The sequence below is a fragment of the Pseudomonas brassicacearum genome (assembly GCF_003732175.1).
GTDB classification, from domain to species: domain Bacteria; phylum Pseudomonadota; class Gammaproteobacteria; order Pseudomonadales; family Pseudomonadaceae; genus Aquipseudomonas; species Aquipseudomonas brassicacearum_G.
This window is the reverse complement of record NZ_MOBI01000014.1, coordinates 1-57671: the sequence shown is the minus strand read 5'-3', so window position 1 is coordinate 57671 and position 57671 is coordinate 1. Positions and strand designations below refer to the sequence as shown.

The window sequence follows — 57671 nt, the reverse complement described above, 5'->3', positions numbered from 1 at the left end:
AAATTCATCCTGCTCGACGAACCTTTCGCCGGCGTGGACCCGATTTCGGTGGGCGACATCAAGCAGATCATTCATCACCTCAAGGCCAAGGGTATCGGCGTGCTGATCACAGACCACAACGTTCGTGAAACCCTGGACATCTGCGAAACCGCCTACATCGTCAACGACGGTCAACTGATCGCCGAAGGCGACGCCGAAACCATCCTGGCCAACGACCTGGTCAAGGAAGTGTATCTGGGCCATGAGTTCCGCCTGTAAGCACTGAGGTGTCTGGTCAGTCGCCGGAGCGCTTGCCCCAATAAAACTATACGTATTTATTGTTACAGCGCTCTAGGCAAACACTTCAGTTTCAGGCATATAATTTGCTTATGTTTGGCGCTCCGGCGCCCTGTAGTGGATGGCGCATGTGCGCCGGCGAATAAGGTGTTAAGCCCCTGCCATGAAACCATCGCTAGTCTTGAGAATGGGCCAGCAGCTGACGATGACACCGCAGCTGCAACAGGCCATCCGCCTGCTCCAATTGTCGACCCTGGACCTGCAACAGGAAATCCAGGAGGCACTGGAGTCCAATCCAATGCTCGAACGCCAGGAAGAAGGCGACGACTTCGATAACGCCGACCCTATGGCGGACAACATCGAGCAGAAACCCAACACCGACATCCAGGAACCCTCCTACCAGGAAACCGCCCCCACGGTGGATAACCTCGAGGAAGGCGACTGGAACGAGCGCATCCCTAACGAACTGCCGGTCGACACCGCCTGGGAAGACGTTTACCAGACCAGTGCCAGCAGCCTGCCGAGCAACGATGACGACGAATGGGATTTCACCACTCGCACTTCCGCCGGCGAAAGCCTGCAGAGTCATCTGCTCTGGCAATTGAACCTGGCGCCGATGTCCGACACCGATCGACTGATCGCGGTGACATTGATCGATTGCATCAACAATCAGGGCTACCTGGACGAAACCCTCGAGGAAATCCTCGAAGCCTTCGATCCGGAACTGGACATCGAGCTCGACGAGATCGAAGCCGTCCTGCATCGCATCCAGCAATTCGAGCCGGCCGGAATCGGCGCACGCAACCTCAGCGAATGCCTGTTGCTGCAACTGCGTCAATTGCCTGCCAAAACTCCTTGGCTGGCTGAGGCCAAGCGCCTCGTCATCGATTACATCGACCTGCTGGGCAGCCGCGACTACAGCCAACTGATGCGCCGCATGAAGCTCAAGGAAGATGAGCTACGCCAGGTCATCGAACTGGTGCAAAGCCTAAATCCGCGTCCGGGCTCGCAAATCGAGTCCAGCGAAGCCGAGTACGTGGTTCCCGACGTCATCGTGCGCAAAGACAACGAGCGCTGGCTGGTGGAGTTGAACCAGGAGTCGGTTCCGCGTCTGCGCGTCAACCCACAATACGCCGGCTTCGTCCGTCGCGCCGACACCAGCGCCGACAACACCTTCATGCGCAATCAGTTGCAGGAAGCGCGCTGGTTCATCAAGAGCCTGCAAAGCCGCAACGAAACCCTGATGAAAGTCGCTACCCAGATCGTCGAGCACCAGCGCGGCTTCCTTGAGTACGGCGATGAGGCCATGAAGCCTTTGGTTCTGCATGACATCGCTGAAGCGGTCGGCATGCACGAGTCGACGATTTCACGGGTGACCACGCAAAAATTCATGCATACCCCACGCGGTATTTATGAACTGAAATACTTTTTCTCCAGCCATGTCAGTACCTCTGAAGGCGGTGAATGCTCGTCCACAGCGATCCGCGCGATCATCAAAAAACTGGTTGCCGCGGAAAATCAGAAAAAGCCGTTGAGTGACAGCAAGATCGCTGGTTTACTGGAGGCACAAGGCATTCAGGTGGCCCGCCGCACCGTCGCCAAGTACCGCGAATCCCTGGGGATCGCGCCTTCGAGCGAACGCAAGCGGTTGATGTGACGGGCTACGCCATAGCGTTCCAGGGTGTGTTCGAAAGCTTTTCGGACACGCTCTAGTGGCAGGCAAGCCAGCCTGCCGCCTTATGCACTGGCAACGAAGGAGAAGCTGTATGCAAGTCAACATCAGTGGACACCAACTGGAAGTGACCGAACCCCTGCGCATCTACATCGGCGAAAAACTCGAACGATTAGAGAGGCATTTCGACAAGATCACCAATGTGCAGGTCACGTTGACCGTCGAAAAGCTGCTGCAGAAAATCGAAGCCACACTGCATATCCCCGGTGGAGAAGTGGTCGCCAACGCTGAGCATAACGACATGTATGCCGCGATCGACGCCCTGACCGACAAACTGGATCGCCAACTCAAAAAGCATAAGGAAAAGACCCAAAGCGTTCTTCAGGGCGCAACGGGTCGTTAACACTCCCAACCCATGATCCGACTTGAAAACATCCTGACCCCCGGCCGTTCTTTGGTGAACGTGCCGGGCGGCAGTAAAAAGAAAGCCCTCGAACAAATTGCCAACCTGATCGCCCGCGAAGTGCCGGGTCTGGCCATGCAGGACGTCTTCGAGAGTCTGGTCGCCCGTGAAAAACTCGGTTCAACCGGTTTTGGCAACGGTATCGCCATCCCACACTGCCGTCTCAAAGGTTGCGAGTCGCCCATCAGTGCCTTGATGCACCTGGACGCCCCAATAGATTTCGACGCCATCGACGGTGCTCCGGTCGACCTGCTGTTCGTTTTGCTGGTCCCGCAAGCCGCTACCGATGCGCACCTGGAACTGTTGCGCCAGATCGCCAGCATGCTCGATCGTAAAGAAGTCCGCGATCGCCTGCGCAGCGCAAAAAGTAATGAAGCCTTGTACCAGGTTGTCCTCGACGAGCAGAACGGTCACTAATCATGCGCTTGATTATCGTCAGCGGCCGCTCAGGCTCAGGTAAAAGCACTGCCCTCGATGTACTGGAGGACAACGGCTATTACTGCATCGACAACCTGCCGGCCGGCCTGTTGCCAGAGCTCGCCGAGCGCGCACTGGTTCACACCGAACTGGCGCAACCACTGGTCGCGGTTTCCATCGATGCGCGCAACCTGCCTAGCCACCTTTCACGCTTTCCGGAGTTGCTGGAAGAAGTGCGCAGCCGGCACATTCAATGCGATGTGCTGTATCTGGACGCCGACGAAGAGACTTTGCTCAAGCGTTTCTCGGAAACCCGTCGCCGCCACCCGCTGAGCAACGCCAACCGCTCGCTGGCCGAAGCCATCAATGACGAGACCAATCTGCTGGGGCCGATTGCTGACCTGGCAGACCTCAAGGTCAATACGACCAACCTGAACCTGTATCAGTTGCGCGATACCATCAAGTTGCGCCTCTTGAACCAGCCAGAGCCGGGCACTGCGTTTCTGGTGGAGTCCTTCGGCTTCAAGCGGGGCATGCCGGTGGATGCCGATCTGGTGTTCGATGTGCGCTGCTTGCCGAACCCGTACTGGAAGCCGGAACTGCGCGCTCAGTCCGGGCTGGACCAGCCGGTTGCCGAGTATCTGGCGGCCCAGCCGGATGTCGAAGAGATGTTCCAGGACATCTCCACTTACCTGCTCAAATGGCTACCGCGCTTTGCCGCCAGCAACCGCGCTTACGTCACCATTGCCATAGGCTGCACCGGCGGGCATCACCGCTCCGTCTACCTGACCGAACGCCTGGGTCAGGTCCTGCAACAATCCCTGAAGAACGTCCAGGTTCGCCACCGCGACCTTAGCTAAAGGATTCACACCGCGATGCCTGCTCTGGAAATTGAAATCATCAACAAACTGGGTCTGCATGCCCGTGCTTCAGCCAAATTCGTTGGCAAAGCTGCGGAGTTTCCCTGCGAGATCAGAGTGGGCCGCACCCCCGACCAGAACAAGATGGTCGATGGCAAGAGCATCATGTCCATGATGATGCTGGCCGCCGGCAAGGGAACGACGATCCACCTCCACGCAGAAGGTGATCAAGCTCAGGATGCGCTGGAAGCGTTGAAGGCGCTGATCAACAACTATTTCGGCGAAGGCGAGTAAGCGCAGAACCTTCTGGCGAAGGGGCTTGTGTGGCGAGGGGGCTTGCCCCCGTTGGGTCGCGAAGCGGCCCTAAAATCGGTGATCGTATTGCATCAGGGAGAATGCATCTGCCGGTTTTACGACTGCTTCGCAGCCGAGCGGGGGCAAGCCCCCTCACCACAGGATTTGTGTTGGGCAATAAAAAAGCGCGCCACCCAATGGGTGGCGCGCTTTTTTTTGTATTGCCGTGGCGCTTAGCTGCCCGCTACCGTCATCCGCTCGATCAACACCGAGCCTGTGCGAATGTTGCTGCGCAGTTCCAGGTCATTACCCACCGCAATGATCTGCTTGAACATGTCGCGCATGTTGCCGGCGATAGTCACTTCCTGGACCGCGAACTGGATTTCACCGTTCTCGACCCAGAAACCCGCCGCGCCGCGAGAGTAGTCACCGGTGACCATGTTTAAACCCTGCCCCATCAATTCGGTCACCAGCAAGCCACGCCCCATGCGCCGTAGCAACGCCGCCTGGTCATCAAAGCCGTGGGTAACGAACAGATTGTGCACGCCACCGGCGTTGGCGGTGCTTGGCATGCCGAGTTTGCGTCCGGAATACGTACCGAGCACATAAGACACCAACTCACCCTTCTCGACGAACGGTTTGGCGTACGTCGCCAGACCATCACCATCGAATGCCGAACTGCCCAAGGCGCGCATCAGATGCGGACGCTCATCGATAGTCAGCCATTCAGGGAACAGTTTCTGGCCCAGTGCGCCTTCGAGGAACGACGACTTGCGGTACAGATTGCCGCCCGAAATTGCGCCGAGGAAACTGCCGAACAAACCGCCCGCCAGTTCCGCGGAAAACAGCACCGGCACTTCGCAGGTCGGCACCGGACGCGCGCCCAAGCGGCTGGCTGCACGTTGCGCCGCACGTTGACCGATGCTCACCGGATCGGCCAGCAAGTTGCCCTGGCGATTAACGTCATACCAGTAATCGCGCTGCATCTGGCCGTCAGCTTCGGCGATCATCACGCAGCTCAGGCTGTGACGCGTCGACGCATAACCACCGATAAAGCCATGGCTGTTGCCATAGACGCGGCAGCCCTGGTGAGTGCTCAAGGTGGTGCCATCGGCGTTCTTGATCCGGCTGTCGGTGGCAAACGCCGCCGCTTCGCAGGCCAGCGCCCGCTCGATCGCTTGCTCAGGGGTGATGTCCCACTCGTGGAACAGGTCGAAGTCGGGCAAGTCCCTGGCCATCAGTGCCGCGTCGGCCAGGCCCGAGTGTTCGTCTTCGGAGGTGTGCTTGGCGATGGCCAAGGCGGCGGCGACGGTTTCGCGAATAGCCTCGGGGCCACTGGCCGAGGTGCTGGCCGAGCCTTTGCGCTGGCCAACATACAAGGTGATACCAAAACCCTGGTCACGGTTGAACTCAACGGTTTCAACTTCCCGCTGACGCACCGTGGTCGACAGGCCTTGCTCCAGAGACACAGCCACTTCGCAGGCGCTGGCGCCCTGACGCCTGGCTTCGGCGATGATCTGCTCGACTTGCTCTTGCAGTGCCGGCAACGCTTGTGGGCCGACGCTTTCAACTGCACTCATGCTGTTCTCCACTCAAATTCTGCTTTCGGTTAAGGTCATCGAGCGACCGGGCCGGACAAGCGGCCCCCGACTGGTTATCATGGCGGCGTTTCTTTACGGACTGCCACCATGGTTGATTCTTACGACGACTCCCTCGACGGGGGAGAAAAAAGCAAAACCCAGGTCAAACGCGAGCTGCATGCTCTGGTTGACCTTGGCGAGCGCCTTACAACACTCAAGCCTGACCTGCTGGCAAAACTGCCATTGACCGACGCCTTGCGCCGGGCTCTTAGCGACGCGCCCAAGCACACCGCGAACATCGCGCGTAAACGGCACCTGCAGTTCATCGGCAAGCTGATGCGCGATCAGGACACCAGCGCCATTTTGTCGCTGCTTGACCAACTCGATGCCTCCACTCGCCAATACAACGAACGTTTCCATGGTTTGGAACGCTGGCGCGATCGCTTGATCGCCGGCGACGATGCCGTACTGGAAAAGTTCGTCGTCGACTACCCGGAAGCGGATCGCCAGCAACTGCGCTCCATGATCCGTCAGGCCCAGCACGAGCTCGCCCAAAGCAAGCCTCCTGCTTCCAGCCGAAAAATCTTCAAGTACATCCGTGAGCTGGACGAGACTCAACGCGGTTTGCGCTGAGTAACCTCACCCCTGTAGGAGCTGCCGTAGGCTGCGATCTTTTGATCTATTAAAAGCAAAGATCGCAGCCTTCGGCAGCTCCTACGCATTTTTATGCGCCCGTGCCACCCACGGTGATCGCATCGATTTTCAAGGTTGGCTGGCCGACACCCACCGGCACCGACTGACCATCCTTGCCGCACGTCCCTACCCCGCTGTCCAGCGCCAGATCGTTACCGACCATCGACACCCGACTCATGGCTTCCGGACCGTTCCCGATCAACGTTGCGCCTTTGACCGGCGCGGTAATCTTGCCGTCCTCGATCAGGTACGCTTCGCTGGTAGAGAACACGAACTTGCCGCTGGTGATGTCGACCTGACCACCGCCCAGGTTGGCGCAGTAGATACCCTTCTTCACCGAAGCAATGATTTCTGCCGGATCGCTTTCGCCGCCGAGCATGTACGTGTTGGTCATGCGTGGCATCGGCAGGTGTGCGTAAGACTCGCGGCGACCGTTGCCAGTGCGCGCCAAGCCCATCAGGCGAGCGTTGAGCTTGTCCTGCATATAGCCCTTGAGCACGCCGTTTTCGATCAGTGTGGTGCACTCGGTCGGGGTGCCTTCGTCGTCGACACTCAGTGATCCACGGCGACCGGCCAGTGTGCCGTCATCGACGATGGTGCAGAGTTTGGACGCAACCATTTCACCCATGCGGCCGCTGTAGGCCGAACTGCCTTTGCGGTTGAAGTCGCCTTCCAGACCATGACCGACCGCTTCGTGCAGCAACACGCCGGACCAGCCCGAACCCAGAACCACCGGCAAGGTGCCCGCCGGCGCCGGAATGGCTTCGAGGTTCACCAGTGCCTGACGCAATGCCTCACGGGCGTAGCCCATGGCACGGTCTTCAGCGAGGAAATAGCGGTAGTCGGTACGCCCGCCGCCGCCATGACCACCGCGTTCGCGGCGACCGTTCTGCTCGACGATCACGCTGACATTGAAGCGCACCAGCGGTCGCACATCCGCCGCCAGACCGCCGTCGGTGGAGGCCACCAGAATCCGCTCCCAAACGCCAGCCATGCTCACGGTGACTTGCTGGATACGCGGATCGAGCGCGCGAGTAGCCACGTCGATACGCTTGAGCAGCTCGACTTTCTCGGCGCGAGTCATCACTTCCAGTGGGTTGTCGGGCCCGTACAAACGGGCAACGTCCTGGGTACTGAACGCCTGCACCGTACCGTTTTGCCCGGCACGAGAGATAGAACGTGCAGCACGGGCCGCCAGCCCCAGGGCTTCCAGGGTGATCGCATTGCTGTAGGCAAAACCGGTTTTTTCACCCGATTGCGCACGCACGCCGACACCCTGATCGAGGTTGAAGCTGCCTTCCTTGACGATACCGTCTTCGAGCGCCCAGGACTCGGAGATCTGTCCCTGGAAATACAGGTCGGCCGCATCGATGCCCGGGCCGGCCAGGTCACCCAGCACACTTTGCAGGTTCTCGATCGTCACGCCGCCCGGCGCAAGCAGATGTTCACTGACTGAGGACAACAACTCGCTCATAGGTTTTACGCCTTAATTCCACGTTCTGAGGCAGGTCGCTGCGCGCCCTGCGAGAAAAAGCGCCGGTGACTGGACACCGGCATCCGCGCCCGGATGGACGCCTGTTCGCTGCTATCGCGTTCGGCCAGCAGCACGGCCTCGCCTTGATCCTGTTCCGCCAGCACACGCCCCCACGGGTCAACAATCGCTGCGTGGCCAAAGGTTTCACGCGGCCCCGGATGAGTTCCACCCTGGGCAGCCGCCAACACATAACACTGGGTTTCGATGGCACGCGCGCGAATCAATACTTCCCAATGGGCCGCGCCCGTCACCGCCGTAAACGCTGACGGTGCAGTAATCAGTTCTGCCCCGGCGGCGCGCAATTCGCTGTACAGCTCCGCAAAGCGCAAGTCGTAGCAAACCGACAGGCCAACCCTACCGACCGGCGTATCGGCAACGACCACCTTACTGCCATGAGCATAGTCATCGGATTCACGGTAGCGTCCGCGATTATCCGCCACATCGACATCGAACAAATGCAGCTTGTCGTAGCGCGCCACCGTGTCGCCGTGCTCATCGATCAGTAACGAGCAGGCATTGGACTTCGCCAGCGGTTGATCCACCGGCGGTAACGGCAAGGTGCCGGCCACTATCCATAACTTGAGGTCGCGAGCGGTCTGTTTCAACCAGGGCAGGATCGGGCCTTCGCCCAAGGCTTCGGCTCGACCGATGTCGGCGATGTCGCGACGGCCCATGGCCGCAAAGTTTTCCGGCAACACCGCCAGTCGCGCACCGCCCGCTGCCGCTTGCTCGAGCAGATGCCGAGCCTGGATCAGGTTGGCCGGCACATCGCTCTGGCTGACCATTTGAATCACCGCAAGAGACATGGCGCACTCCGTATCAGGTATGCGGCCATGCTACTCCATAGGACGAACCGTGGCTTTTCATAAAAGACGTCAAAAAGGTTTGTCGTAAGCGATTTTCGGCTCTTTCCACGGACCTTTGATGGTGTATTTGACGCTGGCAAAGCGCGCCACGCGGTCACCGATCAGTTTGTCGATCAGAAACAGTGCACCGCCTACCGCTGGCGCACCGACGATCAGCGCGGCAATCGGCAGGTTGTTGGTCAATGGCAAGGTCACCAACAGATTAGCATCGACCCTGTCACCCACCAGGTCCAGCGTACCGTTGAGTTCCAGGTTGCTCGACGGGCCAGTCATGATGATCGGCTCACGAGTGACGTACACGCCATTGCTGGCCACCAATAGGCCCTTGACCCGGTCGTAACTCAGGCCTTTGCCGAACAGGTCGGAGAAGTCCAGGCGCAAGCGACGGCCGATCGAATTGAAGTTGAGCAGGCCAAACACCCGCAACGCCTGCGCCCCACCTTCAACTTCGACGAACTGACCTTTGCGTAGCGTCGCATCCAGGCTACCGGAGTAACGCTTGGGTCCGACCCAGGCCGGCGAGCCAGGCCAACGGCCGTCGATGTCCATATGGAACTCTTCGCTGGTCACTGTCGGTGCGAACCCCCAGCCCTTGAGCACGTCACCGAGGTTCTTGCCCTCAATGCGTCCCTTGTACCAACTGCTGGTGGATCCCGGCACGCCTTCCCAGCCACCTGCGCCCTGCAGCTGCATGCCTTTGAGGCCCAGATTCATGCTGTTGAAGGCAATGCCCTTGACGATCGGGCGGACCTTCAGCGACCAGGCACCTACCAGGTCCGGGCCCTGAAACAACTGGTCAATACTGATATCCAGCGCAGGAATTTTCGTTGGGTCGACCGACGCCAGCGGGTCCGGTGCATTCTCGTCAGCCTGCACTTTCGGATCAGGCGCCGGCAACCGCACGTATTGCAGGTTGATCGCAACCGGCGCGGACTTGGCGTCGGGAATCCCTACAGTACCTTTGGCCTGCTGACTATCGAGTTGCAATGCCCAGGCTGTCGGCTTGCGATTTAGTTGCAGGCGAGCCTGATCCAGCGTGGTACCAAACCCCGTTAGCTTGTCGACCTTGAAGTCTGCACCACTGAGCAATTGCTTGGCGTTACCGCCCGGATCCTGCCCGGCATACCGATCAATCAGGGCTTTCCATGGTTCGACATCCAGCTCCGACAGCACGCCCCGTATGCGCAGGCCTTTATCGCCCGGTAACAGTGCGTTGCCGTTACCCAGGAACAACTCGCCACGGCCATCGGCAAAATTGCCGCTGGGCGCCGCGTAAGTGAAGTCCGCCAGATCACCATAGTCGAGCCAGTAGCGCCGCTCTGGCCCTTGCAGGGTCATGCGAAACACTGTGTCGCGGCCTTGCGCGGCGGACATGCCGAACGGTGCCGGCAAGTCGACGGCTACGCCCTTGAGGCTGGAACTGACCATCAATCGGCTGTCGGGGCCGTCGAGGTTGAGCTGCAACTGATAAGGGATCGTCCCCGAAACCGGCAACGGCTGAGTGACGTTCAGCCAATCGGTGAGTTTTTTCACCGCCACCTGGCCGCTGGCAGTGACCCGGGTGTTGAACTTGCCAGGGCTGCCATCGGCATAGATCTGTGCACTGATCGGTCGTTCAAAGGCCTGTGCCGTAATGTTCTGGCCACTGAGCCCCTTGGCACTGTCAAAACGGAAATCACCTTTGAGTTGCGTCAGCTCAAGCACGGGATCACTCAACTTCAGACGCGACTTGGCGGTTTTGAAGTCGACCACAATCTTCGGTTCTTCGCCCTTGGCCAAGGGGACATCCAGTTTCAGACTGCCCTGCAATTCACCCTCGCCCTGCCAACCGGCAAAAGTCGGACCGGTACCGATCGGTGCGTCCTGAAGAATCTTCAGGCCATCACCCAGACCACCAGCGAAAGTGCCATCGAGGAACAGGTGAGGGTTCTGTCCAGCAGGCGCATGGGGAATGTTGACGTAGATATCGCGAACCTGGGTGTCGAGCAACTGGCCCTTGCTGGCCAGAATGCGCACACCGCTGTCCTCGATGAACACATCGCCACTGACCTTGCCGACATGCGGCCACCCCGGCTGGAAGGCCAGCTCGGCGTCATGCACCTTGAAGAACAGGCTGATGCTGCGCGCCGCGGCGATGGCATCGTGGTTCAGCGAACCCTGATACTGGAAGAAACCCTCATCCACTGCGCCTTTGAGAATCGCCGTGCGCAGCCATTCGTCGAGAGCTGGGCTCAAGACCTTGGGCAGGTACTTGGCGGTGTAGCGTCCATCCCCTTCCAGCAGACCGACCCGCAGGTCCATATAGTCTTCCTGGGTGTGATCGAAATGCAGGCGAATCAGGAAGTCGCCGGCAATCTTGCCCTCTTCGCCCAGTACCTTCAGGTACGGTGCAATCAGGGTGAAACCTTGCTGATCGAGTTTCCAGGTCAGCCGTGCATTCGCCTGGATGTATTGCCATGGCTTGGCAAAGATCGGGTCCAGGTGCAGGGAAAAATCCTTGCTGTCCATGCGCAGCTCACCCTGGCCGAGGTCACCGCTGATGCTCCCGGAAACGTTACGTGCCGCCGGAGCGCCGTGATAAGCATCAAACCCGACACGCTCCAGATTGGCGGCAAAACTGAATTTGCTGTCATCGGTCGCCTCGGGCCGGACGTCGATCAGCACGTTGCGCAACGCACCGGTGACCTTCAACCGTTCGACCACGGTGGCAAAGTCTTTGGGCAGTGGCCCCAGTGCATTCAGTAACGGAGTGATCGGTGTAAGGTCAACGCGATCGGCTTGCAGGTGCCAGAGCTCGGGGGTCGTTTCAGTGGTCGCGGTCTGCTGAAGTTGTACACGGGTTTCCCAGCGGATGCCCTCCAAGGTCATGGCCAGGGAATCGAAAGACACCTGAAAACCTTCGGTATTACGCTGGAAATACCCATTGAGCGCCAGATTGCTGATCTGGATCGGCTTGCGCTCAGCGTAGGCACCGTTGAGTTGCGGTGCATTGAGACGAATCGCAGCACGCTGCAGGGCCCCCTTGCTCCAATTAATCCAGAGCTCGCCACCGGCCTTGATCTCGGAAAAATTCCATTTCCCGGTCAGACTCTCGGGCAACCATTTAGACCAGTCACTTTGCGGCAAGCTCAGATAGGCATCTATTTCAGCCTCTTTCCACTGACTGGCTTGAGTCCGGCTGCTCAGGCTCATGGCCAGCGGCTGGCCGTCAGGCAAGGTCAACCGGGCGTCGAGGCGCTGCTGGCTGATACCGGTTTTAAGATTCAGGCCGACATAGGTCAAGGTCAGCGGCACGTGGTCGATCGGCAGCAAGGTGATCTGGCTGTTGAGCACTGAAAGCTGCGCCACCATCTGCATTCGGTTGAGCAGCTGCTCGGGGTCCAGCGGCTGATTCTGCTGCACCGGCAGGCCTTCGAGCGCCCATTGCCCCTTCGGGTCTTCCTTGAGGCTGACCTTCAGACCGTTGAGTTCCAGGTGTTCGATCCGCACCGTGCGCGCCAGTAAGCTGGCCCAGACATTCGGCACCACCCGTACCTGATCCAGGTGCAAGGCATTGGCACCGTCACCGACCACCACGTCATGCGCCAGCAAAATCGGCGCCATGCCACTCCAGCGGCCTTCCAGGCGGCCAATGTGCAACGGCATGCCCAGCACTTCACGAGCCTTGGCTTCGACATCCGCACGGTACTCGGCCACCAGCGGAATCAGCTCGCGACCGAGACTGCTGTACAGCGCCGCCAGCACCAGCAATAACGCACAAAGCCCCAGCCCCCAGCGGGTCAATGTGGTCAAAATGCGGATCAGACGGTCCATGTCAGTTGGCTCCCATGGCGAAATCGTGCAGCAAGCTGAGGCCGGCCGTTAGTAATGAAACACAGCGGATCAGAGCAGCACCACGTCGTATTGTTCCTGGGAGTACATGGTTTCTACCTGAAAACGAATGGTTCGCCCGATAAAACCTTCAAGTTCCGCGACATTACCCGACTCTTCGTCAAGCAACCGGTCAACCACTTTCTGGTTAGCCAGTACACGATAGCCTTCAGCCTGATAGGCGCGAGCTTCACGCAGGATCTCCCGGAAAATTTCATAACACACGGTTTCCGGGGTCTTGAGCTTGCCACGGCCCTGGCAACTGCTGCACGGTTCGCAGAGCACTTGCTCGAGACTTTCGCGCGTGCGCTTGCGCGTCATCTGCACCAGGCCCAACTCGGTGATCCCGATGATGTTGGTCTTGGCGTGATCGCGCTCCAGTTGTTTCTCAAGCGTACGCAACACCTGGCGCTGATGTTCCTCATCTTCCATGTCGATGAAGTCGATGATGATGATCCCACCCAGATTGCGCAGACGCAGTTGCCGGGCTATCGCAGTGGCTGCTTCCAGATTGGTTTTGAAGATGGTTTCTTCAAGATTGCGGTGCCCGACGAAAGCGCCGGTGTTCACATCGATGGTGCTCATGGCTTCTGCCGGATCGACCACCAGATAGCCGCCGGACTTGAGCGGCACTTTGCGCTCCAGGGCCTTTTGAATTTCATCTTCTACACCATACAGATCGAAAATCGGTCGCTCGCCCGGGTAGTGCTCCAGGCGGTCGGCGATTTCCGGCATCAGCTCGGCAACGAACTGCGTGGTTTTCTGGAAGGTTTCCCGCGAGTCGATACGGATTTTCTCGATCTTCGGGCTGACCAGATCGCGCAAGGTACGCAGGGCCAGGCCGAGGTCTTCGTAGATGACATTCGGCGCGCTGACAGTCTTGATCTGCGTGCCAATCTGATCCCAGAGGCGGCGCAGGTAGCGAATGTCCATCAGGATCTCATCGGCACCGGCGCCTTCAGCCGCGGTGCGCAGAATAAAACCACCGGCCTCCTTGATGCCTTCCTTCGCGACACAATCGGTGACCACTTGCTTGAGGCGTTCGCGCTCGGCTTCATCCTCTATCTTCAGCGAAATACCGACGTGAGCCGTGCGCGGCATGTACACCAGATAGCGCGAGGGAATCGACAGCTGGGTCGTCAGGCGCGCGCCCTTGGAGCCGATCGGATCCTTGGTGACCTGCACCACCAGGCTCTGGCCTTCATGCACCAGTGCGCTGATGCTTTCCACCGCCGGGCCTTCACGCAGGGAGATTTCCGAGGCGTGGATAAAGGCTGCCCGGTCCAGACCGATATCGACGAATGCCGCCTGCATGCCTGGCAGAACGCGAACGACCTTGCCTTTATAAATGTTGCCGACAATCCCGCGACGCTGGGTGCGCTCGACATGAACCTCTTGCAGAACACCGTTTTCGACCACCGCCACGCGCGATTCCATCGGCGTGATGTTGATCAGAATCTCTTCACTCATGGCAAGGTCTCGTTCAGGCATATTCACGATTATGGCCGCATCAAGTCAGTACGGCGCTTGGCGCGCGATATGGTTTTGCCAACAGGGTATGCCGAAATGGCCGAGCAGTTCCGCGGTTTCGCACAGCGGCAGGCCAACCACGGCGGAGTAACTGCCGTTGAGTGCCGCGACAAACACCGCGCCAAGCCCCTGAATTCCGTAGCCGCCAGCCTTGTCCCGTGGCTCGCCGCTGGCCCAGTAGGCCGCTGCCTCTTTATGACTGATGAAGCGAAAACGCACCAGGCTGCGCACCACGCGTGATTCGCAATATTGGCCATCAAGCACGGCGATGGCGGTCAGCACTTCATGTTCACGTCCCGACAGGCTCATCAACATGTTCAGCCCTTGCGCTTCGTCGAGCGGTTTACCAAGAATCTGCCCATCGAGCACCACGGCCGTATCGGCACCCAACACACAAATGGGTGCACCCGGTTTGTTGAGCACCAGCAGCGCGCGACCGGCCTCGGCCTTGGCGCGCGCCAGACGCTCGACATAGGCCGCTGGGGACTCGTTAGTCAGAGGGGTTTCATCGATGTCCGCGCTGACGGCGGTGAACGGCACGCCGATCTGCGTGAGCAGTTCACGCCGACGCGGCGAGCCTGAGGCGAGGTATAGCGGATTCATCAAGACATCTCCCTGTCGAGGTGCGGGCTAATGCCTGACCGAATTAATTAATTGATTTTGTAGCGGCGGCTCAACCCACGCAATCCGAAGCTGACCCAAGGCCAGAGCAAGGCGCTGATCAACGCAGGCAAAAGCACGGCCAGTGTCTGACGGTTACCGGTCAAGGCGCTGAGCCACAATTGCAGCAGTTGTGCGAGCCCCAGAATCACCAGGATCACCAGGCTTTGCTGCCACATCGGAAACATCCGCAAGCGTGGTCGCAGCGTCATGATCAAAAAGGTGATCAGGGTCAGAATCAGCGCGTTGTGTCCCAGCAAGGTACCGAACAGTACGTCTTGCGCCATGCCCAGACACCAGGCCGTGAGCATCCCGACTTTCTGCGGCACCTCCAATGCCCAATACGCCAACGGTAGCGCGAGGAACATCGGACGTAAAATCTCGACGTGCGGGAACGGTACGATACTGAGCAACAAGCCGATGACAAACGTCAGCCAGATCATCCAGCCATTACGAGAGCGGGTACTGGCCATTATTCTCTACCCTGAGTGGTGGCTTCAGGCGCCGCGGCAGGCGGTTTGGCCGCCGCCGGCTTGACGACCGCTGCTGGCTTGACCGCTGCGGAATGCGCAGCAGGCTTGGCCGGGGTCGAAGGTTTGCTCGCAGGCTTGGCCGCCGCGGGTGCTGCGGTTGCTGGCGCAACTGCCGTGGCGGCTGGTGCCGGGGCAACTGTGGCGGCAGGTTTTGGCACGGTGGCTGGCACGATTGCCGCACCACCGGGGTGCTGCTCCGCATCCTGGGCCTGAGCGGCTTCATTGGCGCGCTCTTCCGGGGTGCGGCTATCGCTGAACACCAGCAACATGTAACGACTGCGATTGAGCGCTGCGGTCGGCACTGCACGCACGATGGCGAACGGTTGGCCAGAGTCGTGGATCACTTCCTTGACGGTCGCCACCGGGTAACCGGCCGGGAAGCGCTGGCCGAGACCGGAACTCACCAGCAAGTCGCCTTCTTTAATGTCAGCCGTGTCTGCAACGTGACGCAACTCCAGACGTTCCGGGTTGCCGGTGCCGCTGGCAATCGCCCGCAAACCGTTACGGTTCACTTGCACGGGAATGCTGTGGGTGGTGTCAGTTAGCAACAATACCCGCGAGGTATAAGGCATCAGCTCGACCACCTGCCCCATCAGACCACGGGCATCGAGCACCGGCTGGCCGAGTACCACGCCGTCGCGCTCACCTTTGTTGATGATGATGCGATGGGTGAAGGGGTTGGGATCGACGCCGATCAACTCGGCCACTTCGACCTTCTCGTTGACCAGTGCGGACGAGTTGAGCAACTCGCGCAGCCGAACGTTCTGCTCGGTCAAGGCCGCAAGCTTTTGCATGCGCCCCTGCAGCAGCAGGTTTTCAGTCTTGAGTTTTTCGTTTTCGGCGACCAGTTCGGTACGGCTGCCAAATTGACTGCTCACTCCCTGCCACAACCGCTCCGGCAGGTCGGTGATCCAATAGGCGTCCATCAAGACCAGCGACATCTGACTGCGCGCAGGCTTGAGCACTTCAAAGCGGGCATCGACCACCATCAGCGCGACCGATAGCACGGCCAGCACCAGAAAGCGCACGCCCATTGAGGGGCCTTTGGCGAAAAGCGGTTTAATAAGCCGCTCCTCCCAGGCAAATGTTCTCTTTATTCATACGCTATCAAACCGGCCTGGATGCAGACTGACAGAAGATAAACGCCAACAGGCAGCACTGCAAAGTGCTGCCTGCGCGCGAAACAGCATAGAAGCATCCGGCGAAATTATTCGCTGGAGAGCAGGTCCATGGTGTGTTTATCCATCATTTCCAATGCACGGCCACCGCCGCGAGCAACGCAGGTCAGCGGGTCTTCGGCGACGATCACCGGCAGACCGGTTTCCTGGGCCAGCAACTTGTCGAGGTCACGCAGCAAGGCGCCACCACCGGTCAGTACCAGGCCACGCTCGGCGATATCCGACGCCAGTTCCGGCGGCGATTGCTCCAGTGCGCTTTTCACGGCCTGAACGATGGTTGCCAGGGACTCTTGCAGAGCTTCCAGCACTTCATTGGAGTTCAGGGTGAATGCACGTGGAACGCCTTCAGCCAGGTTACGGCCGCGAACATCGACTTCGCGAACTTCACCGCCCGGGTAGGCAGTACCGATTTCCTGTTTGATGCGCTCGGCGGTGGACTCGCCGATCAGGCTGCCGTAGTTGCGACGCACGTAAGTGATGATCGCTTCGTCGAAGCGGTCGCCGCCAACCCGTACGGATTCGGCGTAAACCACACCGTTCAGGGAGATCAGTGCGATTTCAGTGGTACCGCCACCGATATCGACGACCATCGAACCGCGCGCTTCTTCAACCGGCAGGCCGGCACCGATCGCAGCAGCCATTGGCTCTTCGATCAGGAACACTTCACGAGCACCGGCACCCAGGGCCGATTCACGGATGGCACGACGCTCGACCTGAGTGGATTTGCATGGAACGCAGATCAGCACACGAGGGCTAGGCTGCAAAAAGCTGTTTTCGTGAACCTTGTTGATAAAATACTGCAGCATCTTTTCGCAGACGCTGAAGTCGGCAATAACGCCGTCCTTCATCGGACGAATGGCAGCAATGTTGCCCGGTGTACGGCCGAGCATGCGCTTGGCCTCGGTGCCGACAGCAACGACACTTTTCTGATTACCGTGGGTCCGAATGGCCACAACCGATGGTTCATTCAGGACGATACCGCGCTCGCGCACGTAAATAAGGGTGTTGGCAGTGCCCAGGTCAATGGAAAGATCGCTGGAAAACATGCCACGCAGTTTCTTGAACATGGGAAAGGGACCCTAGGCAACGCGTGGGTAAAAAAGTGCGGCAAACTCTAACAACGACAGGGATTTTGGGCAAGGCGCCAATATGTTAAATTGACCGCTTTTCTTTGCACCAACCCCCACAATCGCGGCCTTATGACCGTAGAAATGCGGTAGTGTTCCGACAATCTAACACACGGACAGCGTCCGTTCTGTTTTCCACTGGAGAATCCCATGGCGCTTGAACGCTCCGACGTGGAAAAAATCGCTCATCTGGCCAGCCTTGGCCTTAATGATGCCGATCTTCCACACATCACTTCGGCCCTGAACAGCATTCTCGGGCTGGTCGACGAAATGCAGGCTGTCAATACCGACGGTATCGAGCCTCTGGCCCACCCGCTGGAAGCCAGTCAGCGCCTGCGTGCAGACGTCGTGACCGAGTCTAATCACCGCGAGGCCTATCAGTCCATCGCACCAGCGGTCGAAAACGGCCTGTATCTGGTTCCGAAAGTCATCGACTAAAGGGAAAGAGCCTGCAATGCATCAATTGACTCTGGCCGAGATCGCCCGCGGACTCGCCGACAAAAAGTTTTCTTCCGAAGAGCTGACCAAAGTGCTGCTGGCGCGTATCGCCCAGCTCGACCCTCAGCTCAACAGTTTCATCAGCCTCACCGAAGACCTCGCACTCTCGCAGGCCAAGGCCGCGGACGTACGCCGGGCCAACGGTGAGAGCGGCGCCCTGCTCGGTGCGCCGATCGCTCACAAAGACCTGTTCTGCACCTTGGGCATCCGCACCAGCTGCGGCTCGAAGATGCTCGACAATTTCAAGGCGCCGTATGACGCCACCGTAGTCGCCAAGCTGGCCGCTGCCGGGGCCGTGACCCTGGGCAAGACCAACATGGACGAGTTCGCCATGGGTTCGGCCAACGAATCGAGCTACTACGGCGCGGTGAAAAACCCGTGGAACCTGGAATACGTGCCTGGCGGCTCGTCCGGCGGTTCAGCAGCGGCCGTTGCCGCTCGTCTGTTACCTGCTGCGACCGGCACCGACACCGGTGGCTCGATCCGACAGCCGGCAGCACTGACCAACCTCACCGGTCTGAAACCGACGTACGGTCGTGTTTCGCGCTGGGGCATGATCGCTTATGCCTCCAGTCTCGATCAGGGCGGCCCGTTGGCGCGCACCGCTGAAGACTGCGCGATCCTGCTGCAAGGCATGGCCGGTTTCGACCCGAAAGACTCCACCAGCATCGACGAACCCGTGCCGGATTACAGCGCCAGCCTCAACGGCTCGCTGCAAGGTCTGCGCATTGGCGTACCGAAGGAATACTTCAGCGCCGGGCTCGACCCGCGCATTGCCGAACTGATCCACAACAGCGTCAAGGAGCTGAAAAAGCTCGGCGCGGTGGTCAAAGAAATCAGCCTGCCGAACATGCAGCACGCGATTCCCGCGTACTACGTGATCGCTCCGGCAGAAGCCTCGTCGAACCTGTCGCGTTTCGACGGCGTGCGTTTCGGCTATCGCTGCGAAAACCCGAAAGACCTGACCGACCTGTACAAGCGTTCGCGCGGCGAAGGTTTCGGCCCGGAAGTACAACGCCGGATCATGGTCGGCGCCTACGCGCTGTCGGCCGGTTACTACGACGCCTACTACCTGAAGGCGCAAAAGATCCGTCGCCTGATCAAGAATGACTTCATGGCAGCCTTCAATGAGGTCGACATCATCCTCGGCCCAACCACGCCGAACCCGGCCTGGAAACTCGGCGCCAAGAACAGCGACCCGGTCGCTGCGTACCTGGAAGACGTCTACACCATCACCGCCAACCTCGCGGGCCTGCCGGGCTTGTCGATGCCAGCCGGTTTCGTCGATGGTCTGCCGGTCGGCGTGCAGTTGCTCGCCCCGTATTTCCAGGAAGGCCGTCTGTTGAACGTCGCCCACCAGTATCAGCTCAACACTGACTGGCACACCCGCACCCCGACAGGCTTCTGAGGAGAAACACATGCAATGGGAAGTCGTGATCGGGCTGGAGATTCATACCCAGCTCGCCACCCAATCGAAGATTTTCTCCGGTAGCGCCACCACGTTTGGCGCAGAACCGAACACCCAGGCCAGCCTGGTAGACCTGGGCATGCCCGGCGTACTGCCAGTACTGAACCAGGAAGCGGTGCGCATGGCGGTGATGTTCGGCCTGGCGATTGACGCTGAAATCGGCCAGCACAACGTGTTCGCCCGCAAAAACTACTTCTACCCGGACCTGCCGAAGGGCTACCAGATCAGCCAGATGGAATTGCCGATCGTCGGCAAGGGCCACCTGGACATCCCGCTGGAAGACGGCACGGTCAAACGCGTCGGTATCACCCGCGCCCACCTGGAAGAAGACGCCGGTAAAAGCCTGCACGAAGAATTCAACGGCGCCACTGGCATCGACCTGAACCGGGCCGGCACGCCGCTGCTGGAAATCGTTTCCGAGCCGGACATGCGCAGCGCCAAGGAAGCCGTGGCCTACGTCAAGTCGATCCATGCATTGGTGCGCTACCTCGGCATCTGCGACGGCAACATGGCCGAAGGCTCGCTGCGTTGCGACTGCAACGTATCGATTCGTCCAAAAGGCCAGGTTGAGTTCGGCACCCGTTGCGAGATCAAGAACGTCAACTCGTTCCGTTTCATCGAGAAAGCGATCAACACCGAAGTGCGTCGTCAGATCGAACTGATCGAAGACGGCGGCAAGGTGATCCAGCAGACTCGCCTGTACGACCCGAACAAAGACGAAACCCGCGCCATGCGCAGCAAAGAGGAAGCTAACGACTACCGTTACTTCCCCGATCCAGACCTGTTGCCAGTGGTCATCGAAGACTCGTTCCTCGATGACATCCGCGCCACCCTGCCGGAACTGCCACCGCAAAAACGCGAGCGCTTCCAGGAGCAGTTCGGCCTGTCGGTCTACGATGCCAGCGTATTGGCGTCGAGCCGCGAGCAAGCGGACTACTTCGAAAAAGTCGTGAGTATCGCCGGTGACGCCAAACTGGCGGCCAACTGGGTCATGGTCGAGCTGGGCAGCCTGCTGAACAAGCAAGGCCTGGAAATCGACGAAGCACCGGTCTCGGCCGAACAGTTGGGCGGCATGCTGTTGCGCATCAAGGACAACACCATCTCCGGCAAAATCGCCAAGACCGTGTTCGAAGCCATGGCCAACGGCGAAGGCAGCGCAGACGAGATCATCGACAAGCGCGGCTTGAAGCAGGTCACCGACAGCGGTGCAATCTCGGCCGTACTTGATGAAATGCTCGCAGCCAACGCCGAACAGGTTGAACAGTACCGCGCGGCAGACGAAGCCAAACGCGGCAAGATGTTCGGCTTCTTCGTCGGCCAGGCGATGAAAGCCTCCAAAGGCAAAGCCAACCCGCAACAGGTCAACGAACTGCTGAAAAGCAAGCTCGAAGGCTGAACCGTGGTCTTGCGCCCGAGGATCGTTCCCACGCTCTGCGTGGGAATGCCGCCCCGGACGCTCCGCGTCCATCGCAATGTGACGCGGAGCGTCACGGGATGCGTTCCCACGCGGGAGCGTGGGAACGATCACTTGGGAGCTCTTTCAATGAAACGTCTACTTGGCGCCTGCGCCCTGCTCTCTCTGCTGGCCGGTTGCGCCAGCACGGATGTCATCGATCCACGCGGCTACGACAAGACCGGCGTGGCCTCGTACTACGGCGCCAAACACCAGGGTAAACGCACCGCCAGTGGCGAGCGATTCAACCCCAATTCCCTGACCGCTGCCCATCGCCAGTTGCCATTTGGTACCCGGGTGAAGGTCACTAACCTCAATAACGATAAATCCTGTGTCGTGCGTATCAACGATCGCGGACCGCACACCCGCGGGCGCCTGATCGATCTGTCTCGCGAAGCGGCCCAGCGGTTGGGCATGCTGGGCAGTGGCACCGCGCGGGTTCGCGTGCAATCCCTCGACGACTGACAGACGGAGCACCGATTATTTTCGGACTTGCCGATTTACCACTGCTCAGCGTGCTTCAACTGTTCGGTGGCCTGGTTCTGCTGATTGCCGGCGCCGAATTGCTGGTCCGCGCCGCCGTGCGCCTGGCCGCTCGCTTGAAGGTGCGGCCACTGATTATCGGCCTGACCGTCGTAGCCCTCGGCAGCAGCGCGCCGCAAATGGCGGTCAGCCTGCAAGCGACCCTGATGCAAAACACCGACATCGCCGTCGGTAGCGTGATTGGCAGCAACATCTTCAACATCCTGGTCACCCTCGGACTCTCGGCGCTGATCATCCCGTTGCGGGTCTCCCGGCAATTGGTGCGCCTGGATATCCCGGTGATGATCGGCGCCAGCCTGCTGGTGTTCGCTCTCGCCTGGAATGAACGACTGACACCGCTCGACGGCACGATTCTGTTAGCCGCGCTGGTGCTTTACCTCGGGTTGTTGCTGCATCAGTCACGACACTCGGTACGCCCGCACACCACTCCGGCGGACGGCGACAACACATCCGGCGCACCGTGGTTGAGCAGCCTGTTGCTGATGCTTACGGGGCTGGCGTTGCTGGTGTTTGCCGGGCATCTACTGCTCAGCGCGGCGGTCGAGGTGGCGACCGACCTCGGCCTGTCAGAACGCATCATCGGTTTGACCATCATTGCCGTCAGCACGTCGCTGCCGGAACTGGCCACCTCGCTGATCGCCGCCTTGCGTGGTCAGCGCGACATCGCCGTGGGCAACGTGATCGGCAGCAATCTGTTCAACCTGCTGGGCGTGCTGGGCATCACCGCATTGATCGCGCCGACGCCGCTGTCGGTATCACCCAACGCACTGGATTTCGATTTGCCGGTGCTGCTGGCAGTCAGCGTACTGTGTTTACCGATGTTCTATTCAGGCTATCGAATCACCCGCGCCGAAGGCCTGCTGTTTCTGGCCTTGTACCTGGCGTATGGGCTGCATGTCGTGTCGTTTACCACGGGCATGCCACTGGCCGGCAAGCTTGAACACCTGATGCTGTTTTTCGTCTTGCCGGCGCTGGTGGCGTTTTTGCTGTTTACGTCACTGCGCGCCTGGCGCCGCCAACACCACAAGAGGGAATCGCCATGACCGACAAACCCGACGCCAGCAAACCGACCGGCATTGAAGTACGTCGCCAGGTCATGGGCGACGCCTTCGTCGACCGCTCCATGGGCAATGCCACCGAGCTGACCCGACCGTTTCAGGAGTTCGTCAACGAACACGCCTGGGGTGCAGTATGGAACCGCGGTGGTCTGGAATTGAAGACCCGCAGCCTGATCACCCTCGCGGCCCTGACCTCGCTCAAGTGCCCGCAAGAACTCAAAGGCCACGTGCGCGGCGCGCTGAACAACGGCTGCACGGTCGACGAGATCCGCGAAACGCTGATGCACTGTGCGGTCTACGCCGGCGTACCAGCGGCGATGGAAGCGTTTCGGGCGGCGCAGGAAGTGATCGACAGCTACCAGAAGCCTGAGTAAGAAGTCGACATCTCGGGTGCCTGCAAAATTGCTATCGCGAGCAGGCTCGCTCCCACATTTGATCTGTGTACACCAAAATCCACTGTGGGAGCGAGCCTGCTCGCGATTGGCCCTGAATAACACCAACAAAACTCAGAATTAGATCCACCCGCCCCACTGCAACACAAAGATCCCGAGGTTGGTGGTGACCGCCGCCATCAGCGTGGTGATGACGATGATCGCCGCCGCCAGTTCATGGTTGCCATTGGCCGCCCGGGCCATGACAAAACTGGCGGCGGCCGTCGGGCTGCCGAAGTACAGAAACAAAATCCCCAACTCCGCCCCGCGAAAACCCCAGAGCCAGGCCCCGAGCGTGGCCAGAATCGGCAAGCCGATCATCTTCACCAGACTTGAACTCAACGCCAGGTCACCGCTCTTGCGCAACGCCGCCAGTGACAACGTGCCGCCAATGCAGATCAACGCCAACGGCAAGGTCATCTGCGCCAGGTAGTTGCCGGACGTCTCCAGCCAACCGGGCAGGCCGATCTTGAAATAAGCGAACGGTGCAGCAGATATCACACTGATGATCAGCGGATTGCTGAGCACGCTTTTGCAAATGCTCCATGGATCGGACTTGATCACCGGGCTGTACACCGCCAGCACGATGGTCGACAGCGTGTTGTAAAACAGGATCACCAGCGCGGCGAGAATCGCCCCGAGGGAAATCCCGTAGTCGCCGTACATGCTCGCCGCCAGCGCCAGGCCGATGACCCCGTTATTGCCGCGAAACGCGCCTTGGGTATAGATCCCGCGATCCTCTCGCGGGCAACGCCAGATCGCCCAGCCCCAGGCAATGGCAAACGACGCCAGGGTTGCCAGGGCGAAATAGATCAGCAGCGCCGGCTTCAAGGCCGCGTGCAGGTCGGCGTGCACAATCCCGAGAAACAGCAACGCCGGCATGGTGACGTTGAACACCAGTGCCGAGGCGGTGTGAATGAAGTCGTCGTTGATCCAGTTGATGCGCTTGAGCAGAACACCCAAAAACAGCATGGCAAAGACTGGCGCGGTAATGGTCAGCGTTTCGAGAAAGATTGCCAGCATGCCGGGTGAACCTTGAGGGGGCGTCGTTAGGGGGCTAATGATAAGCCACTTTCCCACCAACTCCGTACCCGATCGTTCCCATGCTCTGCGTGGGAATGCCTCTTGCGACGCTCCGCGTCACGCTTTTGGGACGCAGAGCGTCCCGGGCTGCATTCCCACGCAGAGCGTGGGAACGATCATTACGTAATGGGTGCCGGGTTGAACAAGGTAATGTCGTTATGCAGCTTGTGCCGCTCCGCCCAGGTGTGCTTCCTGCCGCTGGCCACGTCCAGATAGAAGTGGAATAACTCCCAGCCCAATTCCTCGATGGATGCACGCCCCGTGGCAATCCGCCCCGCATCAATGTCGATCAGATCCGGCCAACGTTGCGCCAGCTCGGTTCGGGTCGAGACCTTGACCACCGGCGCCATCGCCAGGCCATAAGGCGTGCCGCGCCCGGTGGTGAACACGTGCAGGTTCATCCCGGCCGCCAGTTGCAAGGTGCCGCAGACAAAATCACTGGCCGGCGTTGCGCAGAAAATCAGCCCTTTGCGCTTGAAGCGTTCTCCCGGGCCGAGCACGCCGTTGATCGCGCTGTTGCCGGACTTGACGATCGAGCCCAGGGATTTCTCGACAATGTTCGACAACCCGCCCTTCTTGTTGCCCGGCGTGGTGTTGGCGCTGCGATCCGCTTCGCCCTTGGCCAGATAACGGTCGTACCAGTCCATTTCGCGCACCAGCTCCTGTGCGACTTCCTTAGTTTGTGCCCGCGACGTCAGCAGATAGATCGCATCACGCACTTCAGTGACTTCGGAAAACATCACCGTCGCCCCGGCCCGTAGCAGCAAGTCCGAGGCAAAACCCAAGGCCGGGTTGGCGGTGATCCCGGAAAACGCATCACTGCCACCGCACTGCATGCCGAGGATCAACTCGGATGCCGGCACGGTTTCGCGGCGGCGCTGATCGAGTTTCTTCAAACGGATTTCAGCCAACGCCATGATCTGCTCGATCATCTCGCTGAAACCGTGACTGGAATCCTGCAAGCGATACAACCACGGCTCGCTGAGGTCCACCGAACTGTCGTTCTCATGCATCACCTGCCCGGCCTGCAATTTTTCGCAGCCCAGACTGATGACCAGCGCTTCGCCTCCCAGGTTCGGGTTACGCGCCAGATTGCGCACGGTGCGGATCGGGATGTAGGCGTCGGTGGCAGTAATGGCCACGCCGCAGCCGTAACTGTGGGTCAACGCGATCACGTCATCGACGTGCGGGTACTTGGGCAGCAACTCGTCCTTGATGCGCTTGACCGCATGGTCGAGCACCCCGGTAACGCATTGCACCGTGGTCGTGATCCCGAGAATGTTGCGCGTGCCGACGGTGCCGTCGGCGTTGCGATAACCCTCGAAGGTGAAGCCATCCAGCGGCGCTTGTGCGGCCGGCACCTCGGTGGACAGCGGCAGGCTGTCCAGCGGCGGTGCGGTGGGCATGCGCAGCTGATCTTCCTTGACCCAGCTGCCACGCGGGATCGGTTGCAAGGCGTAGCCGATGGTCTGGCCGTAACGGATCACCTGGCCGCCTTCAGGGATATCCTCCAGCGTCACCTTGTGGCTCTGCGGCACGAACTCCAACGTCACCAAGCCGTCCGGGAATTCAGTGCCGGCCGGTACACCCTGGTCATTGACCACGATCACCACGTTGTCGCGCTCGTGCAGCCGGATGTAGCGTGGCGAGTCGGAATGTTCAATCAACTGCATGACGCCGCTCCTCAGGAATGCGCTTGAGACAATTTGTTAGTCAGTTCGGAGCCATTGGCGGGTGGCTCTTTGAGCACCACGCGTTTGATCGGTCCGACGATCACCAGGTAACTGAACACTGCGACCAGTGCATTGCAGCCGACAAACACCAGCGCCCATTTGAACGACCCGGTGGTACTGATGATGTAGCCAATCACGATCGGTGTAGTGATCGAAGCGATGTTGCCGAACATGTTGAACAGGCCGCCACTCAAGCCCGCGATCTGTTTTGGCGACGTGTCGGAAACCACCGCCCAACCCAATGCGCCCACGCCTTTACCGAAGAAGGCCAGGGCCATGAAACCCACGACGATCCATTCAATGTCCACGTAGTTGCAGGCCACGATACTGGTCGACAGTAACAACCCACCGATGATCGGCGCCTTGCGGGCGAAAGTCAGCGAATGGCCCTTGCGCAGCAGATAGTCGGAAATGAGTCCGCCCAGCACTCCACCGATAAACCCGCAGATTGCCGGCAGCGAGGCAATGAAACCGGCCTTGAGAATGGTCATGCCGCGTTCCTGCACCAGGTACACCGGGAACCAGGTCAGGAAGAAATAGGTGATGCCGTTGATGCAGTACTGGCCCAGGTACACGCCAAGCATCATGCGGTTGCTCAGCAGTTGGCGAACGTAATCCCACTTCGGCCCGTCGCTGCGTTTGCCCTGGTCTTGATCCATGTCGACCAGGCCACCGTTGTCGGCGATGTGCTTGAACTCGGCGTCATTGATCATCGGATGCTGGCGCGGGCTGTGGATAACCTTCAGCCAGATCAGCGAGAACACGATGCCGATTCCGCCCATCACCATAAACACGTGCTGCCAGCCGAAGGTGTAAACGATCCAGCCCATCAGCGGCGCAAAGATCACCGTGGCGAAGTATTGCGCCGAGTTGAAGATCGCCGAGGCGGTGCCGCGTTCGGCGGTTGGAAACCAGGCCGCAACAATGCGTGCGTTTCCGGGAAAGGATGGCGCTTCGGCCAGACCCACCAAAAAGCGCAACATGAACAGCGCGACGATGGCAGTGGAGACACCGAACTCACCGACATAGCCTTGCAGCACAGTGAACAGCGACCAGGTGAAGATGCTCAGGGCATAGACTTTTTTCGAACCGAAGCGGTCGAGCAGCCAGCCGCCAGGGATCTGACCGGCCACGTAGGCCCAACCGAATGCGGAGAAAATATAGCCGAGGGTGACGGCGTCGATGCCAAGGTCTTTTTGCAGGCTGGAGCCTGCAATGGCGATGGTGGCACGGTCGGCGTAGTTGATCGTGGTCACCAGAAACAGCATGAGCAGGATTAAATAGCGGACGTGGGTCGGCTTGGTCGCTTGCATGTAGATGTACTCCCACTAATTATTTTTTTTGCGGGTAATCGTTTTGTTTTTTGCTTTCTGTGGGAGCGAGCAAGCTCGCTCCCACAGAGGGCGGTGTTGCGTGTTACGAACCTACATAGGAAGTCTTCACCACGGTGTAGAACTCCTGCGCGTAGCGACCTTGCTCCCGCGATCCATAGGATGAACCTTTTCGGCCACCAAAGGGCACGTGGTAATCCACACCGGCAGTCGGCAGATTGACCATTACCATCCCGGCCTGGGAGTGGCGTTTGAAGTGGTTGGCATACTTCAACGACGTGGTCGCGATACCTGCCGACAAACCGAATTCGGTGTCATTGGCCATCGCCAGCGCCGCGTCGTAATCGGCCACCCGGACAATGTTCGCCACCGGACCGAAGATCTCTTCGCGGCTGATACGCATGGCAGCCTCACTGTCGGCAAACAGCGTTGGCGCGAGGTAATAGCCTTCGGTGTCGCAAGTCACCAAACCACCGCCGCTGACCAGTCGTGCACCTTCGGACTGGCCGATATCGATGTACTTCAAGTCCTGTTCCAGTTGTGCCTGGGAAACCACCGGGCCGATGTCGGTGCTGCTCTTCAAGGCATGCCCGACCTTGATCGACTTCATCCGCTCAGCCATGGCCTCGACGAATTTGTCGTGAATCCCGGCGGTGACGATCAGGCGGCTCGAGGCCGTGCAACGCTGGCCAGTGGAATAAAATGCACTCTGTACCGACAGCTCGACGGCTTGCTTGAGATCGGCGTCGTCGAGAATGATCTGCGGGTTCTTGCCGCCCATTTCCAACTGAACCTTGGCCTGACGCGATACGCAGCTAACCGCGATCTGCCGGCCCACGCCGACCGAACCGGTGAAGCTGATGCCGTCGACTTTCGGGCTGTTGACCATGGCATCGCCGATCACTCGACCGCTGCCCATCACCAGGTTGAACACCCCGGCCGGAAAACCGGCACGGGCAATGATTTCAGCCAGCGCCCAGGCGCAACCGGGCACCAGTTCCGCCGGCTTGAGCACCACGCAGTTGCCGTAGGCCAACGCCGGGGCGATCTTCCATGCCGGGATCGCAATCGGGAAGTTCCACGGGGTGATCAAACCGACCACGCCAAGGGCTTCGCGAGTGACTTCAACGTTGACGCCAGGACGCACCGACGGCAGGTAATCGCCAGACAGGCGCAGGCACTCACCCGCGAAAAATTTGAAGATGTTGCCGGCACGAGACACCTCGCCGATGGCCTCTGGCAGGGTCTTGCCCTCTTCCCGCGCCAGCAAGGTGCCGAGCTCTTCGCGACGAGCGAGGATTTCGCTGCCGACTTTATCCAGCGCATCGCTGCGTGCCTGAATGCCTGAGGTCGACCAGGCCGGAAATGCCGCACGAGCGGCGTCGATGGCGGCGTTCACCTGGGCCAGGTCAGCCTTGGCGTATTCGCCGATGACATCGGACAACTCGGACGGGTTGATATTGGTCGAGTACTCGGCACCTGCGACCCATTGGCCGCCAATGAAGTTGTCGAATCGTTTTACGTCTGCCACAGCGCTTTCCCCTTAACAGAAGTTCTTACGCAAAAAGCCGCTGATTGCTCAGCGGCCCTGGTTGATTCAGCGGGTTATTGCGCACCTTGCTTGTCCATCAACGCCGCGAGCATTTCGAACTCTTCTGGCGTCAGGTCAGTCAGCGGGGTACGTACGGGACCTGCATCGTAGCCGGCGATTTTCGCGCCCGCCTTGACGATGCTCACCGCGTAACCCGACTTGCGGTTACGGATGTCCAGATAAGGCAGAAAGAAGTCATCGATCAGTTTGCCAACGGTAGCGTGATCGTCACGTGCGATGGCGTGGTAGAAATCCATCGCCATTTTCGGCAGGAAGTTGAACACCGCCGAGGAATAGACCGGAACGCCCAGCGCCTTATACGCCGCGGCGTAGACTTCGGCAGTCGGCAGGCCTCCCAGGTAGCTGAAGCGATCACCGAGGCGGCGGCGGATCGACACCATCAACTCGATATCGCCCAGGCCATCCTTGTAGCCGATCAGGTTCGGGCAGCGTTCAGCCAGGCGTTCCAGCAGCGGTGCGGTCAGGCGGCAGACGTTACGGTTGTAGACGATCACACCAATCTTCACCGATTTGCATACGGCTTCAACGTGGGCGGCAACGCCGTCCTGACTGGCTTCAGTCAAGTAGTGCGGCAGCAACAGCAAGCCTTTGGCACCCAGGCGCTCGGCTTCTTGAGCGTATTCGATGGCCTGACGGGTAGAACCACCGACACCGGCCAGAATCGGCACGCTGCTGGCGCAGGTGTCTACAGCCGTCTTGATCACTTCAGAATATTCGCTGGCCGCCAGGGAAAAGAACTCACCGGTGCCGCCTGCGGCGAACAAGGCCGAAGCGCCGTATGGGGCCAGCCATTCAAGACGTTTGATATAGCCCGCGCGATGGAAATCGCCCTGAGCATTGAAATCGGTAACCGGGAAAGACAGCAAACCGGAGGAGAGGATGGACTTCAGTTCTTGTGGATTCATTGTTCGAACACCCTGGACGCACGTTGTGATGAGAAAACCCGTTCAGCTCTCGCCGAAGTTGTAAGTCATCGTACAACTTAAAATACAACCGTCAACTGCATTTCATCGCCAGATGGAAAATCCGGGTAAGAAAAAGCACTTCCTTGACGTAGGAGAGTTTGCAGCTATGCTCGGCAATAACTGTATGTACATACAGCTATTCGAAGCACAACCTACGACATATCAAGGAGCTAGAAATGTCAGGTCTACACACCCAATCGCAGGAAAACCTCAATCACGACGACCGGATCATTGCCGATCTAGATCAGCTGTTCAGCGAACGTGGCATTGCCATTTCCGCTGATGGCGATCACCTGATACTGCTGACTCGCAGTCAACACAGGCCCAAACATCACCCACCTGGTCTGGCTGGAAAATCGCTGAAAACCGAGCCTGCACCGCGCTTTGAAGGTGGCGAACACACCGCCATCGGCGATGCCACCCTGCTGCGCTTCGTCAAAGACGCGCCGGCAATTGCGGCCTGGCAAGTGCCATTGCACCTGCCCAATGGCCTGGCACTGAGCTACGGCCAAATCGTTTCGCTAGGCGGTGATTTCTACGGCATTCCCGACCAGCCAATCTGCGATGGCGCGACCCCGGTTGATCGCATTCAGCGTTTTACTGCTGCATTCAACTCGCTGGCCGTATTGCCAGCGTCGCGAGCAGAAGCCGGATTGATTCTCGGCGTGATGCAGAAGGAAATCGCTGCCGCCAATCAGGCGATCAAGGATGGCAAACAACCCCACGAAGCCTATGACGCTCTCGGTGATACGTTGTCCGAAGAGTGGAACAAGATCACCGGCGGCGGCAGTTTCGTCTCGGCACTGTTCCCCTTGGGGCGCTATCTGAAACTAGCGGCGAACAACGCCGACCATTTCGGCGAATGGGCATTGCTGGCATACATCGCCGGGCACACCGCCGCCCTGCAACAGGCCGTTCTGGCGCGTAACAGTGGCGATGACAAGCAGTTGGAACTGGCCTATGCGATGAACGCTTTTGCCGACCACTACCTGACCGACCTATTCTCTGCCGGCCACCTGCGGATCCCGCGCAAACAACTGGCGGCGGTGGTGACGCCGAGTGACCTGGGTTCGCTGATTACCCGATTCATGCACGACGAAGACAGCAAATACGGCCTCAACGTGAACAACGCCAACGGTGATCAGTGGCATGCCTACGGTGACAAACGCTACTTCGACTCGGTCGACAGCGCCAACCGCAAACAGGTCAAACTCGCGGTCCAGCGCTCGGCCGACGAAGTCTTCGAGACCTTCCTCAGCGGTTCACTGCCCGCGCCTTCCAGTTACGCTGCGCTGAAGTATCTGCCTGACCTCAATACCGTGAAAAAACCGGTGGGTAACTTCTCCGGGTTATTTGTTCTGGACGGCAACAAGGTGCTGCGCCGCAGCGACGTCAACAACCTCAACGACAGCAACCGGATCGACAACTGGTGGGGCTGGAGTACCTATCTGCTACTCAAGGACTACGCGCCGAACAAACCGGCCGGTTACCTGGAATCCCCTGCCGTTGCACCGACGATCCAGGCTGACGGCTGGCAGAGCCAAACGCCTGGCGAACCCAACTGGTTGCCCGGCAACACCGTGCGTTACGCCTTCAGCTACTTCAATGGTTTGAATGAGTCCTACATCGGCCCCTGGTCGAATTACACAGAGTTGAGCGAACGCTTCCAGCCGACGCTGAACGTGCCGGGCAACGGCGCCCCACGGAACATCTTCCGTCAGTTCCGTGGCGGCTCGCCGGAGCTGATCGGCTCGATCGACGCCCAAGCCACTATCTTCATTGACCGTAACGCCTGATAAGGAAATCACTGATGACTATCAACCTGACACTCGAACTGGCCTCGGGCCAATCCCTCAACGGCGCACCGCTGGAACTGCTGGCCAATGGTGTGCCGGTGGCTCGGGCAGTTGTGGATGACAAAGGGAACGTAGCGTTTAACGCCAAACCCGGAGCCGGGAAACTGGCGGTGAGGGTGGATCGTTCGATCATAAAAACCGGCTGATTTTTCAGCCATTGATCGTTCCCACGCTCTGCGTGGGAATGCAGCCCGGGACGCTCCGCGTCCCAGAAGCGTGACGCAGAGCGTCACAAGAGGTATTCCCACGCGGGAGCATGGGAACAATCATCACCCGACTCAAAAGCCTAGCCGCGCTGCGCCTCTGCCTCTTCATGGGCGTGGCGCAACCGTTCGCGGCTGTTGGTCAGGTGTAGGCGCATGGCCGCGCGGGCGGCGTCCGAATCCTGGCGGGCGATGGCGTCGTAGATTTCTTCGTGTTCACGCGCCAGACGATTCATGTAGTGCTGCTGGTCATCGTGGGCCAGCCGCGCAGAATTGAGCCGGGTACGCGGAATGATGCTGGTGCCCAGGTGGGTCATGATGTCAGTGAAGTAGCGGTTGCCAGTGGCGAGGGCAATCTGCAAATGGAACTGGAAGTCCGATGCCACCGCATCGCCGGCGTGGGCTGCGCTTTCGTTCAAGGCATCCAGTGCCGCGCGCATCAAGGCCAACTGTTCAGGGGTGCGGCGTTGCGCTGCCAAGCCTGCGGATTCCACTTCCAGACTGATGCGCAATTCCAGAATCGCCAGCACATCACGCAAGGTCACCACGGTCGCCGGATCAATGCGAAAGCCGCTTGGGCTCGGCGTGTCGAGCACAAACGTGCCGATGCCATGACGGGTTTCAACCTGCCCCGCCGCCTGCAAACGCGATATCGCTTCACGCACCACGGTGCGGCTGACGCCATGGGCTTCCATGATCGCCGACTCAGTGGGCAACTTGTCGCCACGCTTGAGCAGGCCGTCGCGAATCTGCTCGGACAGCACCGTGACCAGTTCCTGCGCGAGGCTGCGGCGCTTGCGGGGAAGACGAGGGGCGTCGATCGGGTTTTCCATGGTGAACATCAGTCTCAGGCAAACGGTTGAGAACGCATCATAGCGCAGCGCAGTTGTACGATCACTGTCTGAGAACACCATCCCCCTTGTGGGAGCGAGCTTGCTCGCGATAGCGGAGTGTCAGACACCTTGATGCTGGATATCAGACCGTCATCGTCGGATCGCCGCCCGGAGCAAGCTCGCTCCCACAGGGGGGTTGTGGTGTTTACGCTGTCACGGTCTGCTCCAGCAGATGGCCGCTCTCGATCCGCACATGCCGTGGATGGAAACGTTTCAGGCTGCTGCGATGGCCGACGCTAACGATGCTCAGGCCTGGCAAGTGATCGATCAGTGCCTGATACAGCGACGCTTCATCTTCTTCGTCCATCGCCGAGGTCGCTTCGTCCATGTACAGCCATTGCGGCGCGTAGAGCAGCGCTCGGGCAAATGCCAGACGTTGCTGCTCACCCGGTGAGAGCATTCGCTGCCAGTGATTGGCTTCGTCGAGACGGGAAACCAGATGCGGCAATCGGCAGGTTTCCAGCACGCGCACGTAGTGCTCGTGCGAGTAGGTGTCGCCGGCCTGTGGATAACTCAGGGCGTCACGCAGGCTGCCAATCGGCAGATACGGCTTTTGCGGGAGGAACAGATAACGCGCAGCCGGCAGTCGGATGTTGCCGTGACCCGCAGGCCAAAGGTGCCCCATCGCCCGCAGCAAGGTGGATTTGCCACTGCCGGAACGACCGCTGAGCATGACGCGCTCGCCCGCCTCTACCGTCATGTCGGCATTGGTCAGCAAGTGACGACCGTCGGCCAGGTCCAGACCCAGGTTGTGGATTTTCAGCTCTGAGCCCTGATTCTGCACGTCGATGGCCGGCTGGCGCTCTTCGTTTTCGCTCATGGCCTGACGGAAACTCAGCAAACGGTCGCAGGTGGCGCGCCACGAGGCGAGTTCCTGGTACGCACTGATGAACCAGCTGAAACTCTCCTGCACGTTGCCGAAGGCCGAGCTGATTTGCATCAGCTCACCGAGTTCGATCTTGCCGGCAAAGTAGCGCGGCGCGGCGACCATGAACGGGAAGATAATCGCGATCTGGCCGTAACCGGAGGTAAAGAAGGTCAGGCGCTTGGACACTTTCATGATGTCCCAGAAGTTGTGCCAGACCCTGCCAAACCGTGTGCTCAAGCGCTGATGTTCGTTCGGTTCGCCGTTGTACAGGGCGATACTCTCGGCGTTTTCACGCACCCGGACCATGGAAAAACGCAGGTCGGCTTCGAAGCGTTGTTGTTGGTTATTCAGACCGATCAAGCGGCGACCGATCAAATGCGTCAGCCAGCTGCCGACCGCGGCATAGACCACCACGCACCAGAACATGTAGCCGGGAATGGTCAAGCCGAACACTTCAATGCTGCCCGACACGCCCCACAGGATGATCGAGAACGACACCAGGTTGACGATATTGCGAATCAGGCCAAGCCCCAAAGCCAGGGTGTTGGACGTGAAGTTGTTAAGGTCTTCGGAAATCCGCTGGTCCGGGTTATCGGTGTAACCGCCCTGCTCCAGCTGATAGTAGTTCTTGTCGCCGAGCCAACGGGCGAAGTGCTTCTCGGTGAGCCAAGCCCGCCAGCGAATAGTCAGCATCTGAGTCAGGTAGAGCCGGTACACCGCCCCGACAATCGCCACCGCGGCAATCGCGCTGAAATACAGGATCAACTGCCAGAACGCCGCTTCGTCCTTCTTTTGCAGGGCGTTGTAGAAGTCCTTGTACCAGGTGTTGAACCACACCGAGATCCCCACGCTGATCAGCGACAGCACGATCACCGCGATCAGCAGTGCCCAGGCTGTACCCTTCTCTTCACTGCGCCAGTACGGCGTGATCATCTGCCAGACACGGCGAAAAAACTGCCCGCGCACAGTGTCGTTGACCGCGGAATATTCAGCGTTCTGATTCATGGTTCAGACTCGATAAAGAAAAGAACAGGCACGAGCCGATCATAGATGATCGGCTCGGGTTGTCGCGAGGTCTGGCGATAACCGTTCAGCGCCGGTTCAGCGACGAACGGGACGTTTCTGCAGTTTGCGCTGCAGGGTACGCCGGTGCATGCCCAGGGCGCGGGCAGTGGCGGAGATGTTGCCTTCGTGTTCGGTCAGCACGCGCTGGATGTGCTCCCATTGCAGGCGGTCCACCGACATCGGGTTTTCCGGCACCAGGGTGTCAAGGTCGGCGTGCTCTGAGAGCAAGGCGGCCAGCACGTCATCGGCGTCGGCCGGTTTGCACAGGTAATTGCAGGCGCCGCGCTTGATCGCTTCGACGGCGGTGGCAATGCTCGAGTAACCGGTGAGGATCACCACGCGCATTTCCGGGTCGAGCTCGAGCAGTTTTGGCAGCAGCACCAGGCCCGAATCGCCGTCCATTTTCAGGTCCAGCGCGGCATAGTCCGGCAGATCCTGCTGGGCGATGGTCAGGCCCTCTTCGGCAGAGCCTGCAGTGCTGACGCGAAAACCGCGACGGCTCATGGCGCGGGCCATCACGCGGGTGAACGTTGCGTCGTCGTCTACCAGCAACAAATGCGGCAGGTCTTCGCCTTCGACTTGGATCTCGTCACTCATGTTCGTCTCCTCGGGCGACACGGGGCAGGCGCAGCTCGGTGAGCGTACCGCCTTCCTCATGACTGTAGAGTTTCACTGAGCCGCCAGCGCGTGTCACGCTGGCTTTGCTCAAAAACAGGCCCAGGCCGAAACCTTTGCCCTTGGTGGTAAAAAACGGTTTGCCGATCTGTTCGGCAATCGCCAGCGGCACTCCGGGACCGTGGTCGCGAATACTGATGGTCAGCTCGAAGGCATCCCAGTTCAGCGTCACTTCCAGCCCATCAGGGCAGGCATCGGCGGCGTTGTTCAGCAAGTTCAGCAAGGCTTGGGTCAAGTCTGGCGGCGGCGCCAGACGCGGTTCATCACCAAGTCCCAGGCGCCGCAAGCGGTAGGTTGCTTCGGGGCGCATCAGGTGCCAGCGGTTAAGCGCTTCATCGAGCCAGACACTGACGCCCTGCATCTCTACCGCCAGCCGGCGATTGGCTTCGGCGGCGCGAACCAGCTGCTGCAAGGTCTCCTTGCACAGCTTTACCTGATCCTGCAGCACCCTCAAGTCATCTTGCAGCAGCGGGTCGTGATGATCCTGCTGCATTTCCTTGAGCAGCACGCTCATAGTCGCCAGCGGCGTACCCAATTCGTGAGCGGCGCCAGCGGCTTGGGTCGCAACAGCCAGCAGTTGCTGGTCGCGCAGGCCCTCTTCACGGCGAATCGCCCGCAGTTCTTCCTGACGGCGCAGCTCTTCGGCCATCCGCGCAGCAAAGAAGGTAATCACCGCAGCGGCCAAGGCAAAACTCAGCCACATGCCGTAGATCTGCATCTTTTCCCGGTACATCGGAAACGTTTCCAGCGGGTAAAACTGCGCCAGTAACAAGGTGTACATCGCCAGCGCGATGCCCGAAAGGATCACCGAATAACGCCACGGCAGCGTGACGGCGGCAATGGTCAGCGGCACCAGGTAATAGGAAACGAACGGGTTGGTCGAACCGCCGGAGAAATACAGCAGCGCACTGTGGATAAACAGGTCGCAGGCCAGTTGCACGGCGTATTCGAGCTCGGTGACTGGCCACGAAGTGCGCAAGCGAATTGCGGTAAAGGCACACAGCAGCATCGAGCAACCGAGGGTCGCCGCCAGTTGAAACCATGGCAGCGGCAGCAGGTTGAACCAGTAGGCGAGCCCCACCGAACCGGCCTGAGCGGCCAGCACCAGGGTGCGGATAAATGTCAGTCGCCAGAGGTTCTGGCGAGTTGCGGAAAGCAGTTGTACGGGGGCGAGCATGAGCTCTCCTGATGAGCGCTCCAGGCGGATCGCGTCGAGTATAACCAAGCGGGGGCCCCCACAGGCAAAAGTGCGGCAAAGCGCCACAGGACTGAAGATCTACTGTGGTGAGGGAGCTTGCTCCCTCACCACAAAAGCTCTTCGCCAAGGGGAATGGTATGCGGTCAGATCTGTATAGAAGTTGTAACTGGGTGAACCCGGTATTTAAAGCTACAGTCTGATGGTTTCACGCAGGCTCGGACCATAACCCCTGCGCATCATCCAAGGAGCTTTCATGAACACATTGCGCCGCAGCGCCGCCCTTCTCGTCCTCAGTGCCGGCACCCTCGCCAGCCTGCCAGCGTTGGCCGTCGACGAACTTCACTACAACCAGATTTCCCTGCGCGCCGAAGTCAGTCAGGAAGTGGCCCGCGACCTGATGATCGTGACCCTCTACACCGAAGAACAAAACACCGACCCGGCGAAACTCGCCGCCGACGTCAGCACCACCATGAACAAGGCGCTGGCCCAGGCCAAACAGGTCAAGGACATCACCCTGCGTCAGGGCAGCCGTCACAGCTACCCGATCTACGACACCAAGGGCCAGAAGATCACCGGCTGGCGTGAACGCGCCGAACTGCGCCTGGAAAGCTCGAACTTCGCGGCGCTGTCCAAGCTCACTGGCGAACTGCTGACCGACCTGAAAATGGGCGGCATGGACTTCGCCATCGCCACCCCGACCCGCAAGGCCAGCGAAGATGCCTTGCTCAAAGAAGCCGTCACCGCCTTCAAGGCCCGCGCCCAACTGGCCACCGATGCACTGGGCGGCAAGGGTTACAAAATCGTCAACCTGAACCTCAACAGCAACGGTTATCCACAGCCTTACCTACGCGCGCCAATGATGATGAAAGCCGCGGGCATGGACTCGGCACCGGTAACCCCGGATGTCGAAGCCGGCACCAGCCAGGTCAGCATGACGGCCGATGGCTCGATTGAAGTCTTGATGCCGTAAGATCGCTTGATCGTTCCCACGCTCTGCGTGGGAATGCAGCCCGGGACGCGGAGCGTCCCAGAAGCGTGACGCGGAGCGTCACAAGAGGCATTCCCACGCGGGAGCGTGGGAACGATCATCCTCCCGATACGTGCCCTACTTGACCTGGTACTCCGCAGGCTCCGGCACATCAAAATCATCCAGCGCCCTGTCCACCAGCAATTGCACCCCATCCACCAGTCGACAGATCGCCAGTGCCACATTGCGCCGCGAACCTTCGATCTCGAACGCCAGGTCGGCGGCCATGACTTTCACCGACGCCAGATCTTCCGAGGCGTTGGCCAGCAGGCTTTCAGTGCCCACATCAGGAGCGACGCTGAATAACCGATCAGAACGCAAATCGCTGAAGCGCAGTTTGGCGAGTGTCGGTTTCAGGTAGTGATCCAGTGCCCGGTGTGCGGCATCGTGGAGCTTTTTGGAATCGAGGGATTGGTAGGGGGAAACGTCGTCAGGTGCGGGGGGATCGGGGATTAACTTGTCCATTTAAATACTCCACTCATTTTGGGAGCCATCACTTACCGATCTCACTCAGTGAAGGGGTGGCAGCTATGTGCGGTGTGAGATTACCGGGAGTAGAACCGGCCAGACCGAAGTCTGCCCGCACACAGCCGCCATAAAACATTGCGGACAGCAGATAAGCTGGCGGCAATTATGGTGGTACTGGCACTCGATTCATACTCTTTGCCGGGATCTCACTCCCGATCGCTGAGTTTTCAGCGACAGCCAAAGGTTAGAGAGGGCATTTCCGACCGGCAACCTGAAAGAGGCGTGGGAAAGTTCTACGGTTCTGACAGATTGCATCAACACTCAAAACGGAACGCGGAGCGTCCCAGGCAGCATTCCCACGCAGAGCGTGGGAACGATCAATCTGGTGGTTGATCTGGAAAACTGGTTGATTCCGATCAGAACGACCAACAAGCTCCCCAATAACCCGCTGTGTATGCCACAACAGAGGGGTCCCCCTAACAAACGGATATTTCCGCGTCCCCCGTCAACAACGCTACCCTCCGGAAAAAGCCGCTGCCAAACCCTCGGGGACTCCATGGAAAGAACCACCGTCAAACCACTTCTGCTTGCCCTCACCCTCGCCACTATTGCTCCATTCGCCCAGGCCGCGACCACGCTGGTCTACTGCTCCGAAGCCAGCCCTGCCGGGTTCGACCCGAGCCAGTACACCAGCGGCACGGATTTCGATGCCTCGGCTGAAACAGTCTTCAACCGTCTGACCCAATTCAAACGCGGTGGCACCGAAGTCGAACCGGGGCTGGCGACGAGTTGGGATGTCTCCAAAGACGGCCTGACCTACACTTTCCACCTGCGTGACGGGGTGAAGTTTCATACCACCGACTACTTCACGCCGAGCCGCGATTTCAACGCGGACGATGTGCTGTTCACCTTCCAGCGCTTGCTCGACCCCGAAAACCCGTTTCGCAAGGCCTACCCCGCTGAGTCGCCGTACTTCACCGACATGGGCCTGAACACCACGATCAAGAGTATCGACAAGGTCGATGAGCACACGGCGCGCTTCAGCCTGAACAATATCGACGCCGCGTTTGTGCAGAACCTGGCGATGAGCTTCGCCTCGATCCAGTCCGCCGAGTACGCCGCGCAGTTGCTCAAGGAAGGCAAAGCCTCTGACCTCAACCAGAAGCCGGTCGGCACCGGGCCATTTGTGTTCAAGCGTTATCAGAAGGACTCGCAGATCCGCTACAGCGCCAACCGCGCCTACTGGAAACCCGAGGATGTGAAACTCGACAACCTGATTTTCTCGATCACCCCGGACGCCGCCGTGCGCCTGCAAAAGCTCAAGACCGGCGAGTGCCAGGTCAGCGGCTACCCACGTCCGGCCGATATTGAAGTGATGGAACAGGACCCGAACCTGCGGGTGCTCAAGCAAGCCGGTTTCAACCTTGGTTTCCTGGCCTACAACGTGACCCACCCGCCCCTGGACCAGCTCAAGGTCCGACAGGCGCTGGATATGGCGATCGATAAGCCGGCGATCATCAAGGCCGTCTATCAAAGCGCCGGGCAACTGGCGCAGAACGCCCTGCCACCAGCGCAATGGTCGTATGACCCGACCATCAAGGACGCGCCCTACGACCCGACCAGGGCAAAGGCGCTACTAAAAGAAGCAGGGGTTGCCCCCGGTACCACCATCAATTTGTGGGCGATGACCGTGCAGCGGGCGTCCAATCCGAACGCGCGGATGTCGGCGCAGATGATCCAGCAGGACTGGGCCAAGGTCGGCATCACGGCCAACATCGTCAGCTATGAATGGGGCGAGTACATCAAGCGCGCCAAGAACGGCGAGCACGACGCGATGATCTACGGCTGGACCGGCGACAACGGTGACCCGGACAACTGGCTCGGCGTGCTCTACAGCTGCGCCGCAGTGAAAGGTAGCAACTACGCCAAGTGGTGCGACCCGGCGTACGACAAGCTGGTTCAGCAGGCCAAGGTCTCCACTGACCGTGACGAGCGGGTCAAGCTCTATCAACAGGCACAAAAAATCCTTAAGCAACAAGTGCCTATCACACCGATCGCCAACTCGACGGTTTTTCAGCCTCTGCGCAAGGAAGTTTCCGACTTCAAGATCAGCCCGTTCGGCCTCACACCCTTTTATGGCGTGGGTATAAATAAGTAACACCGCGCTCCGGCCGGGTGCGCCAGCCGCCCTGGCCGCACCTCTATGGTGCGTCGTTTGCACCGAAAAATACGACCGCAAACGGTCAAATGCGTCAACTTTTATACATATGCGACATTTAGGTACGTTCGTGCCACTGTTTAAGGCTTGTAGCTCCCCGGCATCTTGCATTGGGTATGGGCCCTGCATAAGTATCCGCAGGTCGACTCACGAGGTCGTCCTCTAATTCCAAAAATGACAACAAATCATGAGGCCACCATGCTTAAACACGCGGTCATTCCGTTTTTAGTCGGCGCAAGCTTATTAGCTAGCGCACCTTTCGCCCAAGCGGCGACTAACCTGGTGTTCTGCTCCGAAGGGAGCCCGGCCGGTTTTGATCCTGGTCAGTACACCACCGGAACCGACTTCGACGCCTCAGCAGAAACCATGTTCAACCGCTTGAGCCAGTTCGAACGTGGCGGCACCGCCGTTGTTCCTGGCCTGGCCACCAGCTGGGACATTTCCCCGGATGGCCTGACTTACACCTTCCATCTGCGCGATGGGGTGAAGTTCCACACGACGCCGTATTTCACGCCGACCCGTAACTTCAACGCCGACGACGTGCTGTTCACCTTCGACCGCATGCTCGACAAGGACATGCCGTTCCGTAAAGCCTACCCGACCGAATTCCCGTACTTCACCGACATGGGGATGGACACCAACATCACCAAGGTCGAGAAAGTCGACGACAAGACCGTCAAGTTCACCCTGAAAACCGTAGACGCGGCGTTCATCCAGAACCTGGCCATGAGCTTCGCCTCGATCCAGTCTGCCGAGTACGCCGACAAGCTGCTCAAGGAAGGTAAACCGGGCGACATCAACCAGAAGCCGATCGGCACTGGCCCGTTCGTGTTCAAGAGCTACCAGAAAGACTCCAACATCCGTTACACGGGTAACAAGGACTACTGGAAGCCTGAAGACGTCAAGATCGACAACCTGATCTTCGCCATCACCACCGATCCGTCGGTGCGTATCCAGAAGCTCAAGAAAAACGAATGCCAGGTCACCCTCTTCCCGCGCCCGGCCGACCTCAAGGCCCTGGGTGAAGACAAAGACCTGAAGCTGCCACACCAGGCCGGCTTCAACCTGGGCTACATCGCCTACAACGTGATGCCAGTGCTCAAGGGCCGCACCGACGCCAACCCGCTGGCCAACCTCAAGGTCCGTGAAGCGCTGGACATGGCGGTGAACAAGCCGCAGATCATCGACTCGGTTTACCAGGGCGCCGGTCAACTGGCGGTCAACGCCATGCCCCCGACCCAGTGGTCCTACGACACCACCATCAAGGATGCCAAGTACGATCCTGAAAAAGCCAAGGAACTGCTCAAGGAAGCCGGCATCAAGCCTGGCACCGAGATCACCCTGTGGGCCATGCCGGTTCAGCGTCCGTACAACCCGAACGCCAAGCTGATGGCTGAAATGCTGCAGTCCGACTGGGCCAAGATCGGTCTGAAAGTGAACATCGTCAGCTACGAGTGGGGCGAGTACATCAAGCGTTCCAAAGGCGGCGAGAACCAGGCGATGATCATCGGCTGGAGCGGCGACAATGGTGACCCGGACAACTGGCTTGGCACCCTGTTCGGCTGCGATGCCATGAACGGTAACAACTTCTCGAAATGGTGCGACAAGCCTTACGACGCACTGATCAAACAAGCCAAATCCACCCCGGATGTGGCTAAACGCACCGAGCTGTACAAGCAGGCGCAACATCTCCTCAAAGATGCAGTCCCGATGACACCTATCGCGCACTCGACGGTGTATCAACCCATGCGCAACACCGTGCAGGATTTCAAGATCAGCCCGTTTGGCTTGAACTCCTTCTACGGCGTCAGCGTCAGCAAATAAGGTTTTGCAACGGCGACGCTCTTGACGTCGCCGTTGCTCTATCTGCCGAAACAGCTGGAATTCGCCTACTTCCCAAACCATTGCGGACTACTGCAGCAGGTTTAGGACGTGTCGCCTTTTCCTACCTGTTTTTCAGGCCCTACGCATTTACCGCCTGACCTCCGCCCCCTACCGTCGAGGTCCGGTCGTGTTGTCGCTGCGGCTGGCAATTGCTGAACCCATGGCTTTGATTCAGTGATACCTGCACGTCCCCGGACGGGACGATGGCTCACTGTTACACCTGAAAAGAGAGGGAGCGTCATGCGCCATACCTTGGTTTTATCCGCATTGCTGGGCACCGGCCTGTTGGCCGCCACGTCAGTCAGCCAGGCCGCCAACAACAGCCTGGTGTTTTGCTCTGAAGGCAGCCCGGCGGGCTTCGACACCGCGCAGTACACCACTGCGACCGACAATGACGCCGCCGAACCGTTGTACAACCGGCTGGCCGAGTTCGAAAAAGGCTCCACCAATGTCGTACCGGGCCTGGCCACACGTTGGGATATTTCCGAGGATGGTCTCAAGTACACCTTCCACCTGCGCGAAGGGGTGAAATTTCACACCACCCAGTACTTCACACCGAGCCGCGACTTCAACGCAGACGATGTGCTGTTCACCTTCAATCGCATGCTCGATACCGAGCATCCATTCCGCAAGGCTTACCCGACCGAGTTTCCGTACTTCAACGGGATGAGCCTGAACAAGAACATCGCCAAGGTCGAGAAGACCGGACCATTGACCGTGGTCATGACCCTGAACTCGGTAGACGCCGCGTTCATTCAGAACATCGCCATGAGTTTCGCCTCGATTCTCTCCGCCGAATACGCCGACCAGTTGCTCGCGTCCGGCAAGCCGAGCGAGATCAACCAGAAGCCGATCGGCACCGGGCCGTTCGTATTCAAGAGCTACCAGAAAGATTCCAATATCCGTTACACCGGCAACAAACAGTACTGGGACCCGAGCCGGGTCAAGCTCGACCAGCTGATTTTCGCCATCAACACCGATGCGTCGGTGCGCGTGCAGAAGCTCAGGAAAAACGAATGCCAGATCACCCTGCACCCACGTCCGGCCGATGTCGACGCGCTGAAAAACGACCCCAAGCTGCAACTGATCGAGAAGCCCGGTTTCAACCTTGGCTACATCGCCTACAACGTGCGGCATAAACCCTTCGACCAGCTCGAAGTACGCCAGGCGCTGGACATGGCGGTGAACAAGCAGGGGATTCTCAAGGCGGTATACCAGGGCGCCGGTCAACTGGCAGTCAACGCCATGCCACCGACCCAGTGGTCCTACGACGAAACTATCAAAGACGCCGCCTACAACCCGGAAAAAGCCAAGGAATTGCTCAAGGCTGCCGGGGTCAAGGAAGGCACCGAGATCACTCTCTGGGCCATGCCGGTACAGCGTCCGTACAACCCGAACGCCAAGCTGATGGCTGAAATGCTGCAATCGGATTGGGCGAAAATCGGCCTGAAAGTAAAGATCGTCAGCTACGAATGGGGCGAGTACATCAAGCGCACCAAGAATGGCGAACACGACATCAGCCTGATCGGCTGGACCGGCGACAACGGGGACCCGGACAACTGGCTGGGCACCCTGTACAGCTGCGACGCGATTGGCGGCAACAACTACTCCATGTGGTGTGACCCGCAATACGACAAGCTGATCAAGCAAGCCAAGATTGTCACCGACCGTGAGCAACGCACGGTGCTCTACAAGCAGGCTCAGCAATTGCTCAAGCAGCAAGTGCCGATCACGCCTGTTGCCCACTCGACGGTCAACCAGCCGTTGAGCGCCAAAGTCGAAGGATTCAAGGTCAGCCCCTTCGGCCGTAACGTCTTCTCGGGTGTCAGCATCGACCAATAACTGATTAGCCAGAACCCTGAGGGCGATTTTCGCCCTCACGCAAAGGTGTTGCCTGAATTCGGCGAACACGCCAAATGCAAACGTTTGCGATACGTGAATGAGTTCAAAACCAAATAGCCGGATCACCAAAAAAGACCGGCATTAAAAAAAGAAAGAAAGGAGCTTCACCCATGAAACTGAGCAGCACCGCATTATTGGCCTTGGCCATCAGCAGTGTCACGGCCACGGCTTATGCCGAAACCCAGAGCCAGGAGTTCACCCCGGTTACGGTCAACACCAGCAGCGCACAAGCCTCCGCAACAGGCTTTGTCGAAGGTCAGAAGATCGACGGTTCCACGCGTAACTGGTACGCCAACGAACAATTGAAACGTGGCGGCAAGTTCACCTACCTCAAAGACGGTGTGGCGACGCCAACCGACCGCCGTATCAACTGGGTTCAGGGCACTATCGTCAAGTACAACTCCGGCTTCACTCAGGGCACCATCGGTGTCAGCACTGAAGTGGCTGCCTACAACGCCGTTGCACTGGATCGTGATCACAAGGATCTGGCGTCCAACAACGGCGGTGCACCGGGCTCTCGTCCAGGCGCAGGCAACAACCGTACCCTGACCAAAGAAGGCGGCGATGCCCAAGGCCAGTGGAGCAAACTGGGTCTGGCCAACGTCAAGTTCCGCGTATCGAACACAACCCTGACCGCCGGCCGCCAGAACTTCAGCACCCCGATTGTCGACACCATCGGCAACCGTGCGTTGCCTTCGAGCTTTGAGGGCGTGAGCCTGCACAGCGAAGAGCTGAACAATCTGTCGTTCGATGCAGGATCCTTCGACCGCGTATCCCCGCGGACCGAAGAGAGCCTGTCGAAATTCCGTACCGAGTACACCAACAACAAGGCCGAAACCGATCGCGTGAATACCGCCGGCCTGAACTATCAGCCGTTCAAGAGCCTGAAAACCAGCCTGTACGTCGCGAACGTCGAAGACTTCTGGAATCAGTACTACTTCGGCGCCACCCACGAACTGGGTGATAGCTCGGTGCTGGGCCTGACCACCGGCCTGAACTACTACAAAACCCTCGACACCGGCAAAAAGGAAATGGGCAACATCAACAACGATGCCTACTCCGTGTCGTTCGGCCTGACCCACCAGGCCCACAGCCTGACGTTCTCCTGGCAGCAAATTGCCGGCGACGAGTACTTCGACTACCTGCACGAAACCAACGGTATCTACCTGGCCAACTCCCTGCTCTCGGACTTCAACGGTCCGAACGAGAAGTCCTTCCAGATCGCCTATGGCCTGAACATGGCTGAATACGGCGTGCCGGGCCTGAAGTTCAACATCTACCAGGCTCGCGGCTGGGGCATCGACGGTACGCACTACACCGGCACCGCCTATGACGTGAAAAACATGGACGGCGAGCACCACTATGAATACGGCATTGGTACTTCCTACGCCGTACAAAGTGGCCCGCTGAAAGCCACCACCATTCGCGCGACCTACACCGCGCACCGTGCCTCCGAAAACCAGGCTGACGGCAGCCTCAACGAGTTCCGTCTCATGACCACGATCCCGTTCAACATTCTGTAAAAGCGCTGCCAAACGGCTGACTCACGATGAGTCGGCCGTCTGGCTTTTTCCTGTTCAACCGATTGCAGAGGGCTCTTGATGAAAATGCTTCCCCTACGTGCGGCCATCGCCGCCGCGCTGCTGAGTGTCGCCATTGGCGCCTCGGCCAAACCCTTGGTGGTCTGTACCGAAGCCAGCCCGGAAGGCTTCGATATGGTCCAGTACACGACTGCAGTCACAGCCGATGCGGTGGCCGAAACCATCTTCAACCGTCTGGCGGACTTCAAGCCCGGCACCACTGAAGTGATTCCGGCACTGGCCGACTCCTGGGACATCAGCGAAGACGGTCTGACCTACACGTTCCACTTGCGCAAAGGCGTCAAGTTTCACACCACCGAATACTTCAAGCCGACCCGCGACATGAATGCCGACGACGTGGTCTGGAGTTTCCAGCGTCAGCTGGACCCGAACCACCCGTGGCACACCAAGTCGAGCGTGGGCTTCCCGTACTTTGAAAGCATGGGCTTCAAAGAGCTGCTCAAAAGTGTCGAGAAGGTCGACGACAACACGGTCAAATTCACCCTGACCCGCCGTGAAGCACCGTTCCTGGCGGACATCGCCATGGCCTTCTCCTCGATCTACTCCGCCGAGTACTCCGACCAGTTGCTCAAGGCCGGCAAGACCGGCGACCTGAACAACAAGCCCGTCGGTACCGGCCCGTTCATCTTCCAGCGTTACGCCAAGGATGCTCAGGTTCGCTTCAAGGCCAACCCGGAGTACTTCCGTGGCAAGCCGCCGGCTGACGCGCTGATTTTGGCCATCGCCACCGACAACAACGTTCGCCTGCAAAAGCTCAAGGCCAACGAGTGCCAGATCGCCCTCTATCCGAAACCGGATGATATCCAGAGCATCAAGGCTGACCAGAACCTGAAGGTCGATGAAATAGCGGCCATGACCACCAGCTACACCGCTCTGAACACCACACGCAAATACATGAGCGATGCACGGGTTCGCCATGCAATCAATATCGCTTTCGACAAGGAGGCCTACACTGATGCCTTGTACGGTAAAGGCAACGCAGTGGTCGGCACCGGCCCGTATCCGCCGACCCTGCTAGGCTTCAACGACACATTGACGAACCCTCCACGTGACCTCGACAAGGCACGTGCACTGCTCAAGGAAGCCGGTGTGCCGGAAGGTACGGTGTTCACCCTGTTCACGCGCAACGGCGGCGGACCGACCAATCCGAACCCGATGCTCGGTGCACAAATGATGCAGTCGGACCTGGCCAGGATCGGTATAAAGGTCGATATCCGCGTGATGGAATGGGGCGAGATGCTCAAACGCGCCAAGAACGGGGAACACGACATGGTCTCGGCTGGCTGGGCGGGAGATAACGGAGATCCGGACAACTTCCTGACTCCGAACCTGAGTTGCGAGGCTGCAAAAAACGGCGAGAACTACGCCCGCTGGTGCAACAAAACGTTCCAGGACCTGATCGACAAGGCTCGCGCCGGCACCGACTCTGGGGAACGGAAAGAACTCTACGAGCAGTCCCAGACGGTTTTCGACAAGGAGCAGCCATGGATTCCAATGGCTTACCCGAAAATATTTACCGCCATGCGTAAAAACGTCGAGGGCTTCCACCAGAGCCCCCTGACCACAAACAACTTCGCTACTACCGAAGTGAAGTAGATAAGAAAACGCCCGGCAACGTTGACCCCAACGCTGCCGGGAACGCCTAACCGGCTGATGAGGTACACCACAAGATGTTTAGTTTTATTGCCCGCCGATTGGGATTATTGATCCCCACGTTCTTCGGCATCACCTTGCTGACTTTCGCGTTGATTCGCATGATTCCCGGCGACCCCGTGGAAGTCATGATGGGCGAACGTCGGGTCGATCCCGAAATGCATGCTCAGGCAATGGAACGCCTTGGTCTGAACAAACCGCTGTATGCCCAGTATCTGGACTACATCGGCAAACTGGCCCACGGCGACCTGGGTGAATCCCTGCGGACCCGTGAAAGCGTATGGACTGAATTCACCTCGCTGTTCCCCGCAACCCTGGAACTGTCCATGGCTGCCCTGCTGTTCGCTGGCGTTCTCGGCCTGTTGGCCGGGGTGATCGCAGCGCTGAAGCGAGGGTCCCTGTTCGACCATGGGGTGATGGGCATCTCCCTTGCCGGGTATTCGATGCCGATTTTCTGGTGGGGCCTGATCCTCATCATGTTCTTCTCGGTCTCCCTGGGCGTGACCCCGGTGTCCGGGCGGATCGACCTGCTGTATGACATCGAGCCAAGAACCGGCTTCATGCTCATCGACACCCTGCTGGCCAATGACACCGGCGCGTTCTTCGACGCCCTGCACCACCTGATTCTTCCGGCCATCGTGCTCGGCACCATTCCGCTGGCGGTGATCGCCCGGATGACCCGTTCCTCGATGCTCGAAGTCCTGCGTGAAGACTACATCCGCACCGCCCGGGCCAAAGGCCTGTCGCCGTCGCGCGTGGTGTTCGTTCACGGCCTGCGCAACGCCTTGATCCCGGTACTGACCGTGGTCGGCCTACAGGTCGGCACATTGCTGGCCGGTGCGGTTCTGACCGAAACCATCTTCTCGTGGCCCGGTATCGGCAAATGGCTGATCGAAGCCATTGGCGCCCGGGATTACCCCGTGGTGCAAAACGGAATTCTGTTAATCGCCTGCCTGGTGATTCTGGTCAACTTTGTAGTGGATATTCTTTATGGCTTCGCAAACCCACGCATCCGTCACCAGCGCTGAGACCCTACGTATGAGTACTCCAACTACCGCCGTAGCAGTCGATCAAAGTCTGCTGTATCCGTCCCCGTACAAAGAGTTCTGGCAAGCATTCTCCAAGAACAAGGGCGCCGTCGCCGGCCTGTTGTTCATGCTGCTGGTTATTTTTTGCGCGATTTTCGCCCCATGGGTTGCTCCGCATAACCCGAGCGAGCAGTTCCGCGACTTCCTGCTGACCCCACCGGCCTGGCTGGCCAATGGGCAGATGCAATTCCTGCTCGGCACCGATGAGCTGGGACGCGACCTGCTGTCGCGCCTGATCCATGGTTCGCGCCTGTCCTTGATGATCGGCCTGTCGTCGGTGGTCATGTCGCTGATTCCGGGGATCCTGCTGGGTCTGTTCGCCGGGTTCTTCCCACGCCTGCTGGGCCCGACCATCATGCGCCTGATGGACATCATGCTGGCCCTGCCGTCCTTGCTGCTGGCTGTGGCGATCGTCGCCATCCTCGGCCCTGGCCTGATCAACACCGTGATCGCCATCGCCGTGGTGTCCCTGCCGGCCTACGTTCGTCTGACCCGCGCTGCGGTTATGGGCGAACTGAACCGCGACTACGTGACCGCCGCGCGCCTGGCCGGTGCCGGTCTGCCGCGCCTGATGTTCATCACCGTGCTGCCCAACTGCATGGCGCCGCTGATCGTTCAGGCAACCCTGAGCTTCTCCTCGGCGATTCTCGATGCCGCGGCACTGGGCTTCCTCGGCCTTGGCGTACAACCGCCAACCCCTGAGTGGGGCACCATGCTGGCTTCGGCTCGCGACTACATCGAACGCGCCTGGTGGGTCGTCAGCCTGCCTGGCTTGACCATTTTGCTCAGCGTGCTGGCAATCAACCTGATGGGCGACGGCCTGCGCGACGCGCTGGACCCGAAACTCAAGAACGCCGCCTGAGGAGATTCAAATGTCACTGTTGGAAATCAAGAATCTCAACGTTCGCTTCGGCGACAAGAACGCCGTTCCGGTGGTCGACGGTCTCGACATTTCCGTGGACAAGGGCGAAGTCCTGGCCATCGTTGGCGAGTCGGGGTCCGGCAAATCCGTGACCATGATGGCGCTGATGGGCCTGATCGAACATCCGGGGATCGTCACCGCTGACGCCCTGAATTTCGACGGCAAGAACATGCTCAAGCTCAGCAATCGTCAGCGTCGGCAAATCGTCGGCAAAGACCTGGCCATGGTCTTCCAGGACCCGATGACCGCGCTGAACCCAAGCTACACCGTCGGCTTCCAGATCGAAGAAGTGCTGCGCCTGCACCTGAAAATGTCCAGCAAGGACGCCCGCAAGCGCGCCATCGAGCTGCTGGAAAAAGTCGAAATCCCGGGCGCCTCGAGCCGTATGGACGCCTACCCGCACCAACTGTCCGGCGGTATGAGCCAACGTGTGGCGATTGCCATGGCAATTGCCGGCGAACCGAAACTGCTGATCGCCGACGAACCGACCACCGCGCTGGACGTGACGATCCAGGCGCAGATCATGGACCTGCTGCTGGCGCTGCAAAAAGAGCAGAACATGGGCCTGGTGCTGATCACTCACGACCTCGCCGTGGTGGCCGAAACCGCCCAGCGCGTGTGCGTGATGTATGCCGGCCAAGCGGTAGAAGTCGGTCAGGTGCCGCAGTTGTTCGACATCCCGGCGCACCCGTACAGCGAAGCGCTGCTCAAGGCCATTCCCGAGCACAGCCTGGGTTCCTCGCGCCTGGCCACGTTGCCGGGCATCGTTCCCGGTCGCTATGACCGTCCGCAAGGCTGCCTGCTGTCGCCGCGCTGCCCGTACGTGCAGGACAGCTGCCGTCAACAACGTCCAGGCCTGGACCCGAAAAGCAACAGCCTCGCCCGCTGCTTCTATCCTTTGAATCAGGAGGTGGCGTAATGGCCGTCGTTCTCACCGCCCGTGACCTGACCCGTCACTACGAAGTCTCCCGCGGCCTGTTCAAAGGCACCGCGCTGGTACGCGCACTCAATGGCGTGTCGTTCGAACTCGAAGCCGGCAAGACCCTCGCCGTGGTTGGCGAATCCGGCTGCGGCAAGTCGACCCTGGCCCGCGCCCTGACGTTGATCGAAGAGCCGTCTTCGGGTTCGTTGAAAATCGCCGGGCAAGAAGTCACCGGCGCCAACAAGGCCGAACGCAAACAGCTGCGCAAAGACGTGCAGATGGTCTTTCAGAGCCCTTACGCCTCGTTGAACCCACGGCAGAAAATCGGCGATCAACTGGCCGAACCGTTGCTGATCAACACCAAACTTTCCGCGGCCGAACGCCGTGAAAAAGTCCAGGCGATGATGAAGCAGGTCGGCTTGCGTCCTGAGCACTATCAGCGTTATCCGCACATGTTCTCGGGCGGCCAGCGTCAACGGATCGCCCTGGCTCGGGCCATGATGCTGCAACCCAAAGTGCTGGTCGCGGACGAACCGACCTCGGCACTGGACGTGTCGATTCAGGCCCAGGTGCTGAACCTGTTCATGGACCTGCAGCAAGAGTTCAACACCGCCTATGTATTCATCTCCCACAACCTGGCGGTGGTGCGTCACGTCGCTGATCAGGTGCTGGTGATGTACCTCGGCCGGCCGGTGGAAATGGGCCCGAAAGAAGACATCTACACCCGTCCTCTGCACCCTTACACCCAGGCACTGCTGTCGGCCACACCGACGATTCATCCGGATCCGACCAAGCCGAAAATCAAGATCGTCGGCGAACTGCCGAACCCGCTGAACCCGCCGTCCGGGTGCGCGTTCCACAAGCGTTGCCCGTACGCCACCGAACTGTGCAGCAAAGAAGAGCCGGCCCTGCGCCAGCTCGACAGCCGCCAGGTGGCCTGCCATTACGCCGAGCAATTCGTCGTCTAAGCCGGGCATGAAAAAGCGCCCTCTCGGGGCGCTTTTTGAAACGCGTTGACCAACCCCCCTCCTGTCGGACTGCGCATCAGTCCGACAGGAGGGGGGTTCTTTTGTCTGAATCCTTAAGCCTTAACCCTGGGTATCGTCTTCGGAATCGTCGGAGGATGGGTCCTCATCGCCTTTAGTGTCACTTTGACTCTGATCACCAGTGGCAACCATCAAGCCACTGCCCTGCACACTTTTTGCTGCCGAAAAACCCTGGTCCTGCACCGCGCCGCCGCTCGCCCACGCTGCCGAAGTGCCCACCGACAGCAACACCAGCACTTTGATCAGTAAAACCATGCGTTGAAAAATGCTCATAGCTGATTCCATCCTTTCGTAGGTGAATCACGAGTAGCTACGGATCGTATTTCCAACGACCGCAGCGCTGTCTGAAATCTAGTCTGGATAGACGGGATTGACCAGATAGGACACTAACGATGGTCGCCAATTGCCTTTTGCCAAAAGACAGGTTTGGAATAATCGATATGCCAAAATGCTCGTTCCCACGCTCTGCGTGGGAAGGCAGTCAGGGACGCTCCGCGTCCCAGGAGCAGACGCAGAGCGTCCGGTGAGGCTTTCCCACGCAGGAGCGTGGGAACGAGCATTTCCAAATAAAAAGCCCCGAGGCTTTCGCGTCGGGGCTTTGGGTGTAGCCGTTTAGCGCTTAATGATGCTCACGCGTCGCACGGAATTTCACATCCGGCCAACGCTCTTCCATCAGCGCCAGGTTGACCCGGGTCGGGGCCAGGTAGGTCAGGTGGCCGCCGCCGTCGAGGGCGAGGTTTTCCACAGCCTTGACGCTGAACTCTTCGAGCTTCTTCTTATCGCTGCAATCGATCCAGCGTGCGGACCACACGGTGATCGGCTCGTAGGCGCATTCGACCTTGTATTCCTCTTTCAGGCGGCTGGCGACCACATCGAACTGCAACACACCGACGGCGCCGAGGATGATGTCGTTGCTGCGTTCCGGGAAAAACACCTGGGTCGCGCCTTCTTCGGCGAGCTGCTGCAAGCCCTGGCGAAGTTGCTTGGACTTCAGCGGATCCTTCAGGCGTACGCGACGGAACAGTTCCGGGGCGAAGTGCGGGATACCGGTGAAGCCCAGGGTTTCGCCTTCGGTGAAGGTGTCGCCGATCTGGATGGTGCCGTGGTTGTGCAGACCGATGATGTCGCCGGCAAACGCTTCTTCCAGCTGCTCACGCTCGGAGGAGAAGAACGTCAGCGCGTCGCCGATCCGGACGTCCTTGCCGGTGCGCACGTGGCGCATCTTCATGCCTTTTTCGTACTTGCCGGAGCAGATACGCATGAAGGCAATACGGTCGCGGTGTTTAGGGTCCATGTTCGCCTGGATCTTGAACACGAAGCCGGTGAACTTCTCTTCCACCGGTTCCACCGTACGCTCGTTGGCAACACGGGCCAGCGGCTTCGGTGCCCAGTCGACCACGGCGTCGAGCACGTGATCGACCCCGAAGTTGCCCAGCGCGGTACCGAAGAACACTGGGGTCAGTTGGCCGTCCAGGAATTCCTGTTGGTTGAATTCGTGGCAGGCTCCTTGCACCAGCTCCAGCTGTTCGATGAAGCGCTCGTACTCGTCACCCAAGTGGGCGCGGGCTTCATCGGAGTCGAGCTTCTCGATGATTTTCACCTCGGTCCGCTCGTGGCCGTGGCCAGCGGTGTAGACGATGATGTAATCGTCTGCGAGGTGATAGACGCCTTTGAAATCACGGTAGCAACCGATCGGCCAGGTGATCGGCGCAGCCTTGATCTTGAGGACGGCTTCAATTTCGTCGAGCAGTTCGATGGGATCGCGGATGTCACGGTCGAGTTTGTTGATGAAGCTGACGATCGGCGTGTCACGCAGACGGCAAACGTCCATCAGGGCGATGGTCCGTGGCTCTACACCCTTACCGCCGTCGAGAACCATCAATGCCGAGTCGACCGCCGTCAGGGTGCGGTAGGTGTCTTCGGAGAAGTCTTCGTGGCCCGGGGTGTCGAGCAGGTTGATCATGTGATCGCGATACGGGAACTGCATGACCGACGTGGTAATGGAAATACCACGCTGCTTTTCCATTTCCATCCAGTCGGAGGTGGCATGGCGGTCGGACTTGCGAGACTTCACCGTGCCGGCAACCGCAATCGCCTTGCCCATCAGCAAGAGCTTTTCGGTGATGGTGGTCTTACCCGCATCGGGGTGGGAAATAATGGCGAAAGTGCGGCGTTTCGCGACTTCGGCGGCCTGTTTGGTCATGGGAAATCGCCTGGCAGGTGATTCAAAAAAGGGCGGCGAGTATAGCTCAAAACGACATCTACGGACCACCGTTCGTAGGTGCTGCCAAAGGCTGCGACCCAACGTGGGGGCTAGCGATCCAACGTGCGTAGAAGCTGCCGAAGGCTGCGATCTTTTGATCTTCGGCATAACTGAAAACGCTAGAAGATCGCAGCCTTCGGCAGCGCCTACGGTGGCTAAATAGTGTCTGACGTGGGAACCTTTTAAACCGTGGAGCCGTCCACTCCACTGTTACGACCTGTCGTCAGGGGCTGAAATATCAGCAAGTCAGCCTGACGAGGCTGCGCTTATGGCTCGATCTCTTGCCGCTTTACCGGCATTGACGAGCTGCTTTTCGCGAACAGTGTCTTCGGCAGCCAAGTATGGCGTTGCCACACGAAGCGCTGTCCGCCGACTGAAATAAAGGAGTCCGCCTGTGGCTATCCGCTATGGCAAAGGGCTAATAGGAGGAGCGGTTGTCGTCGCCCTTCTGGCCCTGCTGATCCACTGGATCGGCATCAACACGATCGACCTGTACCGCGACGATTTGTTGTTTTACCTGCAAGCTCATCTGATTCTCGTCCTCGCTTCCATGCTGGCCGCCCTCGTTGTGGGCATCCCCGCCGGTATCTTCCTCAGCCGCCCGACCATGGTCGGACGCGCCGAACGCTTCATGCAGCTCTTCAACATCGGCAACACCGTCCCGCCTCTCGCCGTACTGGCCATCGCCCTGGGGATTCTCGGGATCGGCAGCGGCCCTGCGATCTTCGCGCTGTTCCTCGCGTCCCTGTTGCCGATCGTGCGCAACACCTACGAAGGGCTGAAAAACGTTCAGGGCTCACTCAAGGAAGCGGCCGTCGGCATCGGCATGACCCCGAGTCAGGTGCTCTGGCGGGTCGAACTGCCGAACGCTGTGCCGATCATTATCGGCGGCGTGCGCGTCGCATTGGCGATCAACGTCGGCACCGCGCCGCTGGCGTTCCTGATCGGCGCGAACAGCCTGGGCAGCCTGATTTTCCCTGGCATTGCCTTGAACAACCAGCCGCAATTGATTCTCGGCGCAGCCTGCACCGCCCTGCTGGCCTTGCTGCTCGACGGTCTGGTGACACTGGCCAGCCGACTTTGGCTGGAACGCGGTTTACCCCAGTCCTGAATCCGGCTGAGCGAAGGAATAATCATGAAGACATTTAGCTTATTACTAGGCTGCGTCCTGCTGTGCGCAGGATTTGCCCATGCCGCCGATAAACCACTGATCCGCATCGGCGCCCGGGTGTTCACCGAACAAACCCTGCTCGCGGAAATCACCTCGCAATACCTGCGGACCAAGGGTTATGACGTCCAGGTGACCGGCGGCCTAGGCAGCAGCCTGGCCCGCAGCGCCCATGAAAACGGCCAACTCGATCTGATGTGGGAATACACCGGTGTGTCGCTGGTGGCTTACAACCATGTCACCGAGAAGCTCGATAGCGAACAGTCCTATGCTCGGGTTAAGGAACTCGACGCGAAAAAGGGTCTAGTCTGGCTCACCCCGTCGAAATTCAGCAACACCTACGCCCTCGCATTGCCCAAGAACGTGGCTGACGAATACCCGCAGATCAACCGCATCAGCGACTTGAACAACGTGCTCGACGCTGAGGCAAAGGCCAACCACCTGGTAGCGCTGGACACCGAGTTCGCCAACCGTTCCGACGGCCTCAAAGGCATGGTCAAGCTCTACGGCATGAACCTGACCCGCAACAACATCCGGCAGATGGACGCCGGGCTGGTCTACACCGCGCTGCGCAATGGCCAGGTATTTGCCGGGCTGGTCTACACCACCGACGGACGCTTGAACGCTTTCAAATTGAAACTGCTGGAAGACGACAAGCATTACTTCCCCGACTACACCGCCGCGCCGGTTGTGCGTCAGGTGTACCTCGATGCCCACCCGCAACTGGCGGAACAACTCAAACCACTGGCCGAACTGTTCGACGACCAAACCATGCGCCAGCTCAATGCGCGGGTCGATGTCGATCACGAAAGCCCTTCCGCCGTGGCCGCAGATTTCTTGCGCCAGCACCCCATCAACTGAGGAAAAGCCATGGAATTTCTCAACGCCTTTTCCCACCTGGACTGGCCACTCGTCCTGCACCTGACCTGGCAACACATCACCCTGGTCGGCATCGCCGTGACCCTGGCAATTGTGGTCGGCGTGCCGCTGGGCATTCTGATGACGCGCTTCCCGACGCTGGCCGGTCCCTTGCAAGCCAGCGCCACGGTGCTGCTGACCATTCCGTCGATTGCGCTGTTCGGTCTACTGCTGCCGTTGTACTCGAAATTCGGTCAGGGCCTGGGACCGATGCCGGCGATCACCGCAGTGTTTCTGTATTCCCTGCTGCCAATCATGCGTAACACCTACCTGGCGCTGACCGGTGTCGAACCCGGCATTCGCGAAGCGGCCCGGGGCATCGGAATGACCTTCGGTCAACGCCTGCGCATGGTCGAGTTACCGATTGCGGTGCCGGTGATCCTCGCTGGCGTGCGCACCGCCGTGGTCATGAACATCGGCGTGATGACCATCGCCGCCACCATCGGTGCCGGTGGTCTGGGCGTACTTATCCTCGCTGCCATCAGCCGCAGCGACATGTCGATGCTGATCGTCGGCGCGGTGCTGGTCAGTCTTCTGGCGATCTTCGCCGACCTGCTTCTGCAACGGCTGCAACACTCGCTGACGAGTAGGGGGTGTTCGCCGCAAATGGCGGGCGCGCCGTCGCCCCACAAAGCGCAAGACTAGGCGCGAGGAGAGAAGTTTGGTTTCTTCAAATGAACGACGAGCAACGACGGATTGCGCTTTGTGGGGCACGGCCCTCCGGGTTGGAGCTGTGATCCCGCCGGGCTGCGTTGTGGGACTTGAAAAGGAAACGACATTTCCTGCGTCCCACGCCTTGCCCGGCGGGATCACAGCTCCAACGCGCTCCGCCATTTGCGGCGAACACCCCCTACCAGGACTCCTGAAATGATCGAACTTCAAAACCTCAGCAAAACCTTTCACAGCAACGGCAAAGACATCAAAGCCGTGGACTCGGTGAACCTGACCGTCAATGAAGGCGAGATTTGCGTGTTCCTCGGCCCATCGGGTTGCGGCAAGAGCACCACGCTGAAAATGATCAACCGGTTGATCAAACCGACCTCGGGCAAAATCCTGATCAACGGCGAAGACACCACCGACCTCGACGCCGTTACCCTGCGTCGCAACATCGGTTATGTGATCCAGCAGATCGGCCTGTTCCCGAACATGACCATCGAGGAAAACATCACCATCGTGCCGCGCCTGCTCGGTTGGGACAAACAGCAATGCCACGACCGCGCCCGCGAGTTGATGAACATGATCAAGCTGGAGCCCAAGCAGTATTTGAGCCGCTACCCGCGGGAATTGTCCGGTGGTCAGCAACAGCGGATCGGCGTGATTCGCGCCCTCGCCGCCGACGCCCCGCTGCTGTTGATGGACGAACCATTCGGCGCGGTCGACCCGATCAACCGCGAGATGATCCAGAACGAGTTTTTCGAGATGCAGCGGGCGCTGGGCAAGACCGTGATCATGGTCAGCCACGACATCGACGAAGCGATCAAGCTCGGCGACAAGATCGCGATCTTCCGTGGCGGCAAACTGATCCAGGTCGATCACCCGGACACCCTGCTCGCGCACCCCGCGGATGACTTTGTCAGCAACTTCGTCGGCCAGGACAGCACGCTCAAGCGCCTGCTGCTGGTCAAGGCCGAGGACGCGGCGGACAACGCGCCGTCAGTCAGCCCGGAAACGCCGGTGGCCGAAGCGCTGGAACTGATGGACGAACTCGACCGCCGCTACGTGGTGGTCACCTGCGCCGACCATAAGGCCATGGGCTACGTGCGCCGCCGCGATCTGCACCGTCAGACCGGCACTTGCGTGCAATACCTGCGCGAGTTCAACGCCACGGCAGCCTACGACGAGCACCTGCGAATCCTGTTGTCGCGCATGTACGAGTTCAACCGCTCGTGGCTGCCGGTGATGGACGCCGAGCGGGTATTCCTCGGTGAAGTGACGCAGGAGTCGATTGCCGAGTATTTGAGTTCCGGGCGCTCGCGGGGTGGCAAGACCAGCATTGTTTCGCCTGCAGAGACTGCGTTGGTCTGATTCGTTCCGACTGATCGTTCCCACGCGCTGCGTCACTAGTGTCCGGTAAAACTCTCTCATAGCTGAAGGCTGCCTTGGGC

50 protein-coding genes (1 of these 50 running past the window's edge) are annotated in these 57671 nt (G+C 59.4%); 29 read left to right on the top strand and 21 right to left on the bottom strand.

The genetic code is table 11. The features are described from left to right. The 6 genes from lptB to BK658_RS12905 form a co-directional block, all read left to right on the top strand. Positions 1-258, top strand: the 3' portion of a protein-coding gene (gene lptB, locus BK658_RS12930; protein ID WP_019691895.1) for an LPS export ABC transporter ATP-binding protein. Its footprint begins 468 nt before the window's first position; 258 of the gene's 726 nt are visible here — the last part of the coding sequence; its start codon lies off the left edge, out of view; the stop codon is at positions 256-258. A 181-nt stretch (positions 259-439) separates the two neighbouring features. Beyond that, positions 440-1933 carry an RNA polymerase factor sigma-54 gene (locus tag BK658_RS12925; RefSeq protein WP_123582623.1) on the top strand — a complete coding sequence of 498 codons (1494 nt, stop codon included), beginning with the start codon at positions 440-442 and terminating at the stop codon, positions 1931-1933. A 109-nt stretch (positions 1934-2042) separates the two neighbouring features. Beyond that, on the top strand, positions 2043-2351 hold the full coding sequence (hpf, locus tag BK658_RS12920; RefSeq protein WP_019691893.1) for a ribosome hibernation-promoting factor, HPF/YfiA family: 309 nt from the start codon (positions 2043-2045) through the stop codon (positions 2349-2351). Between the two features lie 12 nt (positions 2352-2363). Further along, complete coding sequence (gene ptsN, locus BK658_RS12915) at positions 2364-2828, top strand: PTS IIA-like nitrogen regulatory protein PtsN (protein ID WP_054593995.1); 465 nt, start codon at positions 2364-2366, stop codon at positions 2826-2828. Positions 2829-2830: 2 nt separating this feature from the next. Then, entirely contained in the window at positions 2831-3688 is an 858-nt protein-coding gene (gene rapZ, locus BK658_RS12910; RefSeq protein ID WP_123582622.1) for an RNase adapter RapZ, read from the top strand. Between the two features lie 15 nt (positions 3689-3703). Next, the gene (locus tag BK658_RS12905) at positions 3704-3982 is read left to right on the top strand and encodes an HPr family phosphocarrier protein (protein WP_123582621.1); all 279 of its coding nucleotides are present in this window, start codon (positions 3704-3706) and stop codon (positions 3980-3982) included. A gap of 233 nt (positions 3983-4215) precedes the next feature. Here the strand turns inward: BK658_RS12905 and pmbA are convergent, their stop codons facing one another. After that, positions 4216-5562, bottom strand: coding sequence for a metalloprotease PmbA (pmbA, locus tag BK658_RS12900; protein WP_123582620.1), 1347 nt, complete (start codon positions 5560-5562; stop codon positions 4216-4218). 108 nt (positions 5563-5670) lie between these two features. On the opposite strand from pmbA, the gene yjgA reads away from it, so the two are divergent. Then, the gene (yjgA, locus tag BK658_RS12895) at positions 5671-6195 is read left to right on the top strand and encodes a ribosome biogenesis factor YjgA (protein ID WP_123582619.1); all 525 of its coding nucleotides are present in this window, start codon (positions 5671-5673) and stop codon (positions 6193-6195) included. 91 nt (positions 6196-6286) lie between these two features. Here yjgA and tldD read toward each other — a convergent pair whose 3' ends face one another. The 8 genes from tldD to mreB all read right to left on the bottom strand — a co-directional run bounded on the left by tldD (position 6287) and on the right by mreB (position 17493). After that, positions 6287-7729 (bottom strand): metalloprotease TldD, encoded by a 1443-nt coding sequence (gene tldD / locus BK658_RS12890; protein WP_123582618.1) that lies wholly within the window; start codon positions 7727-7729, stop codon positions 6287-6289. Between the two features lie 5 nt (positions 7730-7734). Then, positions 7735-8595 (bottom strand): carbon-nitrogen hydrolase family protein, encoded by an 861-nt coding sequence (locus BK658_RS12885; RefSeq protein ID WP_123582617.1) that lies wholly within the window; start codon positions 8593-8595, stop codon positions 7735-7737. A 69-nt stretch (positions 8596-8664) separates the two neighbouring features. Next, positions 8665-12468 carry a YhdP family protein gene (locus BK658_RS12880; protein WP_123582616.1) on the bottom strand — a complete coding sequence of 1268 codons (3804 nt, stop codon included), beginning with the start codon at positions 12466-12468 and terminating at the stop codon, positions 8665-8667. A gap of 69 nt (positions 12469-12537) precedes the next feature. Continuing rightward, positions 12538-13995, bottom strand: coding sequence for a ribonuclease G (rng, locus tag BK658_RS12875; protein WP_123582615.1), 1458 nt, complete (start codon positions 13993-13995; stop codon positions 12538-12540). A 45-nt stretch (positions 13996-14040) separates the two neighbouring features. Next, positions 14041-14658 carry a Maf family protein gene (locus BK658_RS12870; RefSeq protein ID WP_123582614.1) on the bottom strand — a complete coding sequence of 206 codons (618 nt, stop codon included), beginning with the start codon at positions 14656-14658 and terminating at the stop codon, positions 14041-14043. Between the two features lie 47 nt (positions 14659-14705). Further along, positions 14706-15188 carry a rod shape-determining protein MreD gene (mreD, locus tag BK658_RS12865; protein ID WP_019691882.1) on the bottom strand — a complete coding sequence of 161 codons (483 nt, stop codon included), beginning with the start codon at positions 15186-15188 and terminating at the stop codon, positions 14706-14708. Continuing rightward, the gene (gene mreC / locus BK658_RS12860; protein WP_259740080.1) at positions 15188-16312 is read right to left on the bottom strand and encodes a rod shape-determining protein MreC; all 1125 of its coding nucleotides are present in this window, start codon (positions 16310-16312) and stop codon (positions 15188-15190) included. Before mreC ends, mreD begins: the two co-directional genes overlap by 1 nt. Before the next feature lie 143 nt (positions 16313-16455). After that, on the bottom strand, positions 16456-17493 hold the full coding sequence (gene mreB / locus BK658_RS12855; protein ID WP_002555108.1) for a rod shape-determining protein MreB: 1038 nt from the start codon (positions 17491-17493) through the stop codon (positions 16456-16458). Between the two features lie 210 nt (positions 17494-17703). On the opposite strand from mreB, the gene gatC reads away from it, so the two are divergent. From gatC to BK658_RS12825, 6 genes are all read left to right on the top strand, one after another. After that, positions 17704-17991 (top strand): Asp-tRNA(Asn)/Glu-tRNA(Gln) amidotransferase subunit GatC, encoded by a 288-nt coding sequence (gatC, locus tag BK658_RS12850; protein WP_019691880.1) that lies wholly within the window; start codon positions 17704-17706, stop codon positions 17989-17991. A 16-nt stretch (positions 17992-18007) separates the two neighbouring features. Next, complete coding sequence (gene gatA / locus BK658_RS12845) at positions 18008-19459, top strand: Asp-tRNA(Asn)/Glu-tRNA(Gln) amidotransferase subunit GatA (protein ID WP_123582612.1); 1452 nt, start codon at positions 18008-18010, stop codon at positions 19457-19459. 10 nt (positions 19460-19469) lie between these two features. Beyond that, positions 19470-20915, top strand: coding sequence for an Asp-tRNA(Asn)/Glu-tRNA(Gln) amidotransferase subunit GatB (gene gatB, locus BK658_RS12840; protein WP_123582611.1), 1446 nt, complete (start codon positions 19470-19472; stop codon positions 20913-20915). Between the two features lie 147 nt (positions 20916-21062). Beyond that, complete coding sequence (locus BK658_RS12835) at positions 21063-21437, top strand: septal ring lytic transglycosylase RlpA family protein (protein WP_123582610.1); 375 nt, start codon at positions 21063-21065, stop codon at positions 21435-21437. Between the two features lie 50 nt (positions 21438-21487). Beyond that, positions 21488-22558 (top strand): calcium/sodium antiporter, encoded by a 1071-nt coding sequence (locus tag BK658_RS12830; protein ID WP_123582609.1) that lies wholly within the window; start codon positions 21488-21490, stop codon positions 22556-22558. Next, positions 22555-22947 carry a carboxymuconolactone decarboxylase family protein gene (locus BK658_RS12825; protein ID WP_123582608.1) on the top strand — a complete coding sequence of 131 codons (393 nt, stop codon included), beginning with the start codon at positions 22555-22557 and terminating at the stop codon, positions 22945-22947. Before BK658_RS12830 ends, BK658_RS12825 begins: the two co-directional genes overlap by 4 nt. 138 nt (positions 22948-23085) lie before the next feature. On the opposite strand, the gene BK658_RS12820 is transcribed toward BK658_RS12825, so the two are convergent. From BK658_RS12820 to kdgD, 5 genes are all read right to left on the bottom strand, one after another. Further along, positions 23086-24027: an AEC family transporter gene (locus BK658_RS12820; RefSeq protein ID WP_123582607.1), complete on the bottom strand. Its 942-nt coding sequence runs from the start codon at positions 24025-24027 to the stop codon at positions 23086-23088. Positions 24028-24206: 179 nt separating this feature from the next. Next, on the bottom strand, positions 24207-25760 hold the full coding sequence (gene garD / locus BK658_RS12815; RefSeq protein WP_123582606.1) for a galactarate dehydratase: 1554 nt from the start codon (positions 25758-25760) through the stop codon (positions 24207-24209). 11 nt (positions 25761-25771) lie between these two features. Beyond that, positions 25772-27133, bottom strand: a complete 1362-nt coding sequence (locus tag BK658_RS12810) for an MFS transporter (protein WP_123582605.1) — start codon at positions 27131-27133, stop codon at positions 25772-25774. 103 nt (positions 27134-27236) lie between these two features. Next, complete coding sequence (locus tag BK658_RS12805) at positions 27237-28682, bottom strand: aldehyde dehydrogenase family protein (RefSeq protein WP_123582604.1); 1446 nt, start codon at positions 28680-28682, stop codon at positions 27237-27239. 74 nt (positions 28683-28756) lie between these two features. Then, positions 28757-29668 (bottom strand): 5-dehydro-4-deoxyglucarate dehydratase, encoded by a 912-nt coding sequence (gene kdgD, locus BK658_RS12800; RefSeq protein ID WP_123582603.1) that lies wholly within the window; start codon positions 29666-29668, stop codon positions 28757-28759. 236 nt (positions 29669-29904) lie between these two features. Between kdgD and BK658_RS12795 the strand changes: the two genes are divergently transcribed. Together BK658_RS12795 and BK658_RS12790 are read left to right on the top strand one after the other, a co-directional pair. Next, the gene (locus tag BK658_RS12795) at positions 29905-31524 is read left to right on the top strand and encodes a phospholipase (protein ID WP_123582602.1); all 1620 of its coding nucleotides are present in this window, start codon (positions 29905-29907) and stop codon (positions 31522-31524) included. A 14-nt stretch (positions 31525-31538) separates the two neighbouring features. Continuing rightward, on the top strand, positions 31539-31730 hold the full coding sequence (locus tag BK658_RS12790) for a hypothetical protein (RefSeq protein WP_123582601.1): 192 nt from the start codon (positions 31539-31541) through the stop codon (positions 31728-31730). 140 nt (positions 31731-31870) lie between these two features. On the opposite strand, the gene BK658_RS12785 is transcribed toward BK658_RS12790, so the two are convergent. The 4 genes from BK658_RS12785 to BK658_RS12770 all read right to left on the bottom strand — a co-directional run bounded on the left by BK658_RS12785 (position 31871) and on the right by BK658_RS12770 (position 36465). After that, the gene (locus BK658_RS12785) at positions 31871-32620 is read right to left on the bottom strand and encodes a FadR/GntR family transcriptional regulator (protein WP_185019818.1); all 750 of its coding nucleotides are present in this window, start codon (positions 32618-32620) and stop codon (positions 31871-31873) included. 205 nt (positions 32621-32825) lie between these two features. Continuing rightward, positions 32826-34553 (bottom strand): ABC transporter ATP-binding protein/permease, encoded by a 1728-nt coding sequence (locus tag BK658_RS12780; protein ID WP_123582599.1) that lies wholly within the window; start codon positions 34551-34553, stop codon positions 32826-32828. Between the two features lie 96 nt (positions 34554-34649). Beyond that, a complete protein-coding gene (locus tag BK658_RS12775; RefSeq protein WP_123582598.1) occupies positions 34650-35210 on the bottom strand; it encodes a response regulator transcription factor in 561 nt (186 codons plus the stop codon). Continuing rightward, complete coding sequence (locus BK658_RS12770; RefSeq protein ID WP_123582597.1) at positions 35203-36465, bottom strand: ATP-binding protein; 1263 nt, start codon at positions 36463-36465, stop codon at positions 35203-35205. Before BK658_RS12770 ends, BK658_RS12775 begins: the two co-directional genes overlap by 8 nt. Before the next feature lie 274 nt (positions 36466-36739). Between BK658_RS12770 and BK658_RS12765 the strand changes: the two genes are divergently transcribed. Next, on the top strand, positions 36740-37456 hold the full coding sequence (locus tag BK658_RS12765) for an SIMPL domain-containing protein (protein WP_123582596.1): 717 nt from the start codon (positions 36740-36742) through the stop codon (positions 37454-37456). A 135-nt stretch (positions 37457-37591) separates the two neighbouring features. On the opposite strand, the gene BK658_RS12760 is transcribed toward BK658_RS12765, so the two are convergent. Then, on the bottom strand, positions 37592-37978 hold the full coding sequence (locus BK658_RS12760) for a DUF6124 family protein (protein WP_123582595.1): 387 nt from the start codon (positions 37976-37978) through the stop codon (positions 37592-37594). A gap of 559 nt (positions 37979-38537) precedes the next feature. On the opposite strand from BK658_RS12760, the gene BK658_RS12755 reads away from it, so the two are divergent. The 9 genes from BK658_RS12755 to BK658_RS12715 all read left to right on the top strand — a co-directional run bounded on the left by BK658_RS12755 (position 38538) and on the right by BK658_RS12715 (position 51139). Next, entirely contained in the window at positions 38538-40139 is a 1602-nt protein-coding gene (locus BK658_RS12755; RefSeq protein WP_123582594.1) for an ABC transporter substrate-binding protein, read from the top strand. Positions 40140-40397: 258 nt separating this feature from the next. Next, a complete protein-coding gene (locus BK658_RS12750) occupies positions 40398-42023 on the top strand; it encodes an ABC transporter substrate-binding protein (protein ID WP_123582593.1) in 1626 nt (541 codons plus the stop codon). Positions 42024-42323: 300 nt separating this feature from the next. After that, positions 42324-43925 (top strand): ABC transporter substrate-binding protein, encoded by a 1602-nt coding sequence (locus BK658_RS12745; protein ID WP_123582592.1) that lies wholly within the window; start codon positions 42324-42326, stop codon positions 43923-43925. 170 nt (positions 43926-44095) lie between these two features. Further along, positions 44096-45508: an OprD family porin gene (locus BK658_RS12740; protein ID WP_123582591.1), complete on the top strand. Its 1413-nt coding sequence runs from the start codon at positions 44096-44098 to the stop codon at positions 45506-45508. Positions 45509-45586: 78 nt separating this feature from the next. After that, on the top strand, positions 45587-47182 hold the full coding sequence (locus BK658_RS12735) for an ABC transporter substrate-binding protein (RefSeq protein ID WP_123582590.1): 1596 nt from the start codon (positions 45587-45589) through the stop codon (positions 47180-47182). A gap of 74 nt (positions 47183-47256) precedes the next feature. After that, positions 47257-48267, top strand: coding sequence for an ABC transporter permease subunit (locus BK658_RS12730; protein WP_103315790.1), 1011 nt, complete (start codon positions 47257-47259; stop codon positions 48265-48267). Between the two features lie 10 nt (positions 48268-48277). Beyond that, positions 48278-49189, top strand: coding sequence for an ABC transporter permease subunit (locus BK658_RS12725; RefSeq protein ID WP_019691855.1), 912 nt, complete (start codon positions 48278-48280; stop codon positions 49187-49189). A gap of 10 nt (positions 49190-49199) precedes the next feature. Continuing rightward, a complete protein-coding gene (locus BK658_RS12720) occupies positions 49200-50168 on the top strand; it encodes an ABC transporter ATP-binding protein (RefSeq protein ID WP_123582589.1) in 969 nt (322 codons plus the stop codon). Continuing rightward, positions 50168-51139, top strand: coding sequence for a peptide ABC transporter ATP-binding protein (locus tag BK658_RS12715; RefSeq protein ID WP_054594034.1), 972 nt, complete (start codon positions 50168-50170; stop codon positions 51137-51139). The genes BK658_RS12720 and BK658_RS12715 overlap by 1 nt, the downstream gene beginning before the upstream one ends. A 120-nt stretch (positions 51140-51259) precedes the next feature. Here BK658_RS12715 and BK658_RS12710 read toward each other — a convergent pair whose 3' ends face one another. Beyond that, on the bottom strand, positions 51260-51490 hold the full coding sequence (locus BK658_RS12710) for a hypothetical protein (protein WP_259740078.1): 231 nt from the start codon (positions 51488-51490) through the stop codon (positions 51260-51262). Positions 51491-51836: 346 nt separating this feature from the next. Further along, the gene (locus tag BK658_RS12705) at positions 51837-53420 is read right to left on the bottom strand and encodes a peptide chain release factor 3 (RefSeq protein WP_123582587.1); all 1584 of its coding nucleotides are present in this window, start codon (positions 53418-53420) and stop codon (positions 51837-51839) included. Between the two features lie 454 nt (positions 53421-53874). On the opposite strand from BK658_RS12705, the gene BK658_RS12700 reads away from it, so the two are divergent. From BK658_RS12700 to BK658_RS12685, 4 genes are all read left to right on the top strand, one after another. Further along, entirely contained in the window at positions 53875-54591 is a 717-nt protein-coding gene (locus BK658_RS12700) for an ABC transporter permease (protein ID WP_123582586.1), read from the top strand. Positions 54592-54615: 24 nt separating this feature from the next. Further along, the gene (locus BK658_RS12695) at positions 54616-55509 is read left to right on the top strand and encodes a glycine betaine ABC transporter substrate-binding protein (protein WP_123582585.1); all 894 of its coding nucleotides are present in this window, start codon (positions 54616-54618) and stop codon (positions 55507-55509) included. Between the two features lie 9 nt (positions 55510-55518). After that, the gene (locus tag BK658_RS12690) at positions 55519-56211 is read left to right on the top strand and encodes an ABC transporter permease (RefSeq protein ID WP_123582584.1); all 693 of its coding nucleotides are present in this window, start codon (positions 55519-55521) and stop codon (positions 56209-56211) included. 222 nt (positions 56212-56433) lie between these two features. Beyond that, the gene (locus tag BK658_RS12685; protein ID WP_123582583.1) at positions 56434-57591 is read left to right on the top strand and encodes an osmoprotectant ABC transporter ATP-binding protein OsmV; all 1158 of its coding nucleotides are present in this window, start codon (positions 56434-56436) and stop codon (positions 57589-57591) included. Positions 57592-57671 lie beyond the last annotated feature (80 nt).

Coding starts and splice junctions, on each gene's coding strand:
- BK658_RS12835 (WP_123582610.1), top strand. CDS start 21,063: ATGAAACGTCTACTTGGCGCCTGCGCCCTGCTCTCTCTGCTGGCCGGT.
- kdgD (WP_123582603.1), bottom strand. CDS start 29,668: ATGAATCCACAAGAACTGAAGTCCATCCTCTCCTCCGGTTTGCTGTCT.
- BK658_RS12690 (WP_123582584.1), top strand. CDS start 55,519: ATGGAATTTCTCAACGCCTTTTCCCACCTGGACTGGCCACTCGTCCTG.
- pmbA (WP_123582620.1), bottom strand. CDS start 5,562: ATGAGTGCAGTTGAAAGCGTCGGCCCACAAGCGTTGCCGGCACTGCAA.
- BK658_RS12765 (WP_123582596.1), top strand. CDS start 36,740: ATGAACACATTGCGCCGCAGCGCCGCCCTTCTCGTCCTCAGTGCCGGC.
- hpf (WP_019691893.1), top strand. CDS start 2,043: ATGCAAGTCAACATCAGTGGACACCAACTGGAAGTGACCGAACCCCTG.
- BK658_RS12825 (WP_123582608.1), top strand. CDS start 22,555: ATGACCGACAAACCCGACGCCAGCAAACCGACCGGCATTGAAGTACGT.
- BK658_RS12745 (WP_123582592.1), top strand. CDS start 42,324: ATGCGCCATACCTTGGTTTTATCCGCATTGCTGGGCACCGGCCTGTTG.
- BK658_RS12705 (WP_123582587.1), bottom strand. CDS start 53,420: ATGACCAAACAGGCCGCCGAAGTCGCGAAACGCCGCACTTTCGCCATT.
- mreB (WP_002555108.1), bottom strand. CDS start 17,493: ATGTTCAAGAAACTGCGTGGCATGTTTTCCAGCGATCTTTCCATTGAC.
- BK658_RS12710 (WP_259740078.1), bottom strand. CDS start 51,490: ATGAGCATTTTTCAACGCATGGTTTTACTGATCAAAGTGCTGGTGTTG.
- BK658_RS12905 (WP_123582621.1), top strand. CDS start 3,704: ATGCCTGCTCTGGAAATTGAAATCATCAACAAACTGGGTCTGCATGCC.
- BK658_RS12795 (WP_123582602.1), top strand. CDS start 29,905: ATGTCAGGTCTACACACCCAATCGCAGGAAAACCTCAATCACGACGAC.
- mreD (WP_019691882.1), bottom strand. CDS start 15,188: ATGGCCAGTACCCGCTCTCGTAATGGCTGGATGATCTGGCTGACGTTT.
- BK658_RS12740 (WP_123582591.1), top strand. CDS start 44,096: ATGAAACTGAGCAGCACCGCATTATTGGCCTTGGCCATCAGCAGTGTC.
- BK658_RS12755 (WP_123582594.1), top strand. CDS start 38,538: ATGGAAAGAACCACCGTCAAACCACTTCTGCTTGCCCTCACCCTCGCC.
- BK658_RS12785 (WP_185019818.1), bottom strand. CDS start 32,620: ATGGAAAACCCGATCGACGCCCCTCGTCTTCCCCGCAAGCGCCGCAGC.
- BK658_RS12715 (WP_054594034.1), top strand. CDS start 50,168: ATGGCCGTCGTTCTCACCGCCCGTGACCTGACCCGTCACTACGAAGTC.
- BK658_RS12730 (WP_103315790.1), top strand. CDS start 47,257: ATGTTTAGTTTTATTGCCCGCCGATTGGGATTATTGATCCCCACGTTC.
- rng (WP_123582615.1), bottom strand. CDS start 13,995: ATGAGTGAAGAGATTCTGATCAACATCACGCCGATGGAATCGCGCGTG.
- BK658_RS12720 (WP_123582589.1), top strand. CDS start 49,200: ATGTCACTGTTGGAAATCAAGAATCTCAACGTTCGCTTCGGCGACAAG.
- BK658_RS12750 (WP_123582593.1), top strand. CDS start 40,398: ATGCTTAAACACGCGGTCATTCCGTTTTTAGTCGGCGCAAGCTTATTA.
- BK658_RS12685 (WP_123582583.1), top strand. CDS start 56,434: ATGATCGAACTTCAAAACCTCAGCAAAACCTTTCACAGCAACGGCAAA.
- BK658_RS12770 (WP_123582597.1), bottom strand. CDS start 36,465: ATGCTCGCCCCCGTACAACTGCTTTCCGCAACTCGCCAGAACCTCTGG.
- BK658_RS12760 (WP_123582595.1), bottom strand. CDS start 37,978: ATGGACAAGTTAATCCCCGATCCCCCCGCACCTGACGACGTTTCCCCC.
- BK658_RS12695 (WP_123582585.1), top strand. CDS start 54,616: ATGAAGACATTTAGCTTATTACTAGGCTGCGTCCTGCTGTGCGCAGGA.
- BK658_RS12790 (WP_123582601.1), top strand. CDS start 31,539: ATGACTATCAACCTGACACTCGAACTGGCCTCGGGCCAATCCCTCAAC.
- gatC (WP_019691880.1), top strand. CDS start 17,704: ATGGCGCTTGAACGCTCCGACGTGGAAAAAATCGCTCATCTGGCCAGC.
- BK658_RS12870 (WP_123582614.1), bottom strand. CDS start 14,658: ATGAATCCGCTATACCTCGCCTCAGGCTCGCCGCGTCGGCGTGAACTG.
- BK658_RS12820 (WP_123582607.1), bottom strand. CDS start 24,027: ATGCTGGCAATCTTTCTCGAAACGCTGACCATTACCGCGCCAGTCTTT.
- tldD (WP_123582618.1), bottom strand. CDS start 7,729: ATGAGCGAGTTGTTGTCCTCAGTCAGTGAACATCTGCTTGCGCCGGGC.
- gatA (WP_123582612.1), top strand. CDS start 18,008: ATGCATCAATTGACTCTGGCCGAGATCGCCCGCGGACTCGCCGACAAA.
- BK658_RS12735 (WP_123582590.1), top strand. CDS start 45,587: ATGAAAATGCTTCCCCTACGTGCGGCCATCGCCGCCGCGCTGCTGAGT.
- yjgA (WP_123582619.1), top strand. CDS start 5,671: ATGGTTGATTCTTACGACGACTCCCTCGACGGGGGAGAAAAAAGCAAA.
- BK658_RS12885 (WP_123582617.1), bottom strand. CDS start 8,595: ATGTCTCTTGCGGTGATTCAAATGGTCAGCCAGAGCGATGTGCCGGCC.
- ptsN (WP_054593995.1), top strand. CDS start 2,364: ATGATCCGACTTGAAAACATCCTGACCCCCGGCCGTTCTTTGGTGAAC.
- gatB (WP_123582611.1), top strand. CDS start 19,470: ATGCAATGGGAAGTCGTGATCGGGCTGGAGATTCATACCCAGCTCGCC.
- BK658_RS12780 (WP_123582599.1), bottom strand. CDS start 34,553: ATGAATCAGAACGCTGAATATTCCGCGGTCAACGACACTGTGCGCGGG.
- BK658_RS12775 (WP_123582598.1), bottom strand. CDS start 35,210: ATGAGTGACGAGATCCAAGTCGAAGGCGAAGACCTGCCGCATTTGTTG.
- BK658_RS12925 (WP_123582623.1), top strand. CDS start 440: ATGAAACCATCGCTAGTCTTGAGAATGGGCCAGCAGCTGACGATGACA.
- BK658_RS12810 (WP_123582605.1), bottom strand. CDS start 27,133: ATGCAAGCGACCAAGCCGACCCACGTCCGCTATTTAATCCTGCTCATG.
- BK658_RS12725 (WP_019691855.1), top strand. CDS start 48,278: ATGAGTACTCCAACTACCGCCGTAGCAGTCGATCAAAGTCTGCTGTAT.
- BK658_RS12880 (WP_123582616.1), bottom strand. CDS start 12,468: ATGGACCGTCTGATCCGCATTTTGACCACATTGACCCGCTGGGGGCTG.
- rapZ (WP_123582622.1), top strand. CDS start 2,831: ATGCGCTTGATTATCGTCAGCGGCCGCTCAGGCTCAGGTAAAAGCACT.
- garD (WP_123582606.1), bottom strand. CDS start 25,760: ATGCAGTTGATTGAACATTCCGACTCGCCACGCTACATCCGGCTGCAC.